Source organism: Mitsuaria sp. GD03876 (assembly GCF_029840635.1).
Classification (GTDB): Bacteria; Pseudomonadota; Gammaproteobacteria; order Burkholderiales; family Burkholderiaceae_C; genus Roseateles.
Map to the genome: position 1 here is coordinate 1 of NZ_JAOCCU010000003.1, position 55,716 is coordinate 55,716.

A 55,716-nucleotide genomic window follows, 5' to 3' on the forward strand; every position below is an offset into this window, starting at 1 on the left:
GGCCGGCGCGGCCCGGGGCCGGAACGGGGGTTCGCGAGCGGATGGGGACGGGTGATGACAGCTTCACTTCATACCTCCTTCAGCCGCCGGCCGCGCCCTGCCCCGATGCGCTTGGCCAGCTCGTTGAAGCGCCGTTCCACTTGAAACGTGGAGACGTGCGCGATGCCGAAGACCACCAGCAACAACAGCGGTCGTTTGAGGTACTTGGTCCAGAGATCACCGCTGCCCAGCCAGGTGGCCGCCAGGGGCAGATGCCACACATAAAGGGCATAGGAAACAGAGGCGATATAGGCAAATGCGGATCCGCCCAGCCAGCGCGACAACCGGTGCCCCGGCTGCATCAGCAAGGCCCCGACGAAGGCCGCCGCGGCGTAGGGCCGCAGGAAGCTCAGCGGGTAGACGCTGTGGCTGGAGACCAGGCTGCAGGCCAGCAGCGCCGCCAGCGCCAGCCAGATCGCGCCCGGGCGGCCCAGCACCGCGCGCGCCGTGACCACGTGGCGCGACTGCAGCAGCAGCGCCAGGCAGGCGCCGGCCAGCAGGTCGTCGGCGCGGAACCAGGTGACGCTGCCGGTGGTCGACAGGTTCACCACGCGCAGCACGGTCACCGCCAGCAGCAGCGCCGGGAACAGCCACCAGATCGCGCGCACCCGCAGCCACAGCAGGATCGCGCCCAGCAGGTAGAACTGGACCTCCACGCACAGGCTCCAGAAGTGGTCGATCGGCCAGACCAGCTTCTGCGGCGGCAGGTTGGCGTAGAACAGCAGGTAGCTGGCCGCCGTCTCCACGTCCACCGGCATGAACCACCACACCACCGCCAGGCAGATCCAGGCGGCCGGCACCACGCGCAGCAGCCGCCGCGCGACGAAGTTGGCCACCGGCGGCTGCTTGAGCAGCTGCTGCGTGATCAGGAAGCCGGACAGGATGAAGAACAGCGCCATCCCGAACATGCCCAGCGAGTCGTTGAGCGCGTGCTGGCCCAGGCGCAGCGGGAACAGGTGGGTCCACAGCACGGCCAGGATGCTGACGGCGCGCACGCCGTCCAGCACCGGCTGGCGCCCGCCTTCGGGGTGACCGGCGCCGCCCGGGGCGGGGTTCGCGGCGTCGTGGCTCATCGCAGGCGCCCTCCGGTCAGGCGCGGGACCCGGGCCGGCGTGGCCGGCAGGGCCGGCGACAGCGGCTCGGTCGGCGGGAAGTCGGTGTTGGGCGGCGGCCGGTACTTGCTCGGCCGGATGCCCCAGGGGCGTGCCTTGCGGCGGTCGCCGGCGCCCGCGATGCGGCAGGCCAGCGCGCAGATCGCGCCCATCGTCAGCCAGAAGTACCAGTTGTAGATCAGGTAGGCCAGCATGTTGTCCGACAGGGACACCATGAAGTTGGCCCCCAGCAGCGACAGGCCCATCAGCGCCAGCAGCGGCCGCGCGCGCCACAGCGTCGCGATCATCCGGCCGGTGCGCCAGTACACCCAGCAGAACGCCAGCAGGCCCAGCGCGCCGAGCTCGAAGAACACCTGCACCGCCGCGCTGTGCGCGCCCCAGTTGACCCGGCCGGCCATCGAGAAGAAGGTCGGCGAGAGCTCCTGGAAGGACTCCGCGCCGTAGCCGGTCAGGTAGCGCGACGGCGCCATCCAGGCCAGCGCGTCCTCCCACAGCAGCTTGCGCCAGGCGAAGGAGTTGAGCTTGGCGTACTGCACCACCTCGTTGCCCTGGGTGATGCCCATGACGCGGTCGCGGACCTCGGGGATCAGCATGGACAGCATGCCGCCGATGACCAGGTAGACGAGGTAGCGGCGCTCGCGCAGCGCGCCGTAGACGGCGAACAGGAACAGCACCGAGATCCAGGCGCTGCGCGTCTTGGTCGCGAACAGCAGCCCCACCAGCAGCAGCATGTAGCCGATCACGCCGACGAGGGTGACGGGCTGGCGGCCGATCTGGCCGCTCTTCCAGCGGTAAAGGAGGACACCCAGGCACAGCACGAGGTAGAACGCCAGGATGTTGGCGTGGGGGAAGGGCCCGCCATAGCGGCCGGCTCCGGATTCAAGGCCGTCCACGATACCGGCCGTGCGGCCCAGTCCGATGTAAACCAGGGTAACCAGTGCGACAGGGACCGACGACCAGGTGACCAACTTGAGCAGCTTGTTCAGATCCGCTTCCGACATCACCAGGTAGAAGCTCACCAGGAACAGCGCCACCACCGACAGCTGGCCCAGGTACAGGCGGATCGCCTGCACCTTCTCCGGCGAATAGACGATGCCCGCGGCCTGCATCGCGATGAAGGGCAGCCAGATCATCCAGGCCGCGCGCGGCACCCGCTTGGGATCGCGCGCGATGATCAGCCCCGCCAGCAGGATCACCAGCGCGTTGAGCAGGCCGCCCAGGCCGCCGATGGCCGCCAGCCGCGTCTCCTCGAAGACCGGGTTGGCGCCCGCGCGCACCAGCAGCACCACCATCAGGAAGGCTTCGCGGCTGTAGAAGAACAGGAAGGCCGTCAGCAGCAGCAGCGGCAGCACCGCCAGCATCACCGGCTTGTCCGGCGCCATCGTGCTGACCATCACCGTCAGGTAGCCGATCGCGACGGCGCCCGCGGCCAGGCCCGTCAGCCCGGTCCACGTCGTGCCGTCCATGCCCGCGCGCCATCCGCGCCAGGCCGACATCAATCCTCTGAACACACGCGCCACGCCGTCCTCACCTCTCGCCGGCCGGCGGCGCCATCGCCGCCGCCGTCGTCATCATCATCGTCATCGCCGCCATCGCCGCCGTCGCCCTCAGCGCACCAGCATCGCGCGCGCCGGCGCCGGCGCCGCGGCCACCAGTTCCGCCAGGAACGACGCCATCAGCGCCTGCGAGCGCGCCTCGTCGCCCGGCTGCGGCAGCCGCTGCGACGCGCGCACCAGCATGCCGTCGGGGATGCGGCCGCGGAAGCCCTCGTTCAGGATGTACCAGCGCGCGGCCATGCCGTCGCCGCCGTACATCTCGCCGATGCGGATCCAGTAGCGCACCGCCTCGTAGCCGCCGCCGCGCGACTCGGCCAGGATCTCGGTCGTGGGCACCGGCGCGGCGCGGCCGGCGGTGCCGATCGGCGGCGCGTCCGAGAGCTTGCGCACCGCGTAGCCCTGCGCCGGGTAGCAGACCTCGGGCCGGTGCACCTTCACGTCCTGGCGCTGGCGCTCGCCCCAGGCCAGCGCCAGCATGATCTGCTCGCCCTTGCTGTTGGCGTAGGTGCGCATCACCGTCTGGTCGTAGGGCTGCTCCTGCACCGTCTCCACGCCCTGCGACACGTCGACCTGCGGCGTGGCGTCCTGCACCACGCGCCAGTCGCCGAAGGCCTTGGGCACCGTCGCGTCCAGGCTGGGCGCGCCCTGCATCGCCTGCAGCCGCGGCGTGGCCAGCCAGGCCGCGGCGGCGGCGGCCAGCATCAGCGCGACGCCGGCCACGCACACGCCCAGCGGCAGCCGCGGCAGGCGGTTCACCGGCACGGCCGGCGGGACCGGGGCGGCATGGGTGTTGGGGTTCATCGCGGGTCCTTCCTTCACGCGGCGCGGCCGCGCAGCCGCTGCCAGCGCAGCGACAGCTGGCGCAGCAGCCCGTCGACGACGACGATCAGCATCAGCGCCGTCAGGAACAGCACCATGCCGGAGAACTCGTGCATGAAGCCCTGCCCCACCTCGTCGCCCAGGTGGTAGGTCAGCAGCGCCAGGATCAGGATCCGCACCACGTTGGAGCAATACGAGATCGGCACGATCAGGACCGCCAGCGTGATGTTGCGGAACACCGATTCATGGCGCACCACGTTCATGTAGAGCAGGCCCAGCGCCTCGAGCGTGAACAGCGAGTTCAGGCCCGCGCAGGCGTCCGCGACCATCAGCTGGTAGGACCCGATCTGCAGGATCACGCCGGCGCGCGCGACCGGATAGCCCAGCGCGTACATCAGGTGCTCCGCGCCCCAGGACGCGGCGATCTTCATCGGCTGCGTGATCAGGTCGACGATCGACGCCGGCAGCGGCACCGCGAACAGCAGCAGGAAGAACGCGAACCAGTAGCGCCGGGCCAGCGCCGGACCGAACAGCACCAGGGCGAGGCCGAGCAGCACCGGCAGCAGCGAGCCCATCTCCAGGATCGCCAGCGACTGCGAGCGGCCCAGCACGTAGGCGGCCAGGCCGGCGAGCAGCACCGTCCAGCCGAGCACCGGCGCGGGCCGGCGTTCGAAGGTCTCGCCCTGCCCGGCCAGGCGGCGGGTCTGGAAGTAGAAGTACCAGGCCGACAGCGCCAGCACGATCGGGCCATGCGAGTTGCGGTCGCCGCGCCACGGGCCGTGCATGAAGTCGACGATGGTGGGCCCGTACAGCGCCACGAGGCCCGCCGCGAGCACCAGCAGCGCGACGCGGTTGGCGGCCCAGAACCCCGGTCCGAGGCGGCCGGGCGACTGGGCGAAGAGATTGCGCGACATCACTTTCACTGCGATCCCTGCTTGGACATCAACAAGAACGCAGCCTTCACGCTCCGCAATCGGGAGTCGAAGGCCGTGCGAGACGGTGTGCGATGCAAGGCGCGAAGCACAGCGATGCCGGCGGCATCGCGCGCATTCGCAACGCCGCAGCGCGCACCGTATCGCGCGGCAGGCGGCTCCCGATTTCAGTACTGGTTCATCACGGTGCCGATCAGCGTCGTGCTGACGCCGTCGAGACTGTCGGTCAGTTCCTGCAGCGCGACGACGCGCGACTGGTTCTGGCGGGCCAGCACCAGCGCCGCGCCGCAGCGCGCGGCGACGATCGCCGCGTCCGCGCCGTACTGCCCGGCCGAGGTGTCCACGATCACGTGGTCGAACTTGCCGGCCAGCTCCCGCATCAGCATGCCGAACGCGGGCCGCTCCAGCAACTCCACCGGGTTGGGCGGCACCGCCCCGACCGGCAGGACGAACAGGCTGTTCATGCCCTCCACCTGCTGGATCACCCGCGGCTCGCTGCGCCCCGACAGGATCGAGGACAGGCCGGCCTGGTTGTTGACGTCGAAGATCTCGTGCTGGCGCGGACGGCGCAGGTCCGCGTCCACCAGCAGCGTGCGCCCGCCCAGTTGCGCCAGCGTGACGGCCAGGTTGGCGGTGAAGTAACTCTTTCCGTCCAGCGTGTCGGGGCTGATGATCGCCAGCGCGCGGCGCGCCTCGCCCTCGCGGTACAGCCGCATCATGATCTGGCTGCGGATCGCGCGGAACACCTCCGCCTGCGACGAGAACGGCGTGTTCAGCGCCACCAGCTCGGGGCTGCGCGCCTTGCGCTCGCTCGGCGCGTACGGGTAGTGGAACTGCTTGGACAGCGCCTCCAGCACGTCCTCGGCGTTGGCGTAGCCCAGCGCCACGGCGGCCTCGCCGAAGCGGATGCCGCGCTCGCGCTGGTACTGCAGCACGCGCTCGACCTGGTCGGCGCTGAGGTTGCGGGTCTCGGCGATGATCGCGCCGATCGAGCGGTCGTGCACGCCGCCGCCGGGAGGTTTGTTGGGTGCGTCCACGGGCTTGCTGGTGAGGAGGGGTTCCTTGAGATCGGACATCACGCGGCCCCCCGGCTCTGCGTCGCGTGTCCCAGCAGCCGGCGCTCGGCCGACGGCAGCGCGTTCGATGCCCGCTTGCCCGGCGCGGGCAGCACGCCCAGCATCGGCAGCGGCAGCACCGCCATCACGTCGTCGGCGTCGCGGACCTTGCGGTCGCGCAGTTCCAGCAGCAGCGCGATGCCGATCGCCAGGATCAGCCCCGCCACGAAGGCCAGCGCGGTGTTGAGCCCGACGCGCGGCGACGCCGGCGCGCGCGGCGGCGTCGCCTCCGTCAGCACGTTGACGTTGCTCTGCGTGGTCTGGCTCTCCAGGCTGGTCTGGTTCAACCGCGTGGTGATGTTCTCGTAGGCGCGCTGCGCGCTCTCGACCTCGCGCATCAGGCCGCTGGCCTCGTCGCGGGCCAGCTTCAGCTTGGCGACCTTCTCGCGCTGCGCGTCGAGCTGGGCGCGGGTCTCGGACTCGCGCTGCTTGTTGATGTTGTTGGTCGCGGCGACCGCGCCGGTCACGCGCGAGATCTCGGCCCGCAGCTTGGCGCGGGTGTCGGCGACGGAGGCCTTGGCCTCGACCACCTGCGGGTGGTTGTCGCCGTAGCGGGTGCTGAGCTGCTGCAGCTGCGCCTCGGCGCGGCTGACGTCGGCCTTGAGCTGCGACACCACCGGGTTGGTCAGCACGTCGGGCAGCGTGTCCGCGCCGCGCGCGGCCTGGCCCTGGCGGCTGCCGGACTCGGAGGACAGCGCCTGGATGCCCACCAGCTGCGAGGACAGCTCCGACAGGCGCGAGCTCTCGATGTCCATGCGCTCGTCGCTGGCCAGGATGCCGTGCTCGCGCTCATAGGCGGAGAGCTTGGCGCGGGCGCTCTCGAGCTTCTCCAGCGCGGTCTTGGCCTGCGTGTCGAAGTAGCCGGCGTACTGGCGCGCGGGCTCCACGCGCAGGTCCAGCGTCGTGGCCAGGTAGGCCTTGACGAAGGCGTTGGCCATCGTCGCGGCGACCTGCGGCGACGGCGACTTGTAGGTCACCGTCAGCACGTTGCTTTCCTTGGACGGCTTGACGTCCATGTTGCCGCGCAGGCCGTCGGCGACCCACTGCTCCATCGTGCCCTCGAGCTGCGCCTCCTGCCACTGCTGGCGCAGCTCGGGCAGCTCGGTCAGGCGCAGGTCGCGCACCACGCGCAGCGCGACGCGGTCGCTGGCGATCACGTCGACCTGCGTGTTCATGTAGGCCGGCGAGGCCAGGCCCGGGTAGATCAGCGCCGAGACCGGATCGGGCTTGGCGTCGACGACGACCGAGGCCATCGCGACGTAGCGCTTGGGCAGCGCCAGGCTCACGCCCAGCGCCGTCAGCGTGGTCAGCACGACCACGAGCAGCACGAGCGACCAGCGCGCGCGAATGATGGACATCAACTTGCTGGGCGTCACCATGCACTCCTTCGCCGGGCCCGCGACCCGGCACTGCGAAAGATCGGGGAACGGGTCGTCAGAACAGGCTCTCGCGGACGTAGATCACGTCGCCGTCCTTGAGCGACTCGTCCATCGCGGGCTTGAGCTCCTGCACCTTGCCGGCCGTGTCCTTGCGGTGGACGCGGATGCCGCGGTCGGTGCCGCGCAGCGTCAGCCCGCCGCCGGCGGCCAGGCCCTGCAGCAGCGTCATGCCGCGCTCCAGCCGGATCTGGCCGGGCTTCTGCACCTCGCCGTAGATGTAGACCATCGGGTAGCGGTCGACCCACAGCACGTCGCCGTTCTGCACGATCACGTCCTGCTCGCGGCCGCTCTGGCCGAACAGCGTGGGCAGGTCGATCTCCATGCGGAACGGCTTGCCGCCGCGCGCGCCGGTCAGCACCAGCGTGTCGCCGCCGGCCGCGGACACGCCGCGGGCATTGGCCAGCAGGTCGGTCAGCCGCGTGTCGGCGACCTCCAGCGGATAACGGCCGGGCTGGTTGACCTGGCCCAGCACGCTGGCCTGGTTGCCGGTGACCTTCACCACGAGGATGGTCACCTGCGGCTGCTTGACGAAGTTGCCCTTGCGCAGGCCGTCGGCGATCTTGGCCTCGGCGTCGCTGACGGTCAGGCCGCCGATGCGCACCAGGCCCAGCAGCGGGAAGCTGATCGTGCCGGCCTCGGACACGCGCGTTTCCAGCGTCATGTCCGGGTTCTGGAACACGGAGATCTTGAGCGCGTCGCCCGATCCGAGGCGGTACTCCGCGGCGCCGCCGCTGGACAGGCCGACCGGCGCGGGCGACGTGGCCGGACGCTGGGCGGTCTGCGCGAGCGCGCTGGTGGCGATCACCGCGGCCAGCAGGGCCGGCGCGATGGCGAGGATCGGGAGGTGACGCGTGTGCTTCATTTGATGCCGAGGCCCTTTGAGAGTGCGCTGTTGTCCACCGGGCCGCTGGCGCCGGCGGGGCTGTCGGACGCGGCCGGCGAAAGCGCCGGGGCCGCGTTGGGGGTCGATGCGGGCGCGGAGGCCGCCATCTCGGCGAACTTGCCGACGTATTCGATCTTGGCGTTGTCGCGCATGGACTTGATGTCCTTGGCGACGAGCTCGGCGCGGCGCTGGTTCAGCAGGAAGGCCTCGATCGAGGGCCGGGCCTGCGCCTCGGTGGCGGGCTGGCGCTGCGAGCCGGCCAGGAACAGCACGGTGATGCCGTTGGCGTGGCCGTTCATGATGAACTGGCCGTCCTTGAGCCGCGCGATGGCGTCCAGGTTGTTGAGCGGGATCTGCTCGGCCGAGCGCACGATCTGCGAGCCGACGAACTTGAAGTTGTCGGCCTTGAGCGACTCGACGAATTCGGGAAGGGTCTTGGCCGCCTGCAGCTTGGCGCGGATCGCCTCGAACTGGTCGGGCTTGGCCTCGATGTTGAGTTCCTGCAAGTTGTAGATGCGACGCTCGGCAAAAAGTGCCGGTTTGTCGGCGTAGTACTGCTTGATTTCCTGGTCCGTCGGCTTGGCCGCCGTCTCGCCGAGGTGGTCAGCATAGGCCCGGGCGATGATCTCGCGCTTGGCGGTTTCGATCTGTTGCACCACCCGCGGATCGCGGTCGAGCTTGAGGTCCTGCGCCTTCTGCACCGCGAGTTCCTGGTCGATCAGCCGCTCCAGGATCTGGCGCGAGGCGGCGTCCACCTGCTCGGGCTTGAGGTTGGCCTGGCGCTGCAGCACGAAGTTGATCTGGTGGACGGTGATCTCTTCCTTGTTCACCTTGGCCGCGGTCTGCGAGGCCTTGGCGCCGCTGCCGCCGCCACAGGCGGCGAGCATCGTTGCGGCAAGAACGGCGGTGACGATCGCGACGGCAGCGCCAGTGCGCCGTGCTGGTTTCCCGTAGACCCGAGTCCTCTTCAGATGCATGGTGTCGACCTTGGTTGTTGTGTCTGTCCGGCGGCCCGTCGAGGGGCCGCCACGCCTTCGCGCGAGCGGCGAGTGTAGCCCTGCACCATGACGGAACAGCCCCGTTCCACAGGGTCTGGCGCCCTCCATCCCGGGTTCGCAGGGGTCTTAGCAAGAATGGGTCCCGGCCCCCTGTCCATCGGGCTTTCCAGCCCCCGCGAACAAGGGGGAGAACGGGCGTAAAGCGCGCTGGCGCACCGATGTGCAACCGCTTGAAAACAGCCGTAAACGACAAGGCCGCCGACCTTGCGGACGGCGGCCTTTGGAGACCGGCTCGGAACGCCGGATCAGGCGCCCGGGATCACGATCGCGGGATCAGGGCAGCTTGTTCAGCGCGTTGACCGCGTCGATCAGGCCGAAGCCGTCGTAGACGCTCCAGGTCTTGACCGCGGCGCCGCCCGAGAACGGGATCACGCGCGCCGCCGGCGTCGACTGCAGCAGCGTCTTGACCTGCTTCGGGGTGAGCGTGCCGGGGCCGCCCGCCTTGTGCAGCATCAGCGCCGCGACGGCGGCCGCGTGCGGCGCGGCCGCGCTGGTGCCGAAGAAGTTGTTGAAGCCGTCGCCCTCGAAATCCGAGTTCTTGTAGAAGAAGGTCGTGTTGCCGCCGTCGGGCGCGGCCATGTCGGGCTTCTTGCGGGTCTCGGGCACGGGCAGGCGGTTGCCGACGGCGTCGAACGCGATCGTCACCGGGCCGGGGCTGGAGAAGCTCTCGAACGCGGGGATGAACGGGCTCTGCTGCGTGGCCGGGAACGTGTAGCGGTAGGCGGCGACGCTGTTGGCGCCGGCCGCGGCGCTGTGGCCGAAGGTCGTCGGGCTGTTGCGGACCTGGAACGGCGCGCCGCCCCAGCCCTTGAGGCTGACCATGCGCACGCGGGTGGCCTGGTTGGTGCCCGCGCTGGTGCGGCCGACCATGATCCGGTAGGTGCCGCTGGCGCCGCCGGACAGGTTGACGTTCTCCATGCCGTAGTCGGCGTTGATGTTGTTGGTCCCGTACGAGAAGACGCAGCTGCCGGCCGAGTTGATCAGGTAGAAGTTCAGGTCGGTCGTGACCTTGCCCTGATAGAAGGGGTCGTCCCACTGCATCAGCAGCTGCGAGCCCGCCGTGTTGTAGGTCACCGAAGGCGCGAAGTTGCCGCCGCCGAAGTCCAGGAAACCGCCCGCCACGTTGGCCTTGGTGCTGCCGGTGGCCGGCGTGCCGGCGCAGGTGGACAGCGACGCCAGGTTGATGTTGCCCAGGTTGGTCGGCGTGGTGGAGAAGGTCGCGAACGGCACGTCGATCGAGCCGCCGCCGCCGGCCGAGCCCTGGTTGCCGGCGGACGAGAAGTACGACACCGGACGGCCCGCCAGCGTGGTGCTGGTGACCACGTCGTTGACCGCCTGCGCGACCTGGCCGTCGGAGAAGAACGGCTCGTCGAAGTAGAAGACGTCGTCGACGATCACGTCGGCGCGGCAGGCCGGGTCGGTGCGCAGCCGGCGGATGTTGGCGGCGAAGGCGGCCTCGCCCAGGAAGGCGCTGGCGAAGCACAGGTCGGCCGCGGGGGCCACGTCCTGCACGATCTGCATCATCGCCCGGCCCTCGTCGGTGTTGCTCGCGCCGGGGGTGTTGTCGATGACGAACTTGGGCGGCCGCAGGTCGCCGGTGGCGATGTCGTTGGCGGCGCGCACCGTGGTGAAGGACAGCGGCGACTGGTCGTAGGAATCCGACAGCACGCCCACGGTGATGCCCGCGCCGGTCCAGCCGGCGGCGTTGGCGACGTTGCTGCGCATCAGCGGCGCGCCCTGCGAGGTCACGGCGCCGACGTTGCGCTGCGGACGGCGCGTCAGCTTCATCAGGTGCAGGCCGTTGACGCCGGACAGCGAGGACAGCGCGGTGGTCGGCACGTAGGCCGAGATCGCGCCGGCGCCGAAGGCGGCGTTCACGCCGGTGATGGCGGCGCCGGCGGCGGTCAGCGAGGCCTGCACGTCGGCCAGCGACGCGCCGGGCTCGAGGTAGATGTCCACGAGCAGGCGGCCCTGGTCATCGGACATGCCGTCCACCTGCGCCTGGATCGCGTCGACCTCGACGGCCAGGCTGCGGAACTGGCGGCGGGCCTGCTGGTCGACGATGTCGGACAGCGCGGTGTCGAGCTTGGCGTGCTGCGCCTGGGCGGCGCCACAGGCGGCCAGCGCGACGAGCGCGGCCAGGACGCGCAGGCGGGGGGCGTGCTTGCGATGGGAAATCGTCATGGGGGTCGTCCTCCTCAAGCCTTGTCGTTGTGGGCGGTCGCGGCCTTGCGGCGGCGGATCAGGCCGGCGGTGCCGAGCGCCAGGCCGGCCAGCAGCAGGCTGCCGGGCTCGGGCACGCCGGAGGCGGCCGGGGCGGCGCTCAGCGCGCCGGTCAGCACCAGCTCGTAGTCGCCGGACTCGCTGGTCACGCTCTGCCAGCCGGTCAGCGCGCCCGCGCCGGGGTTGGCGGCGACGTTGCCGGCCTGGCCCAGCAGGGACGGGAAGATCGCCGAGCCGCCGGACACCGGCGTGTAGCTGGCGCCGGTGATGGCCAGGTAGTACAGGCCGCTGACGGTGGGGATGAAGTTGCTCAGCGTGGACTGCGAGCCGCCGGCGTTGCCGTCGTCGTCGTTGCCGATCAGGCCCTTGCCGGCGGCGTCGAACAGGTACAGGACCGTGTCGAAGAAGTTGTACGGGAAGGCCGACGCGGTGGTCGTGGCCGAGAACGCGGTGCCCGCGGTCAGGTAGATGGCGAACATGTCGGCGTCGGCGCCGCCGTCCAGCGTGCCGCGGATCGCGCCCACGGCGGTGGACGGACCGGCCAGCGCGATCGCGGTGGCGATCGACTCGCCGGCGTCGTTGCCGCCTTCGGCATAGACCGCGTCGGCCTGCGCGGACGTGGCCGCGCCCAGGGCCAGGGCCGCGATCGGCAGCCAGGTGTGCTTGAAGCGCTTGACTCGGGTGAACATCGGAACTCCCTTCTGAGGTGTGAGGCACCGCGCGCGGGGTCTGCGCGGCGGGTGCGGTCCTGAACGGCGGACGCCGTTGCACAACCCGTGCCAACGTTCACGGAAATGCGATCCCGCGCGGAGGGAATCCCGATGCCATCGATGTTCCCGTCCGCCACCCCGGGGAGCCCCCGATCCGGGGGACACCCCCCGCAACGCGGGGGTGTAAAGCCGGCCGACTCCGGGTTAGCCCGCAGGGCGGGCGGCGGAACGCCGCAGCGCGCCGGGCGGCTGGCCGACGATGCGCTTGAACGCGCGGCTGAACGAGGCTTCCGAGTCGTAGCCCAGACGGTCCGCCGCGACGGCCACCCGCATGCCCTCCTGGGCGATCCAGCGGCGGGCCTGGAATATCTTGACCTTGGCGACGTATTTGGCGGGGCTCTCGCCGACAGTGCGGGAGAAGGCCTCGGCGAAACGCGAGCGCGACGCGCCCATCAGCCCGGCGAGTTCCGGCACGGACCAGTCGCGCTCCGGCTCGGCGTGGATCGCGGCGATCACCTTGCCGATGCTGGGGCACTGCACCGCGGCGATCCAGCCGCTGGCGTCGTTGCAGGCGCATTCCACCCAGGCGCGGATGATGCTGGCGGCCAGCACGTCGGCCATGCGGGCCAGGATGCCGCAGGCGCCGATGCGGTCCAGCGCGACCTCGCGCTCCATCGCCTCGAGCAGCGCGGGCACGGTGGGGTCGCGGCGCGACAGGTCGTTGGCGCGCATCGCGTCCGGCATCATCGCCAGCAGCGGATGCAGCGGGTCCAGGTTGAAGCGCATCGCGCCGCAGAACATCACGTCCAGCGGCTCGCCCGGGGCGGGCTCCTCCGACGGCGCAAGGCCTGACCCCGTGCCCGCCAGCATCGACGGATCGCGCGGCGGTTCGGGCCGCGCGATCGTGCGGGCGTCGGGGCCGACCAGGTAGATGTTGTCCGCCACCGGCCGGCGCGCCAGCGAATCGATGTCCACCGCCGGCAGGTCCGGCGCGCTGGCCAGCACGTGCAGGCTGCCGCGCGGCAGCAGCACCGCGTCGCCGGCGTCCAGCCGCACCCAGTCCGCGCTGGGCGTGCGCAGCCAGCAATGGCCGCGGGCGACGAAGTGGAAGCGCGCCTCGGCCCGGGCCGGGAAGGCCACCGCCCAGGGCGCGCGCATCAGGCAGCGGCCGTACTCGACGCCTTCGAGCCGCAGGCCCAGCAGGATCTGGGTCAGCAGGTCGGCGGGTTTCAGGGGCGTCGCGGGCAGCGGCGGCGCGATCGGATCACGGCTGGAGGAATGGTCAAGCATTTCGGCTGTTCCGGCATGGAAACGCCTGGATGCTATCCATAAGCTGATCCCCATTGCCATTACCCCTGCATTCACCGTGTCTTCCACCCGCATCGACTCCCTCGACACCCCGCCGGCGCCCGCCACGCCCGCGGGTTCCCCGGCCGACGCGCCGCATTGGGCCGCCATCGCCTCGCTGACGCTGGGCGTCTTCGGCCTGGTGACGGCCGAGTTCCTGCCGGCCAGCCTGCTGACGGCGATGGCGGCCGACCTCGACATCACCGCCGGCGCGGCCGGCCAGACCGTCACGGCGACGGCGCTGGTCGGCGCGGTGGCGGCGCCGTCCATCCCGCTGCTGACGCGGCGCTTCGACCGGCGCATCGTCATGGTCGCGCTGACCTTGCTGCTGGTGCTGTCCAACGCGATGGCGGTGACCGCGTCCAGCCTGGGCGTGCTGCTGGCGGCGCGGGTGATCCTGGGCGTGGCGCTGGGCGGCTTCTGGTCGATGGCGGCGGCGCTGGCGATGCGGCTGGTGCCGGAGCGCCTGTTCGCGCGGGCGATGTCGGTGATCCTGGCCGGGGTCTCGGTGGCGACCGTCTGCGCGGCGCCGATCGGCGCGTGGATGGGTGAGCTCTGGGGCTGGCGCAGCGCCTTCGTCGCGGCCGGCGCCCTGAGCCTGGTGACGCTGACGGCGCAGCTGCTGACGCTGCCCAAGCTCCCGCCCAAGGACCATCCCGACCTGCGCGTGCTGGGCGAGCTGCTGACGCGGCCCGGCGTGCGGGTGGCGCTGCTGGCGGTGCTGCTGGTCATCTCGGGCCACTTCGCCGGCTTTACCTACATCCGGCCGCTGATGGAGAACGTCACCCACCTGCCGGTGTCGGCGATCTCGGCGATCCTGCTGGGTTACGGCGTCGGGGGCTTCTTCGGCAACCTGGCCGGCGGCTTCATCGCCGAGCGCAGCGAGCGGCACGCGATCGTCGCCGGCGGCTCGCTGATCGTCGTGCTGGCGGCCAGCCTGCTGATGGCGGGGTCGTCGACCTGGGTCACGGCGGTCGCGGTGGTGCTGTGGGGCTTCGCCTTCGGCGCCTTCCCGGTCGGATTCCAGACCTGGATCGTGCGCGCGGCGCCGGACCACGCCGAGGGCGCGGGCGGCCTGCTGGTGGCGGCCTTCCAGATCGCCATCGCCAGCGGCGCCATCGGCGGCGGCATGCTGGTCGACCACATCGGCGCGCTGGGCGGCCCGACCTTCGCGGCCGCGGCCATCACGCTGGGCACGCTGCTGACGCTGCGCCACGGGCCGCGCACCGCGTGAGCGGCGCCGCTCGACACCGCTCGATCGACATCGTCTGAACGGATGCGCCAGCGAGACACCGCCCCATCGCATCGCTTGCAAGTCGACAGTCGCAAGGAGGACCTGACATGACCACGACGACCCCGCTCAACCGCCGCATCGTGCTGGCCTCGCGCCCCGCGGGACGCCCGACCGCCGCGGACTTCCGCCTCGAGACCGCGCCGGTGCCGGTCCCCGCCGACGGCCAGGTGCTGCTGCGCACGCTGTTCCTGTCGCTGGACCCGTACATGCGCAACCTGATGGAGGAAGTCGGCCCCGGCTACGCGCCGCCGATCCCGGTCGGCGACGTGCTGGTGGGCGGCACCGTCAGCCGCGTCGAGACCTCGCGGCACCCGGACTTCCGGGCCGGCGACCTGGTGCTGTCCTACGCCGGCTGGCAGGACTACGCGCTGTCCGACGGCGCCGACCTGCTGCCGCTGGGCGACATGACGCGGCCGTCGCTGGCGCTGGGCGCCGCGGGCATGCCGGGCTTCACCGCGCAGGTGGGGCTGATGGAGATCAGCCAGCCGAAGGCCGGCGAGACGGTCGTCGTCGCCGCGGCGACCGGCGCGGTCGGCGCGATGGTGGGCCAGTTGGCCCGGCGCGCGGGCGCTCGGGTCGTGGGCATCGCCGGCGGCGCGGACAAGGCACGGCACCTGGTCGAGACGCTGGGCTTCGACGCGGCGGTGGACCGGCGCGATCCGCGCTTCGCCGAGTTGCTGCGCGAGGCGGCGCCCGACGGCATCGACGTCTACTTCGAGAGCGTGGGCGGCGAGGTGCTGGACGCGGTGCTGCCGCTGCTCAACGTCGGCGCGCGCATCCCCGTGTGCGGCTTTATCGCGCACTACAACGACGCGGGCACGCCGGGCGTGCCGTCGCTCGACCGCCTGCCCACGCTGCTGGCGGCGGTGCTGCAGAAGCGGATCCGGATGGAGGGCTTCATCGTGCTGGACCACTACGGCGAGGGCCTGTCGCGCTTCGGCGCGTTCCAGCGCGAGATGGGCGAGGCGATCGCCGCCGGCGAGATCCAGGCGTTGGAGCACGTGATCGACGGCCTCGAACAGGCGCCGCAAGGGCTGATCGACCTGCTGGACGGCCGCCACCTGGGCAAGGCGGTCGTGGCGGTCAGCGCGCCCTGACGCGGCCCAGCTGTTGCCTGACCGGCAGCGCGGGGACGGCCTCGCCGCCGTCGTCTGCGTTGCGGTCACCAGCGCCTCGGTCGCCATGGCCATCGTTGCCATCGCGCCAGGCGGCCGGCGTCACGCCGGTCTCGCGCTTGAACGCGCGTTGGAACGCCGCTTCCGAGGCGTAGCCGACGGCCTCGCCGATCGCCGCGACCGACGCGCGGCCGGCGCGCAAACGGCGGGCGGCCTCGGTCATGCGGACCTGGACGAGGAACTCGGCCGGCGAGACACCGGCCGCGGCCTGGAAGGCGCGGATCAGCGACGAGCGCGACAGCATGGCGCGTTCGGCCATGCCGTCCAGGGTCCAGTCGGCGGCGAGGTCGCCCAGCACGTCGACCACCAGCGCGGCCAGCCTCGGATGCGCGCTGAGGGCGAGCACGCCGGGCGTGGCTTCGACGCGTTCAGCCGCGCCCTGGGTCTCCGGACCCCGGGTCGCTGCGTCCCGGGCCGCCACGCCCCGGCTCGCCGCGTCCCGCGTCGCCGCGCGCAGCGCGACGGCGAACAGCGCGCCCGAGAGGTGCCGCAGCAGCGCGGCACCGCCGTCGTCGGGGGCATCGCTCTCCTCGCGCATCAGCGCGAGCAGGCGGGCCAGCCGCGACTCCGGTTCGGCCGAGCGCACCAGCAGCGCCGGCGGCAGCAGCGCGCGCAGGAGCCGCGCGGACGCGGCCGGCACGATGAAGCGGCCGCACAACAAGGCGCCCTCGCCGGGACGCAGCAGGCTGGCGGGATCGCGGTCGCGCAGCTGATGCGCGCCGCCGGCGGGCAGCATCAGCACGTCGCCGGCGCGCATCGGCGCGGCGCGCAGGCCGTCGGCGTCGACGAGGGCCTCGCCGTCGAGCAGCACGTGGAAGGGGATGTGGTGGCCGGGCGTGGCGGCCTGGTCGAGCGCCCATCCGGCGCCGAGCTCGCAACGGATGTCCAGCCGGCCGTCGACGTCGACCAGCGCGAGCAGCCGGTCGAGCAGCCCGATGCCGGAGACCGCGCCCAGGGCACCGGCGCGGCCTTCCCGGCTTTCCCGGCTTTCCCGGCTTTCCCGGCTTTCCCGGCCTGCCGCGTCACCCGCCTCGCGCGCGCCGCCCGCGTCGGGTCCGCCGCCCGCGCGATCCACTCGACCCGCGCGCTTCGTCTCCGCCGTGAGGCCCGCGCGTTTCGCGCCCTGCTCCGCCATCGATCCGCTCCCCGTTGACACGAACGGGCATTAGACAGGCTCGCCCGGGCATGGGCGCCGGAGGGGCCGATTCCTACAGTGAAGTCACTGCGATCCGCAGCGCCCTTCCCTCCGGAACGGCCCCCTCCACTTCGAAAGGAAACGCCATGTCCCGCCTCCCCGCTCCCGCCCTGGCCGACGCGCCCGAAGCCGCGCTGCCGCTGTTCGACGCCATCCGCAAGGCGGCCGGCAAGCTCCCCAATGCCTACGCGCTGATCGGCAGCCTGAGCCCGGCCGCGTTGAAGCTCGCGCTGGAGGGCGATGCCGCCCTGTCGCGCGGCGCGCTGTCGCGGGCCGACATCGAGGCGATCCGCGTCGCCGTCAGCGCGAGCAACGGTTGCGACTACTGCGTGGCCGCGCACACGGCGATCGGCAAGATGGTCGGCCTGAAGGCGGATGAGCTGCGCCAGCTGCGCGAAGGCGGCGCCGGCGCCGAGGACGCCAAGCGCCAGGCGCTGGTCGACTTCGCGCGGCACCTGGTCTCGACCACCGGCACGGTCGCGGCCGAGCGCGTGCAGGCGGTGCTGGCCGCGGGCTGGACCTCGACGCAAGTCGTCGAGGCGATGCTGGCGATCTCGCTGATCGGATTCACCAACCTCGTGAACCGCGTCAACGACACGCCGATCGATTTCCCGATCCCCGCCTGAGCCTCCGCGCCCGAACCCGCCGACGCGCGTGCGTGCCACGACGCCAGCGCGGACGCGCACGAGGGCACGCGCGGCGACCAAGAGAAAGGGCCGCCCCCTCGGGCGGCCCTTCGCGTCGATCGGACGCTCGCGGCGTCAGGCGAGCCGGAACTTCGCCACCGCCTCCACCAGCGCCTGCGCCTGCTGGCGCAGGCTCTCGGCGGCGGCGGCCGACTCCTCGACGAGCGCGGCGTTCTGCTGCGTCACCTGGTCCATCTGGCTCACCGCCTCGCCGACCTGGTGCACGCCTTGCGACTGCTCGCGCGTCGCGCTGCTGATCTCGCCGACGACATCGGTCACGCGGCCGATCGCCGCGACGATCTCGTCCATCGTGGTCCCGGCCTGCTCGACCAGGCCGGCGCCGCGCTCGACGCGCTCGACGCTGGCGGTGATCAGCGTCTTGATCTCCTTGGCCGCCTCGGCGCTGCGCTGCGCCAGCGCGCGGACCTCGGACGCCACCACCGCGAAGCCCTTGCCGTGCTCGCCGGCGCGGGCGGCTTCCACTGCCGCGTTCAAGGCCAGGATGTTGGTCTGGAAGGCGATGCCGTCGATCGTGCCGATGATGTCGGCGATGCGCCGGCTGCTCTCGTCGATGCCGTGCATCGTGTCCACGAACTGCGCCACCACCGTGCCGCCGCGCTGCGCCACCTCGCTGGCCGAGCGCGCCAGCCGGTCCGCCTGCTGCGCGTTCTCGGAGGTCTGGTGCACCGTCTCGCCCAGCTCGGTCATCGTCGCCGCCGTCTGCTCCAGCGCGCTGGCCTGCTCCTCGGTGCGCTGGCTCAGGTCGCCGTTGCCGATCGCTATCTGCGCGCTGGCGCTGGCCACCGACTCGCTGCCCTGGCGCACGCCGCCGACCACCTGCCGCAGGCTGAGCTGCATCGCGTGCAGCGCCGCGATCAGGCTGCGCTCGTCGCCGGGGCGCACGCGGATGTCGCCGGTCAGGTCGCCCGCGGCCACCTGGCGCACCAGCCGCGCCGCCTCTGCCGGATCGCCGCCGAGCTGGCGGCGCACGTGGCGCGTCAGCAGCCAGGCCAGCGCCACGGCCAGCGCCACCGACGCGAGCGTCAGCGACAGGCTCCAGCGGTGCCCCGCCACGTAGCCCTCGGCCGCGGCCAGCCGCGACAACTCGCTGCCGGCGGCGTTGTACTCGGCGTTGCGCTCGATCGCCTTGACCCAGGTGTTGAAGCTGTTGCGCGACTCGGCGCGGAAGAACGCGCGCGCCTGGCCGTCGGCGGCGTCGTCGCGCGACAGGCGCAGCAGCTTCTCCTGCGTCGAGAAGTAGTGGTCGCGCGCGGCCACCACCTCGGCGTACAGCCGGCGCTCCTCGTCGTTGGTGATGAAGGGCTGGTAGGCCTGCTCGGCCGCGGCCAGCTCCTTGCGGGCGTGCTCGATCGCGCGCTCGATCTGGCTCATCTCCTGCTGGTCCTCGGACAGCAGGTGATCGGGCTCCATGCGCCGGATCTGGTTGGCCTTCACGCGGATCGCCGCCATGCTCTGGATGCTGGGCATCCAGTCCTCCGCGATCTCGGTGGTGCTGTCGTGGACACGGCTCATCTGCAGCAGTCCCATGCCGCCGACCAGCGCGCACAGGACCACCAGCAGGATGAAGGACACGGTCAGTTGGGTGGACAAACGCCAGGTGCCGATGTTCATTTGATCTCTCTCCCTTGGACGGATCTTTTGATGACATCCCCCGGCCGGACGCGGGCTAGCCGCCTCCGCGCGGGGGTGCTCCCCAGGTCATCGGCCGATGGTGCGCCGGAGTTGAGCGCGGCGCTACGGCAGTCGCCCACCCGCCGCCGCCCGCTGTCGCCCGTTGCGGGGACTGGCTCCCGGCGCGCCGCAGCAAGCGCAGCAGCCCGGAGGGCGCCGCGCCGGCGGCCGCGGCGTGGCAGGCCCGCAACGGCGGACGCGCCGTCGACGCCGGACGCCGGCCCGTTCGGCTCATGCGGCCACCGCCCATTCGGAATGCGCGTGGCCGACGATCTGGATCTGGCCCTTGCCCCCGCGCTTGACCGCGTACATCGCGGCATCGGCCGCGTGCAGCAGGTCGCGGCAGTTGTCGCCGCCGCCGCCGATCACCGCGCCGGCGCTGGCGCCGACCGAGACCCGTTCGCCGCTGTCCAGCGTGATGCGGCGCTGGATCGAGAACAGGCAGCGCTGCATCGTCTGCTCGACGTCCTCGGGCCGGGCGACGCCCGACAGCAGGATCGCGAACTCATCGCCGCCCAGGCGCGCCACCACGTCGTTGCTGCGCACCAGGTCCTGGAGCCGGTGCGCGACCTCGGTCAGCACCTCGTCGCCGGCCTCGTGGCCGTGCTGGTCGTTGATCGGCTTGAAGCCGTCCAGGTCCAGGTAGCAGACCGCGAAGCCGCGGCCGGTGCGGCGGGCGTCGTTGATCGCGTCGCCGACCTTCTCCTCGAACAGGCGGCGGTTGGGGAGGTTGGTCAGCGCGTCGCGCAGGGCCAGGTGCTGGGCCTTCTCCTCGCTGCGCTTGAGGCCGTCGATGTCGACCAGCATCCACATCGATTCGGTGTCGGACAGCACGGTGCCGTGCAGGTCGACCCAGAACTCGCCGCCGTCCTTGCGGCGCATGCGCAGCTGGGTGTGGAAGCGGCCGCCCGAACGGATCGTGGCGCTGCCGGCGTCGCGGACGCGGGCATGCTCCTGCGGGCTGAGGAACAGCGTGTCCTCGGGCTTGCCGACCAGCTCGCCGGGGTTGTAGCCGAACATGCGTTCCAGCGCCGGGTTGCCCCAGACGGCCAGGCCGTCGCGCAGCCGGACCATGCCGATCAGGTCGTTCTGCAGCATCGCGTCCTGCTCGCGGGCGAGTTGCTGCAGCGCGTCCTTGGAGCGGCGTTCCGCGCGATGGATGCGGTGGATCAGCGCCGAGGCGGCGGCCACGGCCAGCGCCACCAGCGCCGCCAGCAGCGACTGCTGCACGACCTGCGTGCGCCAGCCGGCTAGGAAGTAGTCGCTGCTCATGCCGGTGAACAGCGTCATCGCGTAGCCCGGCACCTTGCGGTAGGCGGTGATGCGCTCGACGCGGTCGATCGCGGTGGGCGTGATGTAGACGCCGCGTTCCGGGTTCTGCGCCAGCGAACGCGTCGCCTGGTCCGACAGCTGCTTGGTGCCGAAGCCCTTGGTGGAGCTGGGTTCGCTGGCGGAGTAGCGCGCCACCAGGTTCATCGCGTCCGAGCGCAGCGAGACCGCGCCCGACGGGCCCAGCGCGACGCCGCTGAAGCGGTCGACGAAGTGCTGCGCGGTGACGACGGCGTAGACGATGCCGTCGAACTTGCCGTCGTGGTCGATCAGGCGGCGGGCCAGGATGACGCACCAGTGGCCTTGCGCGCGGCTGTTCAGCGGCTCGGAGATGACCATCGTGTCGGTCAGGCGGGCGTTGGCGAAGTAGGCGCGATCGCCGATGTTGAAGGGGCGCTCGCCGGGCATCAGGCCGGTGACGACGGTGCCGTTGACGTCGGCGATGCGCAGCGCGACGACCTGCGGCAGCAGGCCGCGCTGTTCCTCGAGCAGGTGGCCGACCATCGCCGCCTGATCGGGTGACTGGCGGGCGCTGCGGTAGCGCAGCGCGATCGTCGCCAGCGCGTTGTCGGTGTTGCGCAGCTCGGCGCCGACCTCGACGGCGATGTTCTGGGCCAGGTTCTCGACGACGTCGCGGGCGCGGTCGGTCTCGGTCGAGCGGTGGTTCCACAGGCTCAGCGCGGTCATCGCCACCAGCGCGCCCACCATCATGAGGTTGCCGAGCACCAGCCACGATGCCATCGGGCCGCGCGGGGACGCGGTCCGGGCGGGGCGGGACACGGCCTGCCGGCGCGCCAGGGTCCCCGCGCCGGACAGGCGAGGCAGCCGGGCCCAGGCGGGCCACTTCGGCAGTCGGGGCAGTCTGGGCAGTCGGGGCAGCGTCATCGCGAGCTTCATGGCGGGGTCCTCCTGGTCGTTCCGGTCGTGCGGCTCAGCCGTGGACGACGGCGCGCGCGCCGGCGTTCAGGCCATGGCCGGTCCGGTCGTGGGCGCACAGCGCGTGCAGGTCGGTGAGCAGGCGTTCGAAGTCGAAGGCCTTGTCGTAGAAGGCGTCGGCGCCGCGGCGGCGGCACAGGCCGGCGTAGGTCTCGCTGTCCTCGGCGCTGAGCACGAAGACCCGGCCCGCGTAGCGCCGGCCCCGCAGGCGCGACAGCACCGACAGGCCGGTGCCCTGCGCCAGGCGCAGGTCCAGCAGCACGACGTCGGGCGTGGTCGCCAGGACGGCGTCCACGGCCTCGTCCTCGCCGGACGCCTGCGCCACGACGGTGATCCCGTCGAGTTTCTCGGCCCGGCGCACCAGCAGCTGGCGGACGGGGAGGTTGTCTTCGATGACTGCGACTTTCATGGCTGCCATGGTCCGCTTCCGGGACCGGGCACGCCATCAAGCGGACGCCCCTCGCGATGAACGCCGGATGCGGGAGCCCGTGTAGTCGCTTGACCTACAGCGCGGCCGGGGCGGCCGATCCCGACAGCGCGGCGGCGGCGCGGCGTGACGTCGTGCACGGACGCGCAGCCTGGGCGGCGCGCGCGGCCAGGTCGGCCAGCGTGCGGCCGAGCACCAGCGCCCACAGCCCCAGCAGCGCGGCGCCCAGCGTCGCGCCGATCCAGGCGAACGCGCCGAAGCCGGTCGCCCGCGCCAGCTGCAGCGTCGCCAGCGTGTAGACACCCAGCGGGAAGGTGAAGCCCCACCAGCCGAGGTTGAAGGGCAGCCCGTCGCGCCAGCCGGCCGACAGGTAATGGCGGGTGAACATCAGCGCGCAGGCCAGCCACCACAGGCCCGCGCCCCAGAGCAGCAGCGCGCCGACCAGCCCCAGGTCCCGCGCCGCGGCCGTCGCGGCGGCCAGGCCGGTGCCGGTGCCGGCGAAGGCGTGGGCCGCGGCCTCGCCCAGCGTCAGCAGGCCCAGCGCGCCGGTGCCGATCGGGCCCAGCGTCAGCCAGCTGGTCACGCCGAGCTCGCGCGCCGGCAGCTTGTGCAGGATCAGCCGGATCAGCACCAGCGTCAGGATGGAGAAGGCCAGCGGCACGGACAGGCCCCACAGCACGTAGCCGGTGCCGGCGACCCACTGGGCGGTCTCGGCCGGCAGGTGCGGCGCCAGCACGGCGGCGCTGGCGGCGGCCACCTCGGGGGCGACCACCGGTAGCAGCAGCGCGGCGGTGACGCGGTCCAGGCGGTGGTCCTGCCGCGTGATCACCCAGTACGGCACCGCGACGGCGACCAGCACCGACAGCGCCGCGTCCGCGATCCACAGGCCGAGCGCCGCGTGGATCGCGGCGGGCGAGGAGGCGCCTTCGAAGATCACCAGGCCGTTGATCACCGGCACCAGGCCCATCGGGAGGGCGCCGAAGAACAGCGACTGCTGGGGGTGCGCCAGCAGCTCGCCGAGGGCGCGACGGTCGAGCGCCAGGCGGGCCAGCAGCAGGAGCAGGAAGAGCGCGAAGACGGCGGCGTCCAGCAGCCAGAGCGCGTGGGCCGCGCCGTGGGCGAGGCGCGCGGCGGTGCCGGTCAGCGGCAGCGACGCCAGGACCAGCGCGGCGACGCCGGTGCCCATCGTCAGGGCGAACCAGTTGGGGGTGAAGCCGTGGACCACGCGCAGCAGCAGGCTGGGCGCCGGGTCGGTAGCGGAGAGGGGAGACAGCGGGGATTCCATGGCCCGAACTCTAGAAAACGCATAACGATATGAAAAATACATATTTACGATCTAATCGATGCCTTTGAGGCATGCCAAGACCCTCTCCGCCTCCCTTCCCATGAACTTCACCCACCTGGCCGCGTTCCAAGCCGTCGTCGAAACCGGCAGCGTCACCGCCGCGGCCGAGCGGCTGCATGTCAGCCAGCCCGCGCTGACACGCGAGATCCGCGCGCTGGAGGAGCGCCTCGGCGTGCCGCTGTTCGACCGCCTGCCGCGCGGCATGCAGCCGACCGAGGCCGGTCGCCTGCTGGCGGGCTACGGCGCGCAGATCTTCAAGCTGGCCGAGGCGGCGGAGACCGCCGTGGCGGAGCTCGCCGGCCTGCGCCGCGGCCACCTGGCGATCGCGGCCAGCCGCACCACCGGTGCCTATGTGCTGCCGGCGATCCTGGACGAGTTCCGGCGCCGGCATCCGGAGGTCTCGCTGGCGCTGTCGGTGTCCAACACCGGCCAGGTGCAGGACGAGGTGCGGGCGCTGGAGGCGCAGCTCGGCCTGATCGAGGGCCCGCACGACGCCGAGGCCTTCGACGCGCTGCCGCTGGGCGAGGACGAGATCGTCGCCGTCGCCGGCGCGAAGCATGTGCTGGCGCAACGCCGCTCGCTGACGGCGGCCGAGGTCGGCGACGGCGAGCTGGTGATGCGCGAGCCCGGCTCCGGCACCCGCGAGGTCGTCGCCCGCGCCTACGCGTCGCTGGGCCTGACGCTGGCGCCCCAGCTGTCGATCGGCAGCCCGGACGCGATCAAGCGTCTGCTGCGGCTGGGCCACGCGGTGTCGTGGGTGTCGCGCCGCTCGGTGGCCGAGGAACTGGCGGCCGGCGTGCTGGTCGAGTTGCCGGTGCGGGACCTGCGCGTCGTGCGCGGGCTGACGATGATCTGGCACCGCGGTCATGCACCAAGTCCGAGCGCGCAGGCCTTCCGCGCGCTCGCGGCGGCGCTGGCGCGGCAAGCCGCATACCCGTCGGACTCCTGATTTCCCTCCATGCCGGGCGGGGCGCGGGCCGGCATAGTCGCCGGCTCATGCCTCACAGAGTCGCTCGAGCGACCACCCGACCCTCGGGCCGACGGAGACAAGACATGACCCTGGCCTCTCCTACCCCGCGCGATGCCGCGCGACGCCTTGGCGTGCGGCTCGCGCCGCTGGCCACCGCGGCCTCGCTGGCGGCGCTGGCCGCGACCGGCGCCGCCACCGCCGTGTTCGCGCAGACCACGACGCTGGGCACGCGCGGCACGCTGGCCGCGCCCAATCCCGCGGTCACCGCCAACACCGGCGCCTCCTGGCCCGCCGCCGCCTATGCCCGCGCGCCGGACCACCCGCGCGCGGTCACGCTGCCGCTGCAGTTCATCCGGCTGTCGTCGGGCAAGCAGCTCGCGGTGCTGGTGTCGATGCCGGCCGACCTCCTCGGCTTCCCCAAATCCGGGCGGTATCCGGTGGTGCTGACCCAGACGGCCTACCGGATCGACGTCGGCCAGTTCCTGGGCGTGTTCACGCCGGCTGGCGGCAACACGCTGCTGATCGGCGGGCTGGACCAGTACATGGTGCGGCGCGGCTACGTGACGGTGGCGATCGACGCGCACGGTACCGGCATGAGCGGCGGCGTGACGCAGCTGATCGGCGCCGAGGAGCAGCAGGCCTACCGCGAGGCCGTCGAATGGGTGACGCGCCAGCCGTTCTTCAACGGGCGCATCGGCGTGGCGGGGACCTCCTACCTGGGCATCAGCTCGCTGCTGACCGCGGGGCAGCAGCATCCGGCGGTGAAAGCGGCCTTCGCGCAGGTGCCCATGGGCGACGCGTTCCGCGGCGTGGCGGCCACCGGCGGGCTGTTCAACGCGCAGTTCCTGAGCACCTGGCTGCCGCTGACGCAGTCGCTCAGCGTGGCCAACGCGCCGGAGCTGCTGCTCAATCCCTGGTACGCGAGCCAGATCAACGCGGCGACCGCCGACCACGTGGCGGCGATCGACGCCTGGTACGCGCCGACCTTCGACGGCTTCGTCGGCGGCACGAGCGGCATCGCCACCGACGACGGCACGTTCTGGGCCTCGCGCTCGCCGATCGAGAGCGCGGGCCGGATCCGCGTGCCGACCTTCATCGTCGGGGCATCGCTGGACATCTTCCAGCGCGACCAGCCGCTGCTGTACGAGCAGCTCAAGCGCAACGTGCCGGCCAAGCTGGCGATCCTGCCGGGCGCGCACCTGCAGTCGGTGCAGGCGGGCATCGGCGGTTATGGCGGCGCGCCGTCGTACGGACCGCCGAGCACGACCTCGCTGCTGCTGCAGTGGTTCGACCGCTACCTGCAGGACCGCGCGACCGGGGCCGAGTCGCTGCCGACGGTGACGCAGTTCGTCGACGGCTACGGCAGCGGCGGCACGCCGCGTTTCGCGACGGCGAGCGACTGGCCGCATCCGCGCATGGCGCCGCAGCGCTGGTACCTGCAGCCCGACGGCAGCCTGGCGGCGCGGATCCCGGCGACGGCCGCGGGCGCGACGGTGATGGAGCCGCCGGCGCCGACGGCCACGCGCGGGACGGCGCTCGGATCGCTGTTCACCGCGAGCGTGCAGGTCCGCGACCACAGCGACTGCTCGGCCAGCCAGGTGCAGTGGACGCTGGGCCTGGCGGGGCTGCTGCCCAAGCCGTGTTACTCGGACAGCGCGCGGGTGGAGTCGCTGCAGGGCGCGTCGGTCTACGAGAGCGCGCCGATGGCGCAGGACCTCTACCTGAACGGGCCGATCCAGGCCGACCTGTGGATCACGGCGACGCGGCCGCAGGCGGCGCTGTCGGTGCGCGTCGACGACGTGGATCCGGCCACGGGGACGGTCAAGCCGCTGACGCACGGATTGATGTCGGCGGCGCACCGCGCGGTCGATCCGGCGCGGTCGCGCTTCGTCAACGGGACGATGATCCAGCCGTGGCATCCGTTCACCGCGGGCGCGGCGCTGCCGGTGGTGGCGGGCGAGCCGATGCTGGTGCCGGTGGAGGTCTTCCCGGTGGCGGCGCTGGTGCGCGCCGGGCATCGGCTGCGCATCGCGATCAGCGCGAGCAACCAGGCGCAGGGCATCTGGCCCGGGCCGCTGCAGGCGCAGGCGAACGGCAACGTCACGACGATCCTGGCCGGCCCGCTGCGGCCGTCGAGCATCGTGCTGCCGGTGGTGCCGGCGGGCGAGCTGAACTGAGCGCCGGGGCCGCCGTTGTCCATCGACAAGCGGCGGCCCGCGGGGCAGGCAACGCCTGACCCCGCGAACTTCCATGATTCATGTCTGTATGCGTCGGGGGACCGGCCTACTGGAACCGGTATCCCCCGACGATGCGCTCTTCCGAGGGAGTGAACCCGGCCTCGCTCATCACCAAACTGCAGGGCATTCGGGATGTCTTTGCAGTGGCGAAAGGATGAATGCGATGAGCGCGTTGTTGAAGGAAGTTGTTGGAACGGACGCGATGGCCGGCGCCCCGGTCGACGACCGTTTGCCGGTGGTTGCGCCGGGTGCCTGGTCGGACGGCGTGGACACGCTGGTCCATCTATTGCGGCATCCGGAGCTGGCCCATACCTGGCCGTTGTGCGATCTGCCGGTCGACAACACGGAGCCGGTCGACTGGCGGAGGATTGCCCAACAGTTCAACGATTTCTTCGAACAAAGGCAGTTGCGCTGTGTCGAGACCTACGTGAGGGTGCGAATGGCCATGGCCGTTCTGACGCTCAACGATGTCTCCTTGTGCCGAGGTCCGGTGGAGATCCGGTTCTGGGAGGACGAGTGCTGCTCGCCAAACATCACCCTGGAACTGACCATCGATGCCAACAGCTATCGCACGTCGCAGCTCAACGAAGACTTGGGCCGGCTGATCTGCGCCTGCCACTTTCCGGGTTGCGGCGTGATCGTCCACTATCGGTCCGCGCATCCTCATGACCCCGCGGACTGGCCGCCCCGTCGTCCCTGGCTCGAAGGGGACGAGGACGATGAGGCGTGAGGTCGCCATGAAGGTCACGGCAAAACTGCTTCGACGCGACGTCGAAGACCTGGCCAAACATGCCAGTACCGAGGCGCGCCGGCGCGCCGCTGTCTCGCGCGCCTACTACGCGTCGTATCACCGCTGCCTGCGATGGGAAGGGTTGCTCCCCTACAAGAGCGAATGCCAGGCGCAAGGTGGCGTCCACGCACGGCTGATCGAGCGGCTGAAGTGGCCGCATCCGTTTTGCGGTCGCGCGCTCATGGAGCGCTCCGAGTCGCTTGGCAAGCTGCTAGAGAAGCAACGGCGGCTCCGGGTGCTTGCCGACTACATGCTGGGCAGCACGATCGACGGTGCGCACGTGGAGGACCAACTCCAGGCTGTGCAACAGGTGTTCGAGCACTGCGCCGACCCGCACACCTGAAAGTCCGTCATCCCCTATGCTTGCGCCGTCCCGCCGCCGCCTCGCGGCCGGACCCACTTGCACATGGACGGTCTTATGCGCCACAGCTTTTCCCGGTCTTCCCGCGTCTCCCTGATCGCCGCCGCCGCGGCCGCGCTGGCGGCCTTCGCCATCGCGCCGGCGCATGCCGACAGCATCGCCACCTCGGCCTCCAGCGCCGGTTCGGTCTCCTCGCGCCAGCTGTCCGACTCGATCGGCCAGTCGAGCGACAGCTCCAGCCGGGATCGCAAGGTCGCCGAGGGCGAATACAAGGTGCTGGCCGTCGAGGACGCCGCCGGCCGCCCCGACACCACGCGCCTGCGCCTGGAGCCGGTCCGCGCCGAAGGCGGCACCGAGTTCTTCCTCTACGTCCCCAAGCAGGCCATCGCCGGCCAGCCGCTGCGCGTCGGCGACCGCGTGCTCGCCCGCCAGCGCGACTACGGCTACGAGTTCGCCCGCGCCGAGAACCAGCAGGCCTTCCTGCTCGCGCTGCGCGACGACTGGCATCGCGAACTGGAATCGCATCCGGTCACCCTGTGACCGTGGACCGCCGGGCAGCCTCGCGACGGTGCCTGCCCGTCGCGGCGCTGCTGGCGACGCTGGCCGCGGTGCCGGCGGCGCACGCCGGCAACTTCTGCGACCGTCCCGCCGACATCAGCGCCACCGAGCAGGACCGCCAGCTCCAGGTGGTCGCGCTCGCGCGGCGGGTGCTCGAGGCCAGCGGCGTCTCCGCCGCGCTGGTGTCGCGGTCGGGCACCGACCTGAGCCGCTTCCGGCTCCAGTACTCCCACAGCGGCCTCGCGCTGAAGGACAGCCGCAACGGCCCGTGGTCGGTCCGCCAGCTCTACTACGCCTGCGACGAATCGCGCGCGAAGCTCTATGACCAGGGGCTCGCCGGTTTCCTGCTGAGCGCGGGCAACACCGACCCGGTCCGGCTCTCGATCGTCACCCTGCCCGATGGCGACGGCGAACGGCTTGCCGCTCGCGCGCTCGACAACCGGCTCGCGCTCGCGCTGCTGTCGTCGCGCTACAGCGCCAACGCCTATGCCTTCGGCACGCGTTACCAGAACTGCAACCAGTGGGTCGCCGAGCTGATGGGCTTCGCCTGGGCACCACGCGATGAGGCGCCCGTGCCCGAAGCGCCGACCCGCGCGCAGGCGCAACGCTGGCTGGGCGCGCTCGGCTACGACCCGGCGCCGGTGGTGGTGCCGTCGCACGCGGTCATGTTCGCCGCCCAGTTCGTGCCGCTGATCCACACCGACGATCACCCGGTGGACGACCTCTACGCGATGCGGCTGCGCGTCTCGACGCCGGATGCGCTCGAGGCCTTCGCCCATCGCCTGGTGCCCCGGGCACAGCGCATCGAGTTCTGCGCCTCGGCCCGCGAGGTCGTCATCCGCCGCGGCTGGACGCCGCTGCCGGCCGACTGCCGTCCGGGCGACGGCGACGAAGTCCGCGCCCTCGCGTCCTGAACGCCGCGCTCCGCCGGCGTCGGCGCGCCACGGCGCCGCGGACCGCCCCATCCCCTTCCCTGCCCCCGGCCTCCGCAACCGGCCCCCGCGTGTAAGACCTGTTTCAGGGGACTTCCGCCTCAGGGCTCATCATCAAAGGGTCATCCGCCGCGCTCTACCCTTCGGTCGCCTCACGGCCTCACGTTTTTCCCACGCGATCGTCACGCCGCCGCCACGCGCGCCGTGCCCGCCCGCGCCCGAACGACCCCACTCCGCCCGAAGGAGAGTTCCGCATGAAGCTGCTTCGCACCGTCCTGCTCGCCACCGTCGCCGCCTGCTCGCTGGTGGCCGGCGCGTCCGCCCACGACTGGCAACACCCGCCGCGCGCCAAGGAGCCGCTGCTGATCGCGCACCGCGGCGCCAGCGGCTACGTGCCCGAGCACACGCTGGCCGCGTACTGGCTGGCGATCGAGCAAGGCGCCGACTACGTCGAGCCCGACCTGGTGCTGACCAAGGACGGCGTGCTGGTGGCGCGCCACGAGAACGCGATCGCGATCCTGAACCCGGACGGCTCGGTCCGCGAGGCGACGACCGACGTCGCGGACCGTCCCGAGTTCGCGTCGCGCAAGGCGACCAAGTCGATCGACGGCGTCGCCATCACCGGCTGGTTCACCGAGGACTTCACGCTGGCCGAGCTCAAGACGCTGCGCGCCCGCGAGCGCATTCCGCAGATCCGGCCGGGCAACGCGCGCTTCAACGACATGTTCGAGGTACCCACCTTCGAGGAAGTGCTGCAGCTGGTGCAACAGGCCAACGAGCGTCGCCAGCAGGAAGCCAGGGACGACAAGGACGGCCGTTGGGGCCATGGCCACGGCCGCAAGGTCAAGCCGATCGGCGTGTATCCGGAGACCAAGCACCCGAGCTACTTCGCCGGCATCGGCAAGCCGCTGGAGGAGCCGCTGGTGCGCATGCTCAACAAGTACGGCTACCGCGGCGCGGACGCGCCGGTGTTCATCCAGTCCTTCGAGGTGGGCAACCTGCGCAAGCTCAACCGCATGACGCGCGTGCCGCTGGTGCAGCTGCTCAACGGCTCGGGCCAGCCCTACGACTTCACGCTGAGCGGCGACAAGCGCACCTACGCCGACCTGGCCAAGCCGGCCGGGCTGGCGGAGATCTCCAGCTACGCGCAGGGCATCGGCGCGAACACCAACCTGATGATCCCGCTGGTGGCGGGCCGGCTGGGCACGCCGACGACGCTGGTGAAGGACGCCCACGCGGCCGGGCTGGTCGTGCACGGCTGGACCTTCCGCGCGGAGAACAACTTCCTGCCCGACGAGTTCGACAGCAGCGCCGACCCGACGGCGATTGGCAATCTCGCCGGCCAGATCGAGGCCTTCCTCAAGCTCGGCATGGACGGCCTGTTCAGCGACCAGTCCTTCCTGGCGCGCAAGGCGATCGATGCGTATGTGAAGCGCTGAACGGCGCAGGGGGCAGGGCCGGGGTTGGCCAGGGCACTTCGCTAGACTCCTCCCCATCCCCCTGGAGCCCTTGCCCATGTCCGCCTCCGCGCCGCTGCTGCTGCCTCCGCCCGAGCTCAAGGGCGTCGACCAGGTCGTTGCCGATCCGCTGCGATTCAAGGCAAAGCTCGCCATCGGCGAGGCCGCCTACGCGTCGCTGCGCATGATCAACCGCGGCCGCGAGGTCTGGGACGTGCTCGGTGCCGCCGGCGCCGGCGCGGCCGTCGCCAAGACGGGGATGGTCGCGTCGCTGCTCGGCGCCTCCGCCACGCCGATCGGCTGGGTCGCGTTCGCCGCCCTCGCCTCCGGCGGCGCCTGCTACGGCATGTACCGGCTGCTCAGCTCGACCAAGGGCGAGCGCGTCATCGAGATCCCCAAGTACCTGAACACGCCGCTCGACACGCTGGGCCTGGCGCTGTTCGACCTGATCGCCCCGCTGTCGCTGCGGCTGGCCGCCGTCGACGGCGCCATCGAGCCCGCCGAGCGCCAGTACCTCGTCGACCACCTGATCGCCGACTGGGGCCTCAACCGCGCCTTCGTCGAACAGTCCGTCGACGCAGTCCAGGCGCGCCTGGCCGGCAGCGACCTCGAGGCCATGGCCGTCGAGGGCGCCCAGTTCCTGCACCTGAATCCGGATTGCAACCACGCCGCGATCGCCAAGGACCTCGGCGTGTTCATGCGCGGCATGCTCGAGGCCGGTGGTCCGCTCACGCCCGCCGAGACCGAGGCGCTGGACACCGTCGTGCGCCTGCTCGCGACCGCGCCGGCGGGCGAACTCTCCAAGCGCTGGAACCAGACGGTGACCCTCGCCGGCGGCGCCACCGCGCAGGCCTGGGGCGCCACGCGCAAGGCCGCCGACTGGACGCAGCAGCAGCTGCCGTCGGTCGACCAGGTCCGCGCCCATGCGGAAGAAGCGGCGACCCAGGCCGCCGAGGCCGCCCGCAAGGCCGCCACCTGGACCCAGGACCGCCTGCCCTCCGCCGAGCAGGTCCGCAGCACCACCGCCGAAGCGGCCGCCCAGGCGATGGGCGCGGCGAAGAAAGGCTTCGCCTGGGCCAAGGACCTGACCACCCGCGCCGCCGATGGCGCCGGCACCGGCGTCGACCGGCTGCTGCGCCGCGACGACCCGCCGTCCAAGGGCTGAGCGCGTCCCGCGCCAGCCCCGCCCGCTCGCGGGACCTCAGGGCAACGCGTAGTCGCGCTGCGAGACCAGGTCGATGCCGCAGCTCAGCGTCCCGACCCAGTCGATGAACTGCCGCACCGCCTCGCCGACCAGCGGCGCGCCGTGCTGCGGCACGATCATGCGGATCGGCAGCGGGCGCACCATCTCCGCCCACAGCTTCAGCACCTTGCCGCTGACCATGTAGCGGCGATGGAAGGCGGCCATCGACGCGATGTGCGGCCCCAGCTCGGCGATCGGCTTCCTGGGATCGACGCCGATCGACACGCCCAGGTCGCCCGAGAACAAGATCCCGCTGGCCGCGTCCCAGAACTGGAAGTTGCCCTCCGAATGCATGAAGTGCGCCGGCAGCGCGACCAGCTCGCTCGCGCCGACGGCGATGTGCATGCCGCGGTCCGGGATGCCGATGACGCGGCCCGCCGTCTTGCCCGGCTTGCAGAAATGCGGGACGAAGCGTTCCCAGATCGTCGAGATGTAGACCGGCGCCTCGGTCGCCGTCATCCAGCGGTCCAGCGACGCGATGATGTCCGGATCCGCGTGCGAGGCCAGGATCGCCGACAGCCGGTGCGGCGGGAAACAGCCCGTCATGCCGATGTAGAGGTCGTTGTAGGCCAGGTTGCCACCCGGATCGATGACCGCGCCGGTGGTGCCGTCGACGATCAGGAACTGGTTGGCCTGCACCCCGTCGTCATGGCTGAAGTCGCTGAACATCAGGCAGCGATGGCCGCCGCCGTTGAAGAGTTCCATCGGCATCGCCGCCTCCCTGCTCGCCGTGTCCGGCTGTGAAAAGCCGGCGACGATAGCGATGGACAGGAGCGCGTGGGCGCCCCGACGGGCGCGGTTTGCACGCGCGGCCTCCGGCCTTGATCGATCGCAAGCGCGAGGGCGCGAGGGCGCGAGGGCGCGTCAGTCCAGGTCCGACATCGCCCGCTTGCGGATCAGCGTCAGCCCGATCAGCCGCGACACGACCGCCGCCAGGTACATGACGCCGACGAACATCTCCACCGTCGTCACCGCCCGCGCCAGCGGCCGCACCGGGATCACGTCGCCGATGCCGGTGCTCGACAGCAGCGCGAAGCTCAGGAACATCAGCTCGGTCCAGGTGCGCGGGGACTGCGGGTCGACCGCGGCCGAGAAACTGCCCGGGTACACCGTCTGCACGACGACGAACACATGCGCGAAGCCCCAGGCGATCAGCGTGAAGGTCGCGCCGGCGGCGAAGAGCTCGTCGGTGGTCGCGTGCCAGTCGCTCATCATGTAGGCGATCAGACTGACGGCGGCATAGAAGTAGAACAGCGCCTCCAGCGCCGAGGACCAGGGCAGCAGCTCGTGTTTGCCCAGGAAGGCCTGCAGCAGCAGGAGCACGATCGCCGGCAGCGCGATCGTCGCGCTGATCCAGGTCAGGCCCGGCGTGCTGCGCACCATGCGGGTCGTGAAGATCAGCACCACGATGCCGAAGGCGCCCAGCGCCAGCGGGGCCGAGCGGCTCGTCTCCAGCAGCGGATACAGCAGCAGGCCGGCCAACTGGACCAGCAGCAGGATCGCGGAGGGATGGCGGCGCGTGAGGGCGAGGACTCGGAGCGGATGCATCGCGGCATTCTCACCGCGCGGCGGCGGCCCACGCCGGCATGCGGCGGCGTCCTACGTGCGGCGCCGAACACAAGCGCTTCAATGAGCCACCCCGGAACCGCGCCGGCCTCCCCTTGTCGCCGCGGATCCGAGGCCCCCTCACCGACAACATCCCTTTGGAGGACGCCATGGGTGGCATTCGACTTTTCGCCGTGATCCTGATCGTCGCCGGCGTGCTGGGCCTGGTCTACGGCGGCTTCTCGTACACGAAGGAGAACACCGCGGCCAAGCTCGGCCCGATCGAGCTCAAGGTCGAGGAGACCAAGCGGGTCAACGTCCCGCTGTGGGCCGGCGTGGCCGCGATCGCGGTGGGCGGCGTGATGCTGCTGGGCTCGGCCCGCAAGTAAGCCGACCGCCCGGCGGCGACACCTCGGGCCGGCTCAGCGCCGGCCGAGGTTCATCAGCGCCGTGCCCACGATCGCCATCGTGCCGCCGACCAGCAGCGACGCGTCGACGACCTCGCCCAGCCACATGGCCGAGAACACGACGCCGAACACCGGCACCAGCGTGATGTAGCCGGCGGCGGCGCCCGCACCCAGCGCCTTCACCCCATCGAAGTACCAGGCATAGGCCAGCGCGGTCGAGCCCACGGTGATGCCCGCCATGCACAGCCACGCGTTGCGCGGCGCGGCCAGCACGCCGGCCATGCCCGCCGTGCCGTCGACCGCCAGCGTCAGCACCAGCAGCATCCCCGCGCCGATGGCGGCGGTCACGGCGGTCGTCGTCAGCGCGTCCACGCCGGCCATCACCTTGCGGCCGATCAGCGTGTACGCGACCCAGCAGGCGACGCAACCCAGCAGCAGCACCTCGCCGATGCCGACCCGGCCGTCCAGCACATGCCAGGGCTCGCCCCTGGTGATGACGACCGCGGCGCCGACGGCGGCCAGCGCCATGCCCAGCCCGATGCGCTTGTTCAGGCGCTCATGGAAGATCCACGCCGCCAGCAGCAGCGTGATCACGGGATTCAGCGTGATCACCAGCGCGCCCTTGCCGGCCGGCACATGCTTCAGGCCGCTCATGAAGAAGGTCGCGTAGCCGAAGACGCCGAAGCTCGCGGCCAGCACCATGCCGGCCCAGCGTCTCGCGGTCCAGGTCCGCAGCGCCGAGAGCCGGCCGGTGGCCTGCAGCCAGACCATCAGGATCGCGCCGGCGATCAGGAAGCGGCAGGCGGCGGCGGCCAGCGGCGGCATCGCCTGCGCCAGCACCCGGCCCCAGGGCCACGACGCGCCCCAAAGCACCGCCATGCCGACCAGGCGCAGGTGCGTGGAGAGATGGGAAGGGGTGTGGGTCATCGGGGCGGCGCTCATGGGGACGAACTATCGCGGCGGGCTGTCCGGCGCGGGGCGATGCCCGCCCGCGCGGCGCGGGATGCCGGAAGCCACGGGGCCGCCGGTCAATGCGGGTACGCCATCCGCTTCTCCATCCACTTCTGCACCTGCTCGAAGGCGAAGCTCAGCAGCCAGTAGATCGCCGCGGCGGCCATGTAGAGCGGGAACGGCTGGAAGGTGGTCGAGATCACCTCCTTCGTCGCCAGCATCAGCTCCGTCACCGCGATCACCGACACCAGCGAGGTGTCCTTGATCAGCGAGATCAGGCTGTTGGACAGGCTCGGCACGGCGGCGCGCAAGGCCTGCGGGCCGACCACGTAACGCAGCGTCTGCCGGCGGCTCAGGCCCAGCGACGTGCCCGCCAGCCACTGCCCCTGCTCGATCGCGCCGATGGCGCCGCGCAAGGTCTCGCTCATGTAGGCGGCGACGTTCAGCGTCAGCGTCAGGACACCGGCCACCAACGGGGAAAACTCGATGCCGATGCTCGGCAGGCCGTAATACACGATGAACACCTGCACCAGCAACGGGGTGCCGCGCATCGCGCTCACGTACACGACCATCACCTGGTTCAACACCGGCAGCCGCAATACCCGCACCAGCGTGATCAGCGCCGCCAAGGGCAGGCCGAAGATCATCGCCATCACCGCGAACAGCAGCGTGTAGCCGGTGCCCTTCAACAGCACCGGCCAGGCCAGCTCGGCCAGGGAAAGCAACGACGGGAGGTCCATGGTGTTCTTCTTGGGAGGCGCGCCGTGGGCGGCGAAGGTGCGATGTTGCCATCGCCCTTCACTGCCGTCGTTGAGCGCGGGCTCTCGGGCACCTCCGTCGACTGCCGTCGTCGAGCGCTGGCAGTCAATACGCCAGCGCCCTGACCTTCCCCTTGAACACGCGATAAGAGAACAACGAGTACGCCAGGATCACCGGCATCGTCACCACCGCGCCCACCAGCATGAAGCGCAGCGACTCATCCGCCGCCGCGGCCTCCCACAGCGTGAGGCGGTCGATGACGACGAACGGATACAGGCTGTAGGACAGCCCGAAGAAGCTGAGCGTCAGCACCACCACCATCAGCGCGAACGGCGCCCAGCTGAGCTTGCCCAGCACACGGTGCGAGTTCAGCAACCCGCGCAACGCCGCCATCGCCAGCAGCGCCACCAGCGGCAGCGGCGCCAGCGCGATCAGCCCCGGCATGTCGAACCAGCGCGCGCGCACCGTCGGGCTCAGCCAGGGCGACGCGATCGACACCACGACCAGGCCCGCGACCACCGCCGGCCACGCCCGCTTCGCCCAAGTCACGGCGCGGCGCTGCAGGTCGTCCTCGGTCTTGATGAGCAGCCAGCCCGCGCCCAGCAGCGCGTAGCAGGCCGTCAGCGCGACGGCGATGCCCGCGGCGAAGACCTGCGCGGCGGCGCCGTCCTCGAAGCCGGTCACGTACCGTCCCAGCATCCACCCCTGCGTCAACGACGCCATCGCGGACCCGCCGGCGAAGGCCGCGTCCCACCAGCGCTTGTGCGCGGGGTCGCCCTTGGCGCGGAAATCGAAAGCCGCGCCGCGCAGGATCAGCCCGAGCAGCATCAGCACCACCGGCACATAGAGCGCCGTCAGCACCACCCCCTGCGCCTTCGGGAAAGCGATCAGCAGCAGGCCGACGGCCAGCACCAGCCAGGTCTCGTTGGCGTCCCAGAAGGGACCGATGGAGGCGATCATCCGATCCCGGTCGGCCTCCGTCGCCGATGCCGACAGCATCCCGACCCCGAGGTCGTAGCCGTCCAGCACGACGTAGATCAGCAGCGCCAAGCCCATCAGGGCCATGAAGATCACGGGCAGTGCGCCGCCCTCCCCGGCGTTCATCGTCGCGAGCGCGTTCATGCGAAGGTCCTCGAGATCACGGGCGCGGGGCCGTTGCCGGTCGCGGCGGGCAGGCCCTTGTCGGTCTTCTCCGCCATCCGCTTGATGGCGGCGATGTAGGCGATCAGCAGCGCCAGGTAGACGGTCGCGTAGCCGGCCAGCGACGCCGCGATCATCGACCCGGGGTTGTGCGCCGCCACCTCCTGCGTGCGCAGCAGGCCGTAGACGATGAAGGGCTGGCGGCCGATCTCGGTGACATACCAGCCGGCCACCGTCGCGATCCAGCCGGAGAAGGTCATGAAGGACAGGCCCCACAACCAGGGGCGCGGCAGCCGCTGCCAGCCCGAGTGCCGGTACACCCACCAGCCGCCCCAGGCGAACACCCCCATCAACACGCCCATCCCGACCATCACGCGGAAGCCGAAGAACAGCGGCTTGACCGGCGGGCGGGCGCCTTCGAATTCATCGAGGCCGCGGATCTCGCCGTCGGCGTCGTGGGTGAGGATCAGGCTCGCCAGCCGCGGAATGCCGATGGCGAAGCGGTTCTCCTTCGCCTGCTCATCGGGAACCGCGAACAGCAGCAGCGGCGCGCCGCGCTCGGTGGTCCACACGCCTTCCATCGCGGCGATCTTGGCCGGCTGGTGCTTGAGCGTGTTCAGCCCGTGCAAGTCCCCGGCCAGGAACTGCAGCGGGATCAGCACCGCCGCCATCGTCAGGCCCAGGCGCAGCACGCGCTTCGTCTCCGCCCGCTCGACACCCTTGAGCATCTGCCAGGCGCTGACGCCGGCAATGAGGAAGGCCGCCGTCAGCCCCGACGCGAGCAGCTTGTGGGCCAGCCGGTACGGGAACGACGGGTTGAAGACGATGGCCCACCAGTCGACCGCGTGCATCACGCCGTCGCGGATCTCGTGGCCCTGCGGCGTCTGCATCCATGAGTTCAGGCTCAGGATCCAGAACGCGCTGAGCGTGGTGCCGAAGGCCACCGTGGCCGTCGCGATGAAGTGCACGCGCGGGCTGACCCGCTCGCGGCCGAACAGCATGATCCCGAGGAACCCGGCCTCCAGGAAGAAGGCGGTCAGCACCTCGTAGCCGAGCAGCGGTCCGGCGATGTTGCCGGCGCGCTCCATGAAGCCCGGCCAGTTCGTGCCGAACTGGAAGCTCATCGTCACGCCGCTGACGACGCCCAACGCGAAGCTCAGCGCGAAGACCTTGGTCCAGAACTGGTAGGCCGCGAGCCACGCGGACTCGCCGGTGCGCCGCCAGCGCCAGAGCATGAAGAGCACGACCCAGCCCAGCGCGATCGTGATCGTCGGGAAGAGGATGTGAAAGGTGATGTTGAGCGCGAACTGCATCCGCGCAAGGATCAAGGCGTCCATGGCCGCGAAGTGTTGCGACTTCGGCCACGTCGCGGAAGGGACAGATCGTCCTAGGACAGAACGCCCTAGGACACATTGCCCTAGGACGATTTGCCCTCTCCGCTTCCCCCTCTCCCGCGCAGCGGGAGAGGGCCGGGGTGAGGGTCGTCGGGCGCCTCAGTCCTTCGACAACGCGCGGTACACCGCGCCGCCGATGACGCCGCCGACGATCGGCGCGACCCAGAACGCCCACAGCTGCTGCAGCGCCCACGGCTCGGCGAACAAGGCCACGCCGGTACTGCGCGCCGGGTTCACCGAGGTGTTGGTCACCGGGATGCTGATCAGGTGGATCAGCGTCAGCGCCAGCCCGATCGCGATCGGCGCGAAGCCGGCCGGCGCGCGCTTGTCGGTCGCGCCCATGATGATGAACAGGAACATCGCGGTCATCACCACCTCGCACAGCAGCGCCGCGCCCATCGCGTAGCCGCCCGGCGAGTGCTCGCCGAAGCCGTTGGACGCGAAGCCGCCGACGGTGAAGCCCGCCTTGCCGCTGGCGATCAGGTAGAGCACCCCGCCCGCCAGCGCGCCGCCGACGACCTGCGCCACGATGTAGGGCAGCAACTGCTTGCCGTCGAATCGACCGCCGGCCCACAACCCGACGGACACCGCCGGATTCAGGTGGCAGCCGCTGATGTGCCCGATGGCGAAGGCCATCGTCAGCACCGTCAGCCCGAAGGCCAGCGACACCCCCAGCAGCCCGATCCCCAGTTGCGGGAACGCTGCCGCCAGGACCGCGCTGCCGCAGCCGCCCAGCACCAGCCAGAACGTGCCGATCAATTCCGCGAGATATGCCTTCATCTCCAGCCTCCCAGGTTGCCTTGTGGCTGTCGATTCTGCGCAGTTCGCTAATCGGAGGCGAGTCCCCTGACACGGGGGCGCCGGTTCACCAGCCGCCGTCGTCGTCGCGGGCCTCGCCGCGGTGCGGCTCGAAGCGCTCGAGCAGGAAGTCCACCAGCGCGCGGGTCTTGGCCGAGAGCTGCGCGCGCGGCGGGTAGATCAGGTGGATGTCGGCGGCGGGCAGCTCCCAGTCGGCCAGCACCGGCCGCAGGCGCCCGGAGCGCAGCATCGGCGCGGCCTCCCACAGCGAGCGCATCAGCACGCCATGCCCGTCCAGGCCCCAGGCGAGCACGCTTTCGCCGTCGTTGGCGGCCAGCGGCCCGCGCACCTTCACCGTCTCCTTGCGCGTGCCCTGGCGGAAGTGCCAGGTGCCGAAGGTCTCGTCGCTCTCGCGGATGAAGAGGCAGGCATGGCGCGCCAGCTCGCGCGGCGACAGGGGCTCGCCGGCCCGCTTGAGGTAGGCGGGCGACGCGCACAGCACCCGCCGGTTGCGCGCGAGCAGCCGCGCGGTCAGCCGCGCGTCGGGCGGCTCGCCGACGTGGACCTCCAGGTCCAGGCCCTGCTCGATCAGGTTGACCGGCCGGTCGGTGAGCTCCAGTTGCACCTCGACGTCGGGGAACTTGCGCGCGAACTTCGACAGCGCCGGCGCGATGTGCTTGCGCCCGAAGCCGAAGCTCGCCGACACGCGCAGCCGGCCCTTGGGTGCTGCGCGGCTGCCGGCCACGGTGCGCTCCAGCGCCTCGAGTTCCTCCAGCACGCGCGTGCCGTCGACCAGGTAGGTCTCGCCCTCGGGCGTCAGGCCGATGCGCCGCGTCGTGCGCTGCAGCAGCCGCACGCCCAGCCGGCGCTCGATCGCCGCGAGCCGCTTGCTGACCGCCGGCGGCGTCACGCCCAGCTGCTGCGCCGCCGCCGCCAGGCTGCCCTGCTTCACCAGCAGCGCGAAAAAGGCCAGGTCGGAGAAGCCGTCCATTGATGAACCTCCGGAACGAAAGAACTGCCGAACCGGAAATTATGTTCGCCCAGTTCACTTCCAGAATCCGGGTCAACGAGGACGATCCCACGACCTGCATCTCCCCGACGACGCGGCCCGCACCGCGATCGATCGGCGGCGGCCCCGGTCGCGCGGACCGGCCCGCCCTTCAAAGGAGACCGCATGCCCGCGCCCCTCGCGCCCCTTGCGCCTTACGCGCACGTCGCCGACGCCCCCGAGGTCCTCGACGACACCCACGTCAGCCCCGCGCTCCGGACGCTGTTCCCCGGCTTCCGCCATGTGCAGGTCGCCACCGCCGAGGGCGTCCACATCCACGCCACCGTCGGCGGGACCGGCCCGGCCTTGCTGCTTTTGCACGGCCATCCGCAGACGCGGGCGATCTGGCACAAGGTCGCGCCGGCGCTGGCCGAGCGCTTCACCGTCGTCGCGGCCGACCTGCGCGGGTATGGCGACTCGTCCAAGCCCGAGGGCGGGCCGCGCGACGCCGCCTACAGCAAGCGCGCGATGGCGGCCGACCTGGTGGCGCTGATGCGCGCGCTGGGGCACGAGCGCTTCGACCTGCTGGCCCACGACCGCGGCGCGCGCGTCGCGCACCGGCTCGCGATGGACACGCCGGCCGCCGTGCGCCGCCTGGCGCTGTTGGACATCGCGCCGACGCTGGACATGTATGAAGGCGCCAACGACGCCTTCGCCCGCGCCTACTGGCACTGGTTCCTGCTGATCCAACCAGCGCCGCTGCCCGAGCGCCTCATCGAGGCCGACCCGGCCGCCTACGCCGTCGAGGTGATGGGCCGCCGCAGCGCGGGGCTGGCACCGTTCGACCCGCTCGCGCTGGCCGAGTACCAGCGCGCGCTCGCGATCCCCGGCACCGCGCGCGGCATCTGCGGCGACTACCGCGCCAGCGCGGACCTGGACCTCAAGCATGACCGCGCGGACCGCGCCGCCGGTCACGTGCTGACGATGCCGCTGCTGGCGCTGTGGGGCGCGCAGGGCGTCGTGCACCGCTGCTTCGAGCCGCTGGCGCTGTGGCGCCGCATCGCCGCCGATGTGCGCGGCGAGGCCCTGCCCTGCGGCCACTACATCCCGGAGGAAGCGCCGGCGCTGCTGCTCGAGCGCGTCCTGCCGTTCTTCACCGCCGATGAACCGGCCCGCGCCATCGATGCCGCCGGTGCCGGTGCCGGTGCCGGTGCCGTCGATGAAACCCGCTCGAAGGAGACCCAGCCATGACCGCCTCGCTGCCGCAGGCCGCGCCGCCCGTCCGCGGCGCCGGGCCGAAGACGCTGTACCGCAAGCTCGTCGACGGCCACACCGTGGCCGAGCTGGACGCGCAGAACGTGCTGCTGTTCTGCGACCTGCACCTGATGAACGAGTACACCAGCCCGCAGGCCTTCACCGGGCTGCACGAGCAGGCCCGCGGCGTCGCGATGCCGGGCCAGAACGTGGCGGTGGTGAGCCACATCATCCCGACGCATCCGGTGGCGCCGAAGCTGCGCGTGATCGCCGATCCGCCGTCGGCGCTGCAGGCGACCAACCTGAAGGCCAACTGTGACCGTCACGGCATCCGGCTGTTCGACACGACCGACGCGATGCAGGGCATCGAGCACGTCGTCGCGCCGGAGCACGGGATGATCCGCCCCGGCATGGTCGTCATCTGCGGCGACAGCCACACGACGACCTACGGCGCGCTCGGCGCGCTGGGCTTCGGCATCGGCACGACCGAGGTCGAGCACGTGCTGGCGACGCAGACGCTGGTCTACCGCGTCGCGAAGGACATGCGCATCCGCGTCGATGGCCGCCTGCCCCCGGGCACGACGGCCAAGGACCTGGTGCTGGCGATCATCGGCCGCATCGGCGCGCAGGGCGCGCGCGGGTATGTCGTCGAGTTCTGCGGCGAGGCGATCGACGCCCTGTCCGTCGAGGCCCGCTTCACCGTGTGCAACATGGCCGTCGAGGCCGGCGCTCGCGGCGCGCTGATCGCGCCGGACGCGACGGCGATCGACTACGTGCTGGCCCGCTGCCCCGACCTCGCCGGCGAGTGGCGCGAGCCCGCCCTCGCCCACTGGCGCACGCTGCGCAGCGACGCGGACGCGGTCTTCGAGGTGGAGCACCGCTTCGATGCCGCCGAGGTCGCGCCGCAGGTGACCTGGGGCACCAGCCCCGACCAGGTCGCGCCGATCGACGCCGCGGTCCCGGACCCCGCCGTCATGGGCGACGGCCCGGCCCGCTCGGCGGCGGAGCGCGCCCTTCGCTACGCGCGGCTGGAGGCCGGCGCGGCGCTGGCGGGCACGCCGATCCAGCACGTGTTCATCGGCTCCTGCACCAACGGCCGGATCGAGGACCTGCGCGCCGCCGCCGACGTGCTGCGCGGGCGCCACGTGGCGCCCGGCGTGCGCGCGATGGTGGTGCCGGGCTCCGGCGCGGTGCGCGCGATGGCCGAGGCCGAAGGGCTGGATCGCGTGTTCCTCGACGCGGGGCTCGAATGGCGCCAGCCGGGCTGCTCGATGTGCCTGGCGATGAACGACGACGTGCTCGCCGACGGCGTGCGTTGCGCCTCGACGACCAACCGCAACTTCGAAGGCCGCCAGGGCCGCGGCGCGATCACCCACCTGATGAGCCCGGCGATGGCCGCCGCCGCCGCGGTGACCGGCCGGCTCACCGACGTCCGCCGCCTGGCGCCGCTGATTGACGGCGCCACGACCAGCCAGGAGACCTCGCGATGAATCCCGTCCGTCATGTCGAAGGCCGCACCGCGGCGCTGCGTCTCGAGAACCTCGACACCGACCAGATCATGCCCAAGCAGTTCCTGCGCGGCATCGACAAGCGCGGCCTGCGCGACGGCCTGCTCTACGACCTGCGCTTCGACGGCGAGGGCCGCGAGCGCGCCGACTTCGTGCTGAACCGGCCCGCGTACGCCGGCGTCTCGGTGCTGATCGGCGGCAACAACTTCGGCTGCGGCTCCAGCCGCGAGCACGCGGTTTGGGGCTTGCAGCAGGCCGGCATCCGCGCCGTCGTCGCGCCGGGGTTCGGCGAGATCTTCTATTCGAATGCGATGGGCAACGGGCTGCTGCTGGTGGCCCTGCCCGAGGCGGACGTCCGCCGCCTGATGGACGAGGCCGACGCGGTGCCCGGCAACGCGGTGAGCATCGACGTGGCCACGCTCACGCTGCGCGGCGCGGGCGGCGTCGAGGCGCGCTTCGACATGCTCCCGCGCCACCAGCGCATGCTGCTCGAGGGACTCGACGCGATCGGGTTGTCGATGACCTACCGCGACCGCATCGACGCATTCGCCCAGGCGCACTGGGCGGCGCAGCCGTGGCTCAAGGACGTCGCCCGGCCGGCCGCCGGCCCGCTCAACGCGTCAGCGTGATCAGGTAGCGCAGGCGCGGCGTCGTCTGCGACGTCAGCACGCGGGCCTTGACGTAGACGTCGCGGGCCTGCGCGCCGTTCCGGTAGCTCAGCTGCGTGTCCTGGAAGGTCGCGCCCTTGGCGATCACCTGGCCCGCGGCGTCCTCCAGCTCGACCACCAGGGTGTCGGTGGTGCTGCGCGTGAGGTTGTAGGGCAGCCAATCCAGCCGCAGCGCGCCGTTGGCGGGCAGGCTGACCTTGTAGTAGTCCTTGTCCAGCAGCGGCGTGCCGGGCGCGCGGCCGTTCAAGGTCCCGAACAGCTGCGTCGCCGAGGCCGCGACCGCGTTGGCCGTCGCGGCGCTCTCGTTGGGCTCCGTCTCGCGCAGGCCCTTGGCCGAGTCGAGGACGAAACGCACCTCCTGCAGCGCGCTGGTGTTGCCGCTGCCGTCACGCGCCCGCGCGCTGAAGACGTGCGGGCCGTCGGGCAGGTCGGTGGTGTCGAGGATCAACGAGGTCGGCGCACCGTTCACGCCCAGCAGCGGCTTGCGCGCCGCGTCGACGGTGGCCTTGGTGATGCCGCCGACCGACTTGCCGTCGACGTAGAAGTAGATCGCGTCGACGCCGACGTTGTCCCGGGCGACCGTGGACAAGCGGACCAGGCCGAACTGCCCCGTCACCGCGCCGCCGGTCAGCGTCGGCGGCACGGTGTCGGCCGGCGTCGCGGCGGCAGCGGCGGGCGACACGGCCGGCCCGCTGTCCTGGCTCGTCGCGGGCACCGTGAAGGCGACCTGACTCGAGGCGGCCTGGTTGCCCTGCGCGTCGCGCGCCACCGCCACCAGCGCGTGCGCGCCGCTGCCGGCCGCGTCGGACGGCAGGCTGAGGACCACGTCGTCACCGCGGCGCGCCACGTCGGCCTGCAGCCGGACGCCGTCGAGCACGAAGTCGACGTCCTCGACCACCGCGCCGGCGCTGTCGCGCGCCCGCGCGGCCAGTTCCACCGTCTTCTGGTCGGACGACACCGTCGCCGTCGCGGTGACGGTCGGCGCGGCGGCCGCCGCGGCGTCGGCGCCCGACGCGGTGTCACCACTGCCGCCGCCGCAGGCCACGAGGCCGGCGGTGCAGACCAGCGCCAGCGAGGCGGCCGACAGCATCGGCGCCGTCGTGTGGCGAGGAATCGCGGGGGAAAGCTTCATGGAATCTCCTGGTGGGGACCGGTCAAGGGGGGGAGGGGCGGGAGGAGCGGGAGGCGGCGTCGTCAGTTCTTGAAGTGGGATTCCCATCCCTTGGCCACCTCGGCGGCGAGCGGCCCGATGCGGGCGAACATCGCCGCCTCATACGACCGGACGGCGTCGTCCAGCGTGGGGTGCGTCACCATGCGCCGGCCCAGCTCGGCGGCATCCAGCATGGCCATGTTGACCCCGTGCCCGCCGGCGGGCGACATGACATGGGCGGCATCGCCGATCAAGGTCAGCCCCGGGCGATGGGTCCAGCGATGCCCCGGCCGCAAGGCATAGATCGGGCGGGGAACGATCTCGTCGTTGCAGACGCGGATCAGCGCCAGCAGGTCCGGCGCCCAGCCTTCGAAGCGCTTCAGCAAGTCGCGCCGCGCCGCCTCGGGGCTCGACAGGTCGATGTGGCGCTCCACATGCGACGGCCGCTCCAGCAACAGCGTGATGTAGATGCGCACATGCCCGTTGGCATTGCGTTGCGCCAGCAGGCGGCGCGCGCCGTCCTTGACCGAGAACATCCCGTGCCCGACGAGCGCGGCCAGCGCCGGATGCCGGTCGTCGATCTCGTCGATGCCGATCTCGATGAAGGACAGGCCGGTGTAGTCCGGCTTCACGTCCGACAGCAGCGGCCGCACCCGCGACCACACGCCGTCCGCGCCGATGACCAGCTGGAAGGTTTCCGACGGGCCCTCCTCGAAGCGGAGCCGATAGCCCTCCTCGGTGGGCTCGACGGCGTGCAGCTTCCGGTCCCATCGGACCGCGCCTTCCGGCAACGCGTCCAGGAGCAGCGCGCGCAGCAGCCGGCGATCGATCTCCGGCCGGTCGCCGCCGTGCGCGTCGACCTTGTCGACCAGCACCTTGCCGGTCCGGTCGGCCAGCCGCATGCCCTGGTCCTCGTAGCGCGCGTGCTTCAGGAACTCGTCGAGCAGGCCCGCCTGCTTGAGCGCGAACTGTCCGCTGGCGGGGTGCAGGTCCAGCGACCCGCCCTGCGTGCGCGCCGAGGCGTCCAGGTCCTGCTCGAAGACCGTCGCGGCGATGCCGTGGACATGGAGGATACGGGCCAGCGTCAGGCCGCCAGGCCCGCCGCCGACGATGGCGATCCGGGGCGATTCATTGGTTTGCAAGGGCTTCATCCATCGGGTTGGGCGTGTGGGAAGGGTTCACCGGCTTCTGCAGGATCGAGAGCCGGAGACCGCGGTAGGGAGGGGCATAGGCCTCGCTGTGGGCCGTCGTCCGCGCCCCCATGAAGACGAAGCCGAAGTCCTCGTAGTAATGCATCAGCGGCAGGTTCTCCTGCCAGGTCACGAGCCGCAGGAAGCGGATGCCCGCCTGCCGCGCGCGCGACTCGCTCCAGATCAGGATGGACTCGAAGAGCCGATGGCCCTTCCACTCGCGGCCCACCACGATGCGGTTGAGGTAGCGCGCGGGGACGGGTTCCGGGTCCTGCCAGAGGTCCAGGTCGAGCCGGGACGGACGGCTGAAGCAGAAGGCGCCGACGACGAGCCCGTCCAGCACCAGCACGTGCAGCTCGCCCGAGGTCAGGTCCTTGCGGATCGACTCGGCTCCCAGCGACTGCCACGACGGAAAACCGCCTCGCCGCTGGAAGTCGATGGCTTCTTCATAAAGGGCGCAGATTCTTGGAATATCCGCGTCGGTGGCCGGACGAATGCTCATGGCTTCAATACTCGATGTCGATACAGGCGGCCAGTCTCGCCCGAGGGGCCTGCCCAGGTCTTGGACGTTCACAACCTCGGGGCCACATTCATTTGCCACGGATCTGACGCAACCACGCGCCCGGCGTGACGCCCAAGGCGCCCTTGAACCGGCGGGTGAAATGGCTCTGGTCGAAGAACCCGGTGCGCATCGCCGTGTCGGCCAAGGAATTGCCGCAACGCAGGAAGGCCTTCGCCGCCTGGATCCGCACCGCATTCAAATAGATATGCGGCGGGACACCGAATTGCTTCTCGAAAGCCCGGCTCAAATACACCCGAGAAACACCGGCCTCGTCGGCCAATTCGGTCAGCGACAAATCGCGGTTGGCATGGGCGTGGATGTATTCCCGGATCCGGACCATCCGCAATCCGCCTTCGGAGGCCAGCGCCCGGCACTCGCCCGGCTGCTCGCCGTGCCGCATGAAGAACGCCATCACCGCCCGCATCAGCAGCACGTCGGCGCGCAGCGCCTCCTGCGGCTGGTTCGTCGCCGAGAGGGCGGTCCGCAGCAGGTCCGCGGCCGTGGGATCGTGCGTCACCACCGGGCCGAAGTAGCGGCCCATCCGGATGCCCGCGGCCCGGTCGTGCCAGTCGTCCAGCGCGTCCGGCTCGACATACACCATCCGGTATTCGTAGTCGCCGGCCTCGCCCGGCAAACCGTCGTGGACCAGGTCGGGATTCAGCATGATCACGTCGCCCGGCGTGCTGCGGAATTTCCCGCCCCGGCAATTGAAGGACTGGACACCGCGCGCGGTGAAACCCAGCGCATATTCAGCATGGCTGTGCCGCTCGAATTGAAAATCGCTGATCGTCAGCGACGCCACCGTCATGCCGCGCTGCGGCATCGGCTGATAGACGATCGAGTTTTTTGTCGCGGCAATCTCCGCCGCCCCGGGCTCCGGATTCCCCATCATTCACCACCCATGCATCCGTCCCGAGCGATTCGAAGGTCGACCTGTTCAACGCATCGAGCTGTCGGTGTGGCATTTGTAGCGTGCCCCTGATTCATGCGGTGTTGCGTTTGAAGTCGTTTTGTTTCGCGGGACCGAAACCCCGGCGGGAAACCCGGTCCACGAGGAAGGACTGTCGAGGATCGCCCCGCCGGGCGTCTTGCACCGTCGTAGCCTGGAACGCCGTTTCCGGCCAAATTAACCGTAGACTTGTCAACGCTTTTGTGACAAGGTGCGTACGCGAAAGGAGCAAGGCGATGCAGATCAGCAGACGTGACCTAGTGCGACTGGGCGGCGTGGCGGCGGGGGCCGGCGTCGTCGGCCGGGCGATCGCGGCCGGCAGCGCGATCGCCCCAGCCGCGCAGGTGGCGCAGGTGGCGCAGGTGGCGCAGGTGGCGCGGGCCGCGCCGGCCGCGCCCGTCTCCGCGGCGGGGGCCGTCGATCCGTTGGCGCTCGTGGATCCCGAATTGCGTCCGGTCGCCGAGCGGGTCCTGGCCGCTGCGGCGTCGATGCCGCCGCTGTCGATCCAGAACCTGCCCGCGATGCGCGCCCGGTCCGCCAACGGCCCGGCGCCGCTGCCGGACGTGCCGGTCGAGGAGCGCCTGATCCCTGGCGCCCGCGGCACGCCGGAGGTCCGCGTCTACGTCATCAACGCCGCGGCCGGCGCCTCGCGCCCGGCGATCCTCGACCTGCACGGCGGCGGGATGGTCGCGGGCTCCGCCAAGGCCGGCATCGCCGCGCTGCAGCAGCGCGCCCGCGCGCTGGGTTGCCTGGCGGTGTCGGTGGAATACCGCCTCGCGCCGGAAGCGCGCTGGCACGAGTCACTGGAGGACGACCACGCCGCGCTGGCCTGGCTGCACCGCCAGGGCGAGGCGCTCGGCGTGGATCCCGCCCGGATCGCCGTCTCCGGCGGCAGCGCGGGCGGCGGACACGCGGCGCTGCTGGCCATCGCCGCGCGCGACCGGGGCGAGGTGCCGATCCGCTTCCTGCTGCTCAACTCGCCGATGCTGGACGACCGGACCGGCTCGACGGTCGAGCCGCCGCCTCACCAGGGCGCGCTCTCCTGGTCGCGCGAGCAGAACCGTTTCGGCTGGCGCTCGTTCCTCGGCAGCGAGCCCGGCCATCCCCGCACGCCCGCGGCGGCCGTGCCGGCCCGGGTCGTGGACCTGTCGCGCCTGCCGCCGACGTTCATCGGCGTCGGGTCGCTGGACCTGTTCGTCGGGGAGGACATCGCCTTCGCCCGCCGCCTGATGGACGCCAGCGTGCCCACCGAACTGCTGGTGGTGCCGGGCGCGTTCCACGGCTCGGAGCTGATGGCGCCCAACGCGGCGATCTCGCGCCGGCAGAACGCCGCGGCGGAGAGCGCGCTGCGCCGCGGCCTGGGTCTCCCGGCCGGTTGAGCGGCCTGCCCATGCCAGGCCAGGCCAGGCCAAGCGAGGCAAGGCAAGGCGAGGCAAGGCGAGGCGAGGCGAGGCGAGGAACAGCCTGGCCTGCCCTCGCCTTCGCTCGCCTTGCGATCGCGCCCGTGCTCGCCCTCAGGCCGGGAACGGCAGGCTGCGCCAGCGCTGGCCGGTGAGCGCGGCCACGGCGTTCGCGATCGCCGGCGCGATCGGCGGGACGCCGCATTCGCCCATCCCGGTCGGCGGATCGGCCGAGGGCACGACGAACACCGCCACCTGCGGCGCGTCCACGTGCATCGGCACGCGGTAGTCGTGCCAGTTGCTCTGCTGCACCTCGCCGTCCTTCAGCGTGATCGCCGCCCCCGGCAGCGTCATGCCGATGCCCATCACCAGCGCGCCCTGCACCTGCGCCTCGATCGAGCGCGGATTCACCGCCAGGTTGCAATGCACGCCCGCGGTCACCTGGTGCACCACCGGCCGCCCGTCCTTCATCGACACCTCGGCCACGTAGGCCACCACGGTGTTGAAGGACTCGTGCACCGCCACGCCCCAGGCGCGCCCCTTGGCCAGCTTCGTCTTGCCGTAGCCGGACCGCGCCACCGCCAGGTCCAGCGCCGCGAGATGGCGCTCATGCTTGGCCAGCAGCTTGCGGCGATAGGCCACTGGGTCCTGCCGGCCGGCGCGCGCCAGCTCGTCCACCAGCGTCTCCATCACGAAGGCCGTGTGGGTGTGGCCCACCGAGCGCCACCACAGCACCGGCACGTTGGCCTTCGGGTGATGCACCTCCAGCGCGATCGGGAACGGGTAGGCGCTCTCCGCCACGCCTTCGGTCATCGTGGCGTCCGCGCCGTTCTTGACCATGAAGTCCGCGAACGGCGTGCCCATCGTGATCGACTGGCCGACGATCACATGCTTCCACGCCAGCACGCCGCCCTGGCCGTCGTGCGCGATCTCGACGCGGTGCAGGTGGGCCGGGCGGTAGTAGCCCCCGCGCACGTCGTCCTCGCGCGACCAGATCATCTTGATCGGCCCGGTCTTGCCGGCCGCGTGCCGCGCCTTGGCGACCTGCGCCGCCTCGACGACGTAGTCCGAGGTCGGCGTCGCGCGCCGGCCGAAGCCGCCGCCGGCGGTCATCGTGTTCAGCACCACCTGCTCCGGCTTGAGGCCCAGCACGCCGGCCACCTGCGCCTGGTCCACCGTCTGGAACTGCGAGCCGACCCACACCGTGCAGCGGTCGCCGCGGAAGTCGATCGTGCAGTTCAGCGGCTCCATCGGCGTGTGGGCCAGGTAGGGGAAGCTGTACTCCGCCGTGATCCGGTCCGCCGCCTTGGCCGTCGCCAGCGCCGAGGTATCGGCCTGCTGCACGCTGACGCCGGGCTGCTTCGCCAACGCGCGGAACTGCTCGAGCTGCGCCGCGCTGTCGACGCGCTCGACACCGCTCAGGTCCCAGTCGACCTTGACGAGCTCACGCGCCTTGCGCGCCGGCCAGAAGCCGTTGGCGACGATCGCCAGGCCGACCGCGCCGCCGCTCAGCGGCACCTGGATCACCTCCTCCACGCCGGGCACGGCCAGCGCCGGCGCGGCGTCGAAGCGCGCGACCCGGCCGCCGAAGACCGGCGGATGGACCATCACCACGGTGCGCAGCCCGGGCTGCTTGACGTCGATGCCGAAGTCCTGGCGGCCGCTGGACTTGGCCCGCGCGTCGAGCCGGCCCGTCGGCTTGCCGATCAGCTTGAACTGCGCCGGCGTCTTCAGCGTCACCGCGGCGGGCACCGGCTCGGCGAAGGCCGCCTGCGCCAGCACGCCGTAGCCGAGCCGCCGGCCGTCCGGCGCGACGACGCTGCCGGACTCGGTGCGCAGTTGCGCGGCCGGCGTGTCGAGCTGCTTCGCGGCGGCCGCGACCAGCATCGCGCGCATCCGCGCGCCGATCTCCCGGTACTGCTGCCACGAGGCCTTCATGCTGGTCGAGCCGCCCACCATCTGAATGTGGAAGAACGGATCCTTGTAGGCCTCGCCGGCGGGCGCGAGCTCGCAGCGGACCTTGCTCCAGTCCGCGTCCAGCTCCTCGGCCACCAGCATCGGCAGCGCCGTCTGCACGCCCTGGCCGAAGTCGATCTTGCCGATCGTGACGGTGACGACGCCGTCCGCGTCGATCGCCACGAAGGCCGAGGGCTGCTGGAAGGGCTTGAGCGGCTCGGGCGCGCCCGGCGCGCTGCCGCCCGCGGTGGGGTCCTGCGCGCCGGCGCCGGCCGCGTAGAGCGCGAAGCCGGACGCCAGGCCCAGCTTCAGGAAGACGCGGCGCTCGAGGCCGATCATGGCGAGCGGCAGGCCGGTGGCGGCGGCCTCGGCGAGCGCGCCGGGCAGCCCGCCGTTCAGGTACTGGAACATGGGTCGCATGGCGGGCTCCTTCACGCGATCGACCGCGCGGCGTCCTTGACGGCGGCATGGATCCGCACGTAGGTGCCGCAGCGGCAGAGGTTGGCGCTCATCGCGGCGTCGATGTCGGCGTCGGTGGGCTTCGGGTTGGCCTTGAGCAGCGCGACCGCGGCCATGACCTGGCCGCTCTGGCAGTAGCCGCACTGCACGACGTCGTGCTTGACCCAGGCGTCCTGCACCGCCTGGCCGACGCGGTCGGCGGCGATCGCCTCGATCGTCGTGACCTGCTGGCCGGCGACCGATTCGATCGGCGTGACGCAGGCGCGGCGCTGTTGGCCGTCGATGTGCACCGTGCAGGCGCCGCAGACCGCGATGCCGCAGCCGAACTTGGTGCCGGTCAGGCCCAGCGTGTCCCGCAGGACCCACAGCACCGGCGTGTCGCCGGGCACGTCGACCCGCTGGTCCTGGCCGTTGAGGCGGAACGAGATCATGGCTGGCTCCTCGAAGCGTCGTTGCTATTGCTATTGCTGTTGCTGTTGTCGTTGGCGCTGGCGCTGGCCGCGAGCGCGCGCAGGTGGTCGGCGACGTCGCGCGAGGCGTCCGCCTTCGTCGCGCCGACCGACTTGCGCAGCGGCTCGGTGGCGTCGCACGGGGCGCCGTTGCGGATCCAGGCGCGGACCTGCTCGTCGAAGGCGGCCTTGTCCAGCGGCGGCAGCGCCCGGCCCGGACCGGGGGACCAGCCCCAGGCGACCAGGTGGTCGGTGACCATGTGCTGCTCGAGCATCGCCAGCGAGCGGTTGCCGTTGGTGCGGGGCTCGCGGAAGGTCTTGCACAGCGCCGCGCCCTTCAGCCCGAGCCACGACATCTTCATGTGGGCCGGCGGCATGTGCCAGCCGGGCTGGCCGTCGGTCTCCAGGCCCGGCGGCGCGTGCGGCAGCGGGCTGTTGGCGGTCGAGTGGCAGGTGGTGCAGCGCAGCGGCGCGACGCCCTTGCCGTCGGTCCCGCGCTGCACCGGCGGGTAGTGCACGCGGCTGAAGTCGCCCTGCAGCGGCGCGTTGGGCACGTGGCAGTTCAGACATCGCGGATGAAGCAGCACGCGCTCGATCTGCGCGAAGGCGGCCAGGCCGTCCTGGCGGTTCGGCGTCGCCGAGATCGGCGTCGGCTGGAAGGCGGCGCCGTCGGCCGCTTGCGCCGGCGGCGCCAGGGCCATCAGGCCCAGCACCGCGGTGCAGGCCATCGCGCACGGCGATGGCATCGAGGAATCCCATGCGAAGCGAGCGCCCATGTCGACCTCCTGTGGCTGCGTCGGGACGATCCGCAGTCTAGGAAGGCGGGCGCCGGCGCGGGTTGCCTGATCCGACGGGAGGCTTGCCCGATCCAGCGGGCGACGGGCCTCCGCCCGCGCCGGTGGACGCTGACGTCAGCGGGGGCGCGAGAAGCGCCGCGCCCCGGCCACGCAGCCGATCACGGCGACGGTGACCGCGAGCATCGCCGGGCTGACCGATTCCCGCAACAGCCAGGCCGCCAGGCCGAGCCCGAACAGCGGCTGCAGCAGCTGCAGCTGGCCGACCGCGGCGATGCCGCCCTGCGCCAGGCCGCGGTACCAGAAGAAGAAGCCGATCAGCATGCTGAACAGCGACACGTAGGCCAGGCCCAGCCAGGCCGGCGTGCCGACGCCGGCGACGCTCTCCGGCATGCGCCACAGCGCCAGGCCGAGCATGAACGGCAGCGCGATCGCCAGCGCCCAGCAGATCACCTGCCAGCCGCCGAGCGTGCGCGACAGCTTCGCGCCTTCCGCGTAGCCCAGGCCGCAGACCAGGATGGCCGCCAGCATCAGCAGGTCGCCCGCCGGCGAGGCGCTCAGGCCCTGCATCGCGGCGAAGCCAGCCACGCACAGGCTACCCAGCAGCGAGAAGGCCCAGAACGCCGGCCGCGGCCGCTCGCCGCCACGCAGCACGCCGAAGGCGGCGGTGGACAGCGGCAGCAGCGCGATGAACACCGTCGAATGCGCCGAGGTGACGTGGCGCAGCGCCAGCGCCGTCAGCAGCGGGAAGCCGATCACCACGCCCAGCGCGACCAGCACCAGCGATTGGGCCTGGGCCCGCGACGGCCGCGGCGCGCGCAGCAGCGCCAGCGCCGCCAGGCCGAGCAGGCCGGCGATCGAGGCGCGCGCGGCGGTGAGGAAGACCGGGTCGAAGTCCGCGACGGCGACGCGCGTCGCCGGCAGGGAGCCGCTGAAGATCAGCACGCCGATGAATCCGTTGAGCCAGCCTCGCGATGCGGTGTCCATGAGAGCCTCGATGCAGGGAAGCGGCCAGCGTAGCGGCGATGCTCAATACAATCAAAGAATTGTCATGGATACAGGCGGTGCGCGATGGCGGAGCCCAGGTACAAGGCGGTGGTCGACCGGCTGGCGGCGGAGATCCGGACGGGGACGCTGGCGGCCGGCACGCGGCTGCCGACGCACCGCGAGCTCGCGGCGCGCGAGGGCTTCGCGCTGGTGACGGCCACGCGGGTGTACGCGGAGCTGCAGGCGATGGGGCTGATCAGCGGCGAGACCGGCCGCGGCACCTTCGTCAAGGAGACCGCGCTGGCCACGGGCCAGGGCGTGGACCTGCACGCGGTGGCGGCGGACATGGTGGACCTCAGCTTCAACTACCCGTCGCTGCCGGGCCAGGCGGAGCTGCTGCGCGGCGCGCTGCGGCAGCTGGCCGGCGCGGGCGACCTCGAGGCGCTGCTGCGTTACCAGCCGCACGGCGGGCGGCCCGCGGACCGCGCGGCGGTGGCGCGGCACCTGGTCCGGCGCGGGATGGCGGTCGACGGCGACCGGGTGCTGATCGTCGACGGCGCGCAGCACGGGCTGGCGGTGACGCTGATGGCGCTGCTCAAGCCCGGCGACGTGGTCGCGGTGGACGCGCTGACCTATCCCGGTTTCCGGCTGCTGGCGGAGATGCACCGGCTGGAGCTGGTCGCCGTGCCGGCGGCGGGCGCGGGACCCGACCTCGACGCGCTGGAGACGCTGTGCCGGCGGCGGCGCGTCAAGGCGATCTACACGATGCCGACGCTGAACAACCCGCTGGGCTGGGTGATGGCGGCGACGCGGCGGCGCGAGCTGGCGGCGATCGCGCGGCGGCACGACCTGCTGGTCATCGAGGACGGCGCCTACGCGTATCTCGCGCAGGACCCGCCCCCGCCGCTGGCGATGCTGGCGCCGGAGCGCACCGTGTACGTGTCGGGGTTCTCGAAGAGCGTCGCGGCGGGCCTGCGGGTCGGCTTCGCGGTGGCGCCGCCGGCGTGGGTGCCGGCGCTGGAACGGGCGATCCGCGCGACGACCTGGAACACGCCGGGCGTGATGACCGCGATCACCGCGGGCTGGCTGGAGGACGGGACCGTGGCGCGGCTGGAGGACGAGAAGCGCGCCGACGCGACCCGGCGGCAGCGCCTCGTGGCCAAGCGGCTGGGGGCGATGCCGCGGATCGGGCATCCGTCCTCGTACTTCGTGTGGCTGCCGCTGGGCGAGGAGGTGCGCGCGGACCAGGTGGCGATGGCGCTGCAGCGCGAGCGCGTGTCGGTGTCGACGGCCGAGCCCTTCGCCGCCGGCAAGCAGGTGCCGCATGCGATCCGGCTGGCGCTGGGGTCGGTGGACATCGCGCGGCTCGGGACCGCGCTGGACCGCGTCCGGGAAGCGATCGCCGAGCGGACCTGCTGACCATTCCGCGGTCGACGCCACGGCCGATCGGCTCGGCCCGGCTCGGCTCGGCTCGGCTCGGCAAGGCAAGGCAAGGCAAGGCAAGGCAAGGCACGACCCGGCACGACGGCCGGGCGTGAGCCCGGTGGCATCCGCGTCAGCAGATGCGCAGCAGCGCGCCGTGGCCAGCGTCGGCGGTGGTCCGATAGAACCGGACCAGCGTCGGGAAGTGCACCAGCAGGTAGTCGAGCGCCTCCTCGCCATCGCGCACCCAGATGTCGGGATAGATGTCGGCCTCGGCCATCGCGGCGGGATCGAAGGCGTCGCGGAGCTGGTCCTCGGTGATCGCGGCGAGCGCCGCGGCGATGTCGCGGACCTCCTCGGGGCCGAGGACGCGGCAGTCCTCCTCCTCGCTCAGCGGCTCGCCGCCGAGCACGGCGCGCGCCAGCGGCGCGTCCTCGCCGGCGCCGGCCGCCTCGGCGATCGACAGCAGCAGGAAGTGCAGGCCGTGCCAGGCCTTGTCGATGTCGACGATGCCCAGGCGGTCGAGGTCCTCGGCCTCGTCCTCCTCGCCGAGCAGGCGCTCGATGGCGTCAGGGTCGTCGAGCAGCTCGTTCGCGGTGGCGTCGTCGATCGCTCGGAAGCTGGCGTAGAGCCCCATGGTCTTCTCCCTGGCCGGTCGCGGCCGTGACGGTGATGACCGGCGATGGTAGTGGCTGGCGGACGGGCACGGCCTGGCGCGACAGCGGCCCGGCCGCGTCCTGGCGGGGCGTGGACTGGCCTCAGGCCGGCGCGGCACCTCAGGCCGGCTGCCGGACCACGAGCACCTTGAGCGCGCGCTCCTCGTCGATGTCGGCGAAGGCCGCGGGATTCGCGACGCGTTCGACGATCTCGAGTTCCGGCGCCTCGGCGGCCAGCGTCTCGCGCAGGAAGGCGGTGCCGAGCTTGGGCGTGTTCAGGCACACGAGCGCGTGGCCGCCCGGCGCGAGCAGCTCGGGCAGCTTGCGCGCGAGGCGGGCGTAGTCCTTGCTCGCGACGAAGCTGCCCTTCTGGTAGCTCGGCGGGTCCAGCACGACGAGGTCGTAGGGCGCGCCGCGACGGATCTTTCCCCAGGAGTTGAAGATGTCGTGGGCGTGGAAGGCCGCGCGGT

General features: G+C 71.7%; 51 protein-coding genes (1 of these 51 only partly in view). 17 read left to right on the forward strand and 34 right to left on the reverse strand.

Translation table 11 applies throughout. The features are described from left to right. Window positions 1-68 precede the first annotated feature (68 nt). From N5D62_RS02730 to N5D62_RS02780, 11 genes are all read right to left on the reverse strand, one after another. Window positions 69-1,112 (reverse strand): acyltransferase, encoded by a 1,044-nt coding sequence (locus tag N5D62_RS02730; RefSeq protein WP_279755942.1) that lies wholly within the window; start codon window positions 1,110-1,112, stop codon window positions 69-71. Continuing rightward, window positions 1,109-2,617 (reverse strand): O-antigen ligase family protein, encoded by a 1,509-nt coding sequence (locus N5D62_RS02735; protein ID WP_279755943.1) that lies wholly within the window; start codon window positions 2,615-2,617, stop codon window positions 1,109-1,111. Before N5D62_RS02735 ends, N5D62_RS02730 begins: the two co-directional genes overlap by 4 nt. Window positions 2,618-2,758: 141 nt before the next feature. Further along, window positions 2,759-3,508 carry an exosortase C-terminal domain/associated protein EpsI gene (locus N5D62_RS02740; RefSeq protein WP_279755944.1) on the reverse strand — a complete coding sequence of 250 codons (750 nt, stop codon included), beginning with the start codon at window positions 3,506-3,508 and terminating at the stop codon, window positions 2,759-2,761. A gap of 14 nt (window positions 3,509-3,522) precedes the next feature. Then, on the reverse strand, window positions 3,523-4,440 hold the full coding sequence (xrtB, locus tag N5D62_RS02745) for an exosortase B (RefSeq protein WP_279756189.1): 918 nt from the start codon (window positions 4,438-4,440) through the stop codon (window positions 3,523-3,525). Window positions 4,441-4,625: 185 nt separating this feature from the next. Beyond that, a complete protein-coding gene (locus tag N5D62_RS02750; protein WP_279755945.1) occupies window positions 4,626-5,495 on the reverse strand; it encodes a polysaccharide biosynthesis tyrosine autokinase in 870 nt (289 codons plus the stop codon). A gap of 38 nt (window positions 5,496-5,533) precedes the next feature. Next, window positions 5,534-6,931 (reverse strand): chain length determinant protein EpsF, encoded by a 1,398-nt coding sequence (gene epsF, locus N5D62_RS02755; RefSeq protein WP_279755946.1) that lies wholly within the window; start codon window positions 6,929-6,931, stop codon window positions 5,534-5,536. A 76-nt stretch (window positions 6,932-7,007) separates the two neighbouring features. Next, window positions 7,008-7,874, reverse strand: coding sequence for a polysaccharide export protein EpsE (gene epsE / locus N5D62_RS02760; protein WP_279755947.1), 867 nt, complete (start codon window positions 7,872-7,874; stop codon window positions 7,008-7,010). After that, window positions 7,871-9,001, reverse strand: coding sequence for an EpsD family peptidyl-prolyl cis-trans isomerase (locus tag N5D62_RS02765; protein ID WP_347881797.1), 1,131 nt, complete (start codon window positions 8,999-9,001; stop codon window positions 7,871-7,873). Before N5D62_RS02765 ends, epsE begins: the two co-directional genes overlap by 4 nt. A gap of 225 nt (window positions 9,002-9,226) precedes the next feature. Then, entirely contained in the window at window positions 9,227-11,137 is a 1,911-nt protein-coding gene (locus tag N5D62_RS02770) for a S8 family serine peptidase (protein ID WP_279755950.1), read from the reverse strand. Between the two features lie 14 nt (window positions 11,138-11,151). Beyond that, window positions 11,152-11,865 (reverse strand): DVUA0089 family protein, encoded by a 714-nt coding sequence (locus N5D62_RS02775; RefSeq protein ID WP_279755951.1) that lies wholly within the window; start codon window positions 11,863-11,865, stop codon window positions 11,152-11,154. Between the two features lie 225 nt (window positions 11,866-12,090). Beyond that, the gene (locus N5D62_RS02780) at window positions 12,091-13,176 is read right to left on the reverse strand and encodes an AraC family transcriptional regulator (protein WP_279755953.1); all 1,086 of its coding nucleotides are present in this window, start codon (window positions 13,174-13,176) and stop codon (window positions 12,091-12,093) included. A gap of 76 nt (window positions 13,177-13,252) precedes the next feature. Here N5D62_RS02780 and N5D62_RS02785 point away from each other — a divergent pair, with 76 nt between their 5' ends. Next, window positions 13,253-14,467, forward strand: a complete 1,215-nt coding sequence (locus tag N5D62_RS02785) for an MFS transporter (protein WP_279755955.1) — start codon at window positions 13,253-13,255, stop codon at window positions 14,465-14,467. A gap of 107 nt (window positions 14,468-14,574) precedes the next feature. After that, window positions 14,575-15,624: an NADP-dependent oxidoreductase gene (locus N5D62_RS02790; protein WP_279755956.1), complete on the forward strand. Its 1,050-nt coding sequence runs from the start codon at window positions 14,575-14,577 to the stop codon at window positions 15,622-15,624. Here N5D62_RS02790 and N5D62_RS02795 read toward each other — a convergent pair. Beyond that, window positions 15,611-16,777 (reverse strand): AraC family transcriptional regulator, encoded by a 1,167-nt coding sequence (locus tag N5D62_RS02795; RefSeq protein ID WP_279755957.1) that lies wholly within the window; start codon window positions 16,775-16,777, stop codon window positions 15,611-15,613. The genes N5D62_RS02790 and N5D62_RS02795 overlap by 14 nt on opposite strands. 206 nt (window positions 16,778-16,983) lie before the next feature. Between N5D62_RS02795 and N5D62_RS02800 the strand changes: the two genes are divergently transcribed. After that, a complete protein-coding gene (locus tag N5D62_RS02800) occupies window positions 16,984-17,523 on the forward strand; it encodes a carboxymuconolactone decarboxylase family protein (protein WP_279755959.1) in 540 nt (179 codons plus the stop codon). Between the two features lie 135 nt (window positions 17,524-17,658). Here N5D62_RS02800 and N5D62_RS02805 read toward each other — a convergent pair whose 3' ends face one another. The 4 genes from N5D62_RS02805 to N5D62_RS02820 all read right to left on the reverse strand — a co-directional run bounded on the left by N5D62_RS02805 (window position 17,659) and on the right by N5D62_RS02820 (window position 23,252). Beyond that, complete coding sequence (locus tag N5D62_RS02805) at window positions 17,659-19,215, reverse strand: methyl-accepting chemotaxis protein (protein WP_279755960.1); 1,557 nt, start codon at window positions 19,213-19,215, stop codon at window positions 17,659-17,661. Window positions 19,216-19,506: 291 nt separating this feature from the next. After that, window positions 19,507-21,501: a diguanylate cyclase gene (locus N5D62_RS02810; protein WP_279755962.1), complete on the reverse strand. Its 1,995-nt coding sequence runs from the start codon at window positions 21,499-21,501 to the stop codon at window positions 19,507-19,509. 34 nt (window positions 21,502-21,535) lie between these two features. Next, window positions 21,536-21,949: a response regulator transcription factor gene (locus tag N5D62_RS02815; protein WP_279755963.1), complete on the reverse strand. Its 414-nt coding sequence runs from the start codon at window positions 21,947-21,949 to the stop codon at window positions 21,536-21,538. 94 nt (window positions 21,950-22,043) lie between these two features. After that, window positions 22,044-23,252 (reverse strand): C4-dicarboxylate ABC transporter, encoded by a 1,209-nt coding sequence (locus N5D62_RS02820; RefSeq protein ID WP_279755964.1) that lies wholly within the window; start codon window positions 23,250-23,252, stop codon window positions 22,044-22,046. A 100-nt stretch (window positions 23,253-23,352) separates the two neighbouring features. On the opposite strand from N5D62_RS02820, the gene N5D62_RS02825 reads away from it, so the two are divergent. From N5D62_RS02825 to N5D62_RS02860, 8 genes are all read left to right on the forward strand, one after another. Continuing rightward, window positions 23,353-24,261 (forward strand): LysR family transcriptional regulator, encoded by a 909-nt coding sequence (locus N5D62_RS02825; RefSeq protein ID WP_279755965.1) that lies wholly within the window; start codon window positions 23,353-23,355, stop codon window positions 24,259-24,261. 104 nt (window positions 24,262-24,365) lie between these two features. Further along, window positions 24,366-26,459, forward strand: a complete 2,094-nt coding sequence (locus N5D62_RS02830; protein ID WP_279755966.1) for a CocE/NonD family hydrolase — start codon at window positions 24,366-24,368, stop codon at window positions 26,457-26,459. A gap of 223 nt (window positions 26,460-26,682) precedes the next feature. Continuing rightward, window positions 26,683-27,249: a hypothetical protein gene (locus tag N5D62_RS02835; RefSeq protein ID WP_279755967.1), complete on the forward strand. Its 567-nt coding sequence runs from the start codon at window positions 26,683-26,685 to the stop codon at window positions 27,247-27,249. A gap of 7 nt (window positions 27,250-27,256) precedes the next feature. Then, window positions 27,257-27,652, forward strand: coding sequence for a hypothetical protein (locus tag N5D62_RS02840; RefSeq protein ID WP_279755969.1), 396 nt, complete (start codon window positions 27,257-27,259; stop codon window positions 27,650-27,652). A gap of 75 nt (window positions 27,653-27,727) precedes the next feature. Beyond that, on the forward strand, window positions 27,728-28,210 hold the full coding sequence (locus N5D62_RS02845) for a hypothetical protein (RefSeq protein WP_279755971.1): 483 nt from the start codon (window positions 27,728-27,730) through the stop codon (window positions 28,208-28,210). Window positions 28,211-28,212: 2 nt separating this feature from the next. Continuing rightward, on the forward strand, window positions 28,213-29,142 hold the full coding sequence (locus N5D62_RS02850; protein ID WP_279755972.1) for a DUF2145 domain-containing protein: 930 nt from the start codon (window positions 28,213-28,215) through the stop codon (window positions 29,140-29,142). A gap of 272 nt (window positions 29,143-29,414) precedes the next feature. Continuing rightward, a complete protein-coding gene (locus N5D62_RS02855; RefSeq protein ID WP_279755973.1) occupies window positions 29,415-30,599 on the forward strand; it encodes a glycerophosphodiester phosphodiesterase in 1,185 nt (394 codons plus the stop codon). 76 nt (window positions 30,600-30,675) lie between these two features. Further along, window positions 30,676-31,782, forward strand: a complete 1,107-nt coding sequence (locus N5D62_RS02860) for a hypothetical protein (RefSeq protein WP_279755974.1) — start codon at window positions 30,676-30,678, stop codon at window positions 31,780-31,782. Window positions 31,783-31,818: 36 nt separating this feature from the next. Here N5D62_RS02860 and N5D62_RS02865 read toward each other — a convergent pair whose 3' ends face one another. Further along, complete coding sequence (locus N5D62_RS02865) at window positions 31,819-32,571, reverse strand: MBL fold metallo-hydrolase (protein WP_279755975.1); 753 nt, start codon at window positions 32,569-32,571, stop codon at window positions 31,819-31,821. A 153-nt stretch (window positions 32,572-32,724) separates the two neighbouring features. Continuing rightward, window positions 32,725-33,408: an ion channel gene (locus N5D62_RS02870; RefSeq protein ID WP_279755976.1), complete on the reverse strand. Its 684-nt coding sequence runs from the start codon at window positions 33,406-33,408 to the stop codon at window positions 32,725-32,727. Between the two features lie 167 nt (window positions 33,409-33,575). Between N5D62_RS02870 and N5D62_RS02875 the strand changes: the two genes are divergently transcribed. Then, window positions 33,576-33,794: a hypothetical protein gene (locus N5D62_RS02875; protein WP_279755977.1), complete on the forward strand. Its 219-nt coding sequence runs from the start codon at window positions 33,576-33,578 to the stop codon at window positions 33,792-33,794. A gap of 33 nt (window positions 33,795-33,827) precedes the next feature. Here N5D62_RS02875 and N5D62_RS02880 read toward each other — a convergent pair whose 3' ends face one another. The 6 genes from N5D62_RS02880 to N5D62_RS02905 form a co-directional block, all read right to left on the reverse strand. Then, window positions 33,828-34,754, reverse strand: a complete 927-nt coding sequence (locus N5D62_RS02880; RefSeq protein ID WP_279755978.1) for a DMT family transporter — start codon at window positions 34,752-34,754, stop codon at window positions 33,828-33,830. Window positions 34,755-34,840: 86 nt separating this feature from the next. Next, window positions 34,841-35,503, reverse strand: a complete 663-nt coding sequence (locus tag N5D62_RS02885; protein WP_279755980.1) for an amino acid ABC transporter permease — start codon at window positions 35,501-35,503, stop codon at window positions 34,841-34,843. Window positions 35,504-35,627: 124 nt separating this feature from the next. Beyond that, the gene (locus N5D62_RS02890; RefSeq protein WP_279755982.1) at window positions 35,628-36,644 is read right to left on the reverse strand and encodes a cytochrome d ubiquinol oxidase subunit II; all 1,017 of its coding nucleotides are present in this window, start codon (window positions 36,642-36,644) and stop codon (window positions 35,628-35,630) included. After that, window positions 36,641-37,999 carry a cytochrome ubiquinol oxidase subunit I gene (locus tag N5D62_RS02895; protein ID WP_279755983.1) on the reverse strand — a complete coding sequence of 453 codons (1,359 nt, stop codon included), beginning with the start codon at window positions 37,997-37,999 and terminating at the stop codon, window positions 36,641-36,643. The genes N5D62_RS02890 and N5D62_RS02895 overlap by 4 nt, the downstream gene beginning before the upstream one ends. Before the next feature lie 156 nt (window positions 38,000-38,155). After that, entirely contained in the window at window positions 38,156-38,836 is a 681-nt protein-coding gene (aqpZ, locus tag N5D62_RS02900) for an aquaporin Z (RefSeq protein WP_279755984.1), read from the reverse strand. Between the two features lie 85 nt (window positions 38,837-38,921). Further along, the gene (locus N5D62_RS02905; protein ID WP_279755987.1) at window positions 38,922-39,845 is read right to left on the reverse strand and encodes a LysR family transcriptional regulator; all 924 of its coding nucleotides are present in this window, start codon (window positions 39,843-39,845) and stop codon (window positions 38,922-38,924) included. Window positions 39,846-40,028: 183 nt separating this feature from the next. Here N5D62_RS02905 and N5D62_RS02910 point away from each other — a divergent pair, with 183 nt between their 5' ends. The 3 genes from N5D62_RS02910 to leuD are packed head-to-tail and all read left to right on the forward strand — an operon-like array spanning window position 40,029 to window position 43,233. Next, window positions 40,029-41,093 carry an alpha/beta hydrolase gene (locus N5D62_RS02910; RefSeq protein WP_279755988.1) on the forward strand — a complete coding sequence of 355 codons (1,065 nt, stop codon included), beginning with the start codon at window positions 40,029-40,031 and terminating at the stop codon, window positions 41,091-41,093. Next, window positions 41,090-42,586 carry a 3-isopropylmalate dehydratase large subunit gene (gene leuC / locus N5D62_RS02915; protein WP_279755989.1) on the forward strand — a complete coding sequence of 499 codons (1,497 nt, stop codon included), beginning with the start codon at window positions 41,090-41,092 and terminating at the stop codon, window positions 42,584-42,586. The genes N5D62_RS02910 and leuC overlap by 4 nt, the downstream gene beginning before the upstream one ends. Further along, the gene (gene leuD / locus N5D62_RS02920) at window positions 42,583-43,233 is read left to right on the forward strand and encodes a 3-isopropylmalate dehydratase small subunit (protein WP_279755990.1); all 651 of its coding nucleotides are present in this window, start codon (window positions 42,583-42,585) and stop codon (window positions 43,231-43,233) included. The genes leuC and leuD overlap by 4 nt, the downstream gene beginning before the upstream one ends. Here the strand turns inward: leuD and N5D62_RS02925 are convergent. From N5D62_RS02925 to N5D62_RS02940, 4 genes are all read right to left on the reverse strand, one after another. Then, a complete protein-coding gene (locus tag N5D62_RS02925; protein WP_279755992.1) occupies window positions 43,217-44,404 on the reverse strand; it encodes a hypothetical protein in 1,188 nt (395 codons plus the stop codon). The two genes, leuD and N5D62_RS02925, sit on opposite strands and share 17 nt — an antisense overlap. 62 nt (window positions 44,405-44,466) lie before the next feature. Beyond that, window positions 44,467-45,564, reverse strand: coding sequence for an NAD(P)/FAD-dependent oxidoreductase (locus tag N5D62_RS02930; RefSeq protein ID WP_279755993.1), 1,098 nt, complete (start codon window positions 45,562-45,564; stop codon window positions 44,467-44,469). Next, the gene (locus N5D62_RS02935; protein WP_279755994.1) at window positions 45,551-46,114 is read right to left on the reverse strand and encodes a GNAT family N-acetyltransferase; all 564 of its coding nucleotides are present in this window, start codon (window positions 46,112-46,114) and stop codon (window positions 45,551-45,553) included. The genes N5D62_RS02930 and N5D62_RS02935 overlap by 14 nt, the downstream gene beginning before the upstream one ends. 88 nt (window positions 46,115-46,202) lie before the next feature. Next, window positions 46,203-47,066: an AraC family transcriptional regulator gene (locus N5D62_RS02940; RefSeq protein WP_279755995.1), complete on the reverse strand. Its 864-nt coding sequence runs from the start codon at window positions 47,064-47,066 to the stop codon at window positions 46,203-46,205. A gap of 293 nt (window positions 47,067-47,359) precedes the next feature. Here N5D62_RS02940 and N5D62_RS02945 point away from each other — a divergent pair, with 293 nt between their 5' ends. Next, window positions 47,360-48,502 carry an alpha/beta hydrolase fold domain-containing protein gene (locus N5D62_RS02945; protein WP_279755996.1) on the forward strand — a complete coding sequence of 381 codons (1,143 nt, stop codon included), beginning with the start codon at window positions 47,360-47,362 and terminating at the stop codon, window positions 48,500-48,502. Window positions 48,503-48,637: 135 nt separating this feature from the next. Here the strand turns inward: N5D62_RS02945 and N5D62_RS02950 are convergent, their stop codons facing one another. The 4 genes from N5D62_RS02950 to N5D62_RS02965 all read right to left on the reverse strand — a co-directional run bounded on the left by N5D62_RS02950 (window position 48,638) and on the right by N5D62_RS02965 (window position 53,168). Further along, window positions 48,638-50,818, reverse strand: a complete 2,181-nt coding sequence (locus tag N5D62_RS02950; protein ID WP_279756192.1) for a xanthine dehydrogenase family protein molybdopterin-binding subunit — start codon at window positions 50,816-50,818, stop codon at window positions 48,638-48,640. A gap of 92 nt (window positions 50,819-50,910) precedes the next feature. Continuing rightward, window positions 50,911-51,369 carry a 2Fe-2S iron-sulfur cluster-binding protein gene (locus N5D62_RS02955; protein WP_279755997.1) on the reverse strand — a complete coding sequence of 153 codons (459 nt, stop codon included), beginning with the start codon at window positions 51,367-51,369 and terminating at the stop codon, window positions 50,911-50,913. Continuing rightward, window positions 51,366-52,133, reverse strand: a complete 768-nt coding sequence (locus N5D62_RS02960; RefSeq protein WP_279755998.1) for a hypothetical protein — start codon at window positions 52,131-52,133, stop codon at window positions 51,366-51,368. The genes N5D62_RS02955 and N5D62_RS02960 overlap by 4 nt, the downstream gene beginning before the upstream one ends. A gap of 165 nt (window positions 52,134-52,298) precedes the next feature. Then, window positions 52,299-53,168: a DMT family transporter gene (locus N5D62_RS02965; protein ID WP_279756000.1), complete on the reverse strand. Its 870-nt coding sequence runs from the start codon at window positions 53,166-53,168 to the stop codon at window positions 52,299-52,301. Window positions 53,169-53,252: 84 nt separating this feature from the next. On the opposite strand from N5D62_RS02965, the gene N5D62_RS02970 reads away from it, so the two are divergent. Continuing rightward, a complete protein-coding gene (locus N5D62_RS02970; protein ID WP_279756001.1) occupies window positions 53,253-54,587 on the forward strand; it encodes a PLP-dependent aminotransferase family protein in 1,335 nt (444 codons plus the stop codon). A gap of 136 nt (window positions 54,588-54,723) precedes the next feature. On the opposite strand, the gene N5D62_RS02975 is transcribed toward N5D62_RS02970, so the two are convergent. Both N5D62_RS02975 and N5D62_RS02980 read right to left on the reverse strand, forming a co-directional pair. Continuing rightward, window positions 54,724-55,227, reverse strand: a complete 504-nt coding sequence (locus tag N5D62_RS02975; protein WP_279756002.1) for a YfbM family protein — start codon at window positions 55,225-55,227, stop codon at window positions 54,724-54,726. 139 nt (window positions 55,228-55,366) lie between these two features. Beyond that, window positions 55,367-55,716, reverse strand: the 3' end of a protein-coding gene (locus N5D62_RS02980; protein WP_279756004.1) for a class I SAM-dependent methyltransferase. 571 nt of this gene lie beyond the right edge of the window; 350 of the gene's 921 nt are visible here — the last part of the coding sequence; its start codon lies beyond the right edge, outside the window; its stop codon occupies window positions 55,367-55,369.

Excerpts from the sequence above, each read along its gene's own strand:
- N5D62_RS02960 (WP_279755998.1), bottom strand. The coding sequence starts at position 52,133 with ATGCCATCGCCGTGCGCGATGGCCTGCACCGCGGTGCTGGGCCTGATG.
- N5D62_RS02955 (WP_279755997.1), bottom strand. The coding sequence starts at position 51,369 with ATGATCTCGTTCCGCCTCAACGGCCAGGACCAGCGGGTCGACGTGCCC.
- N5D62_RS02820 (WP_279755964.1), bottom strand. The coding sequence starts at position 23,252 with ATGGAATCCCCGCTGTCTCCCCTCTCCGCTACCGACCCGGCGCCCAGC.
- N5D62_RS02825 (WP_279755965.1), top strand. The coding sequence starts at position 23,353 with ATGAACTTCACCCACCTGGCCGCGTTCCAAGCCGTCGTCGAAACCGGC.
- N5D62_RS02740 (WP_279755944.1), bottom strand. The coding sequence starts at position 3,508 with ATGAACCCCAACACCCATGCCGCCCCGGTCCCGCCGGCCGTGCCGGTG.
- N5D62_RS02865 (WP_279755975.1), bottom strand. The coding sequence starts at position 32,571 with ATGCCGATGGAACTCTTCAACGGCGGCGGCCATCGCTGCCTGATGTTC.
- N5D62_RS02965 (WP_279756000.1), bottom strand. The coding sequence starts at position 53,168 with ATGGACACCGCATCGCGAGGCTGGCTCAACGGATTCATCGGCGTGCTG.
- N5D62_RS02780 (WP_279755953.1), bottom strand. The coding sequence starts at position 13,176 with ATGCTTGACCATTCCTCCAGCCGTGATCCGATCGCGCCGCCGCTGCCC.
- N5D62_RS02970 (WP_279756001.1), top strand. The coding sequence starts at position 53,253 with ATGGCGGAGCCCAGGTACAAGGCGGTGGTCGACCGGCTGGCGGCGGAG.
- N5D62_RS02895 (WP_279755983.1), bottom strand. The coding sequence starts at position 37,999 with ATGGACGCCTTGATCCTTGCGCGGATGCAGTTCGCGCTCAACATCACC.
- N5D62_RS02910 (WP_279755988.1), top strand. The coding sequence starts at position 40,029 with ATGCCCGCGCCCCTCGCGCCCCTTGCGCCTTACGCGCACGTCGCCGAC.
- N5D62_RS02775 (WP_279755951.1), bottom strand. The coding sequence starts at position 11,865 with ATGTTCACCCGAGTCAAGCGCTTCAAGCACACCTGGCTGCCGATCGCG.
- N5D62_RS02890 (WP_279755982.1), bottom strand. The coding sequence starts at position 36,644 with ATGAACGCGCTCGCGACGATGAACGCCGGGGAGGGCGGCGCACTGCCC.
- N5D62_RS02885 (WP_279755980.1), bottom strand. The coding sequence starts at position 35,503 with ATGGACCTCCCGTCGTTGCTTTCCCTGGCCGAGCTGGCCTGGCCGGTG.
- epsF (WP_279755946.1), bottom strand. The coding sequence starts at position 6,931 with ATGTCCATCATTCGCGCGCGCTGGTCGCTCGTGCTGCTCGTGGTCGTG.
- N5D62_RS02730 (WP_279755942.1), bottom strand. The coding sequence starts at position 1,112 with ATGAGCCACGACGCCGCGAACCCCGCCCCGGGCGGCGCCGGTCACCCC.
- N5D62_RS02860 (WP_279755974.1), top strand. The coding sequence starts at position 30,676 with ATGTCCGCCTCCGCGCCGCTGCTGCTGCCTCCGCCCGAGCTCAAGGGC.
- N5D62_RS02855 (WP_279755973.1), top strand. The coding sequence starts at position 29,415 with ATGAAGCTGCTTCGCACCGTCCTGCTCGCCACCGTCGCCGCCTGCTCG.
- N5D62_RS02870 (WP_279755976.1), bottom strand. The coding sequence starts at position 33,408 with ATGCATCCGCTCCGAGTCCTCGCCCTCACGCGCCGCCATCCCTCCGCG.
- N5D62_RS02845 (WP_279755971.1), top strand. The coding sequence starts at position 27,728 with ATGCGCCACAGCTTTTCCCGGTCTTCCCGCGTCTCCCTGATCGCCGCC.
- N5D62_RS02835 (WP_279755967.1), top strand. The coding sequence starts at position 26,683 with ATGAGCGCGTTGTTGAAGGAAGTTGTTGGAACGGACGCGATGGCCGGC.
- N5D62_RS02735 (WP_279755943.1), bottom strand. The coding sequence starts at position 2,617 with ATGGACGGCACGACGTGGACCGGGCTGACGGGCCTGGCCGCGGGCGCC.
- N5D62_RS02800 (WP_279755959.1), top strand. The coding sequence starts at position 16,984 with ATGTCCCGCCTCCCCGCTCCCGCCCTGGCCGACGCGCCCGAAGCCGCG.
- N5D62_RS02815 (WP_279755963.1), bottom strand. The coding sequence starts at position 21,949 with ATGAAAGTCGCAGTCATCGAAGACAACCTCCCCGTCCGCCAGCTGCTG.
- N5D62_RS02975 (WP_279756002.1), bottom strand. The coding sequence starts at position 55,227 with ATGGGGCTCTACGCCAGCTTCCGAGCGATCGACGACGCCACCGCGAAC.
- xrtB (WP_279756189.1), bottom strand. The coding sequence starts at position 4,440 with ATGTCGCGCAATCTCTTCGCCCAGTCGCCCGGCCGCCTCGGACCGGGG.
- N5D62_RS02925 (WP_279755992.1), bottom strand. The coding sequence starts at position 44,404 with ATGAAGCTTTCCCCCGCGATTCCTCGCCACACGACGGCGCCGATGCTG.
- N5D62_RS02905 (WP_279755987.1), bottom strand. The coding sequence starts at position 39,845 with ATGGACGGCTTCTCCGACCTGGCCTTTTTCGCGCTGCTGGTGAAGCAG.
- N5D62_RS02945 (WP_279755996.1), top strand. The coding sequence starts at position 47,360 with ATGCAGATCAGCAGACGTGACCTAGTGCGACTGGGCGGCGTGGCGGCG.
- N5D62_RS02805 (WP_279755960.1), bottom strand. The coding sequence starts at position 19,215 with ATGAACATCGGCACCTGGCGTTTGTCCACCCAACTGACCGTGTCCTTC.
- leuD (WP_279755990.1), top strand. The coding sequence starts at position 42,583 with ATGAATCCCGTCCGTCATGTCGAAGGCCGCACCGCGGCGCTGCGTCTC.
- N5D62_RS02875 (WP_279755977.1), top strand. The coding sequence starts at position 33,576 with ATGGGTGGCATTCGACTTTTCGCCGTGATCCTGATCGTCGCCGGCGTG.
- N5D62_RS02790 (WP_279755956.1), top strand. The coding sequence starts at position 14,575 with ATGACCACGACGACCCCGCTCAACCGCCGCATCGTGCTGGCCTCGCGC.
- N5D62_RS02950 (WP_279756192.1), bottom strand. The coding sequence starts at position 50,818 with ATGATCGGCCTCGAGCGCCGCGTCTTCCTGAAGCTGGGCCTGGCGTCC.
- epsE (WP_279755947.1), bottom strand. The coding sequence starts at position 7,874 with ATGAAGCACACGCGTCACCTCCCGATCCTCGCCATCGCGCCGGCCCTG.
- N5D62_RS02880 (WP_279755978.1), bottom strand. The coding sequence starts at position 34,754 with ATGAGCGCCGCCCCGATGACCCACACCCCTTCCCATCTCTCCACGCAC.
- N5D62_RS02830 (WP_279755966.1), top strand. The coding sequence starts at position 24,366 with ATGACCCTGGCCTCTCCTACCCCGCGCGATGCCGCGCGACGCCTTGGC.
- N5D62_RS02840 (WP_279755969.1), top strand. The coding sequence starts at position 27,257 with ATGAAGGTCACGGCAAAACTGCTTCGACGCGACGTCGAAGACCTGGCC.
- leuC (WP_279755989.1), top strand. The coding sequence starts at position 41,090 with ATGACCGCCTCGCTGCCGCAGGCCGCGCCGCCCGTCCGCGGCGCCGGG.
- N5D62_RS02940 (WP_279755995.1), bottom strand. The coding sequence starts at position 47,066 with ATGATGGGGAATCCGGAGCCCGGGGCGGCGGAGATTGCCGCGACAAAA.
- N5D62_RS02935 (WP_279755994.1), bottom strand. The coding sequence starts at position 46,114 with ATGAGCATTCGTCCGGCCACCGACGCGGATATTCCAAGAATCTGCGCC.
- aqpZ (WP_279755984.1), bottom strand. The coding sequence starts at position 38,836 with ATGAAGGCATATCTCGCGGAATTGATCGGCACGTTCTGGCTGGTGCTG.
- N5D62_RS02810 (WP_279755962.1), bottom strand. The coding sequence starts at position 21,501 with ATGAAGCTCGCGATGACGCTGCCCCGACTGCCCAGACTGCCCCGACTG.
- N5D62_RS02770 (WP_279755950.1), bottom strand. The coding sequence starts at position 11,137 with ATGACGATTTCCCATCGCAAGCACGCCCCCCGCCTGCGCGTCCTGGCC.
- N5D62_RS02765 (WP_347881797.1), bottom strand. The coding sequence starts at position 9,001 with ATGGAGGGCGCCAGACCCTGTGGAACGGGGCTGTTCCGTCATGGTGCA.